The sequence below is a fragment of the Mycobacterium sp. Root265 genome (genome assembly GCF_001428895.1).
GTDB lineage: Bacteria > Actinomycetota > Actinomycetes > Mycobacteriales > Mycobacteriaceae > Mycobacterium.
Genome location: NZ_LMJA01000033.1, coordinates 56,653 through 112,589 on the forward strand (window position 1 = coordinate 56,653; position 55,937 = coordinate 112,589).

Annotated in this window: 56 protein-coding genes, 1 tRNA gene and 1 other RNA gene (2 of these 58 only partly in view); 27 read left to right on the forward strand and 31 right to left on the reverse strand. The window is 67.0% G+C overall.

Going from position 1 to position 55,937, the window contains the following annotated elements; all coding sequences use genetic code 11:
- The 3 genes in view from ASE48_RS30890 to ASE48_RS30900 are tightly spaced (at most 17 nt apart) and all read left to right on the forward strand, a layout consistent with a single transcriptional unit that may run on beyond the window.
- Positions 1–469 carry the 3' portion of an FMN-binding glutamate synthase family protein gene (locus ASE48_RS30890; RefSeq protein WP_057171033.1) on the forward strand. Its footprint begins 863 nt before the window's first position, so only the last 469 of its 1,332 coding nucleotides appear in the window; its start codon lies off the left edge, out of view; the stop codon is at positions 467–469.
- A complete protein-coding gene (locus ASE48_RS30895; RefSeq protein WP_057171034.1) occupies positions 466–1,662 on the forward strand; it encodes an NAD(P)/FAD-dependent oxidoreductase in 1,197 nt (398 codons plus the stop codon). Before ASE48_RS30890 ends, ASE48_RS30895 begins: the two co-directional genes overlap by 4 nt.
- A gap of 17 nt (positions 1,663–1,679) precedes the next feature.
- Entirely contained in the window at positions 1,680–2,327 is a 648-nt protein-coding gene (locus ASE48_RS30900; protein WP_057171035.1) for a helix-turn-helix domain-containing protein, read from the forward strand.
- A gap of 142 nt (positions 2,328–2,469) precedes the next feature.
- On the opposite strand, the gene ASE48_RS33615 is transcribed toward ASE48_RS30900, so the two are convergent.
- The 7 genes from ASE48_RS33615 to ASE48_RS30935 form a co-directional block, all read right to left on the reverse strand.
- Positions 2,470–3,327 (reverse strand): hypothetical protein, encoded by an 858-nt coding sequence (locus ASE48_RS33615; protein ID WP_235571765.1) that lies wholly within the window; start codon positions 3,325–3,327, stop codon positions 2,470–2,472.
- Between the two features lie 2 nt (positions 3,328–3,329).
- On the reverse strand, positions 3,330–3,590 hold the full coding sequence (locus ASE48_RS30910; protein WP_156409454.1) for a hypothetical protein: 261 nt from the start codon (positions 3,588–3,590) through the stop codon (positions 3,330–3,332).
- Between the two features lie 52 nt (positions 3,591–3,642).
- Positions 3,643–4,239 (reverse strand): Imm61 family immunity protein, encoded by a 597-nt coding sequence (locus tag ASE48_RS30915; protein ID WP_057171037.1) that lies wholly within the window; start codon positions 4,237–4,239, stop codon positions 3,643–3,645.
- A gap of 66 nt (positions 4,240–4,305) precedes the next feature.
- A complete protein-coding gene (locus ASE48_RS30920; protein ID WP_057171038.1) occupies positions 4,306–4,830 on the reverse strand; it encodes an Imm61 family immunity protein in 525 nt (174 codons plus the stop codon).
- Positions 4,827–7,625: a TNT domain-containing protein gene (locus ASE48_RS30925; RefSeq protein WP_057171039.1), complete on the reverse strand. Its 2,799-nt coding sequence runs from the start codon at positions 7,623–7,625 to the stop codon at positions 4,827–4,829. Before ASE48_RS30925 ends, ASE48_RS30920 begins: the two co-directional genes overlap by 4 nt.
- 4 nt (positions 7,626–7,629) lie before the next feature.
- Positions 7,630–7,920: a WXG100 family type VII secretion target gene (locus ASE48_RS30930; protein WP_082614554.1), complete on the reverse strand. Its 291-nt coding sequence runs from the start codon at positions 7,918–7,920 to the stop codon at positions 7,630–7,632.
- Positions 7,920–8,744: a WXG100 family type VII secretion target gene (locus ASE48_RS30935; RefSeq protein WP_057171040.1), complete on the reverse strand. Its 825-nt coding sequence runs from the start codon at positions 8,742–8,744 to the stop codon at positions 7,920–7,922. The genes ASE48_RS30930 and ASE48_RS30935 overlap by 1 nt, the downstream gene beginning before the upstream one ends.
- 231 nt (positions 8,745–8,975) lie before the next feature.
- On the opposite strand from ASE48_RS30935, the gene leuA reads away from it, so the two are divergent.
- Positions 8,976–10,781 (forward strand): 2-isopropylmalate synthase, encoded by a 1,806-nt coding sequence (gene leuA / locus ASE48_RS30940; protein ID WP_057171041.1) that lies wholly within the window; start codon positions 8,976–8,978, stop codon positions 10,779–10,781.
- On the opposite strand, the gene ASE48_RS30945 is transcribed toward leuA, so the two are convergent.
- Complete coding sequence (locus ASE48_RS30945; RefSeq protein WP_082614575.1) at positions 10,667–11,362, reverse strand: class I SAM-dependent methyltransferase; 696 nt, start codon at positions 11,360–11,362, stop codon at positions 10,667–10,669. The genes leuA and ASE48_RS30945 overlap by 115 nt on opposite strands.
- A gap of 73 nt (positions 11,363–11,435) precedes the next feature.
- Between ASE48_RS30945 and ASE48_RS30950 the strand changes: the two genes are divergently transcribed.
- Positions 11,436–12,296, forward strand: coding sequence for a helix-turn-helix transcriptional regulator (locus tag ASE48_RS30950; protein ID WP_057171042.1), 861 nt, complete (start codon positions 11,436–11,438; stop codon positions 12,294–12,296).
- On the opposite strand, the gene ASE48_RS30955 is transcribed toward ASE48_RS30950, so the two are convergent.
- A complete protein-coding gene (locus ASE48_RS30955; RefSeq protein WP_057171043.1) occupies positions 12,283–13,272 on the reverse strand; it encodes a DEDDh family exonuclease in 990 nt (329 codons plus the stop codon). The genes ASE48_RS30950 and ASE48_RS30955 overlap by 14 nt on opposite strands.
- 65 nt (positions 13,273–13,337) lie before the next feature.
- Positions 13,338–13,925, reverse strand: a complete 588-nt coding sequence (locus ASE48_RS30960) for a TetR/AcrR family transcriptional regulator (RefSeq protein WP_057171044.1) — start codon at positions 13,923–13,925, stop codon at positions 13,338–13,340.
- A gap of 89 nt (positions 13,926–14,014) precedes the next feature.
- Between ASE48_RS30960 and ASE48_RS30965 the strand changes: the two genes are divergently transcribed.
- The 3 genes from ASE48_RS30965 (at position 14,015) to ASE48_RS30975 (ending at position 17,055) form a co-directional block, all read left to right on the forward strand.
- Complete coding sequence (locus ASE48_RS30965) at positions 14,015–15,052, forward strand: aldo/keto reductase (protein WP_057171045.1); 1,038 nt, start codon at positions 14,015–14,017, stop codon at positions 15,050–15,052.
- Positions 15,053–15,130: 78 nt separating this feature from the next.
- A complete protein-coding gene (locus tag ASE48_RS30970; protein ID WP_057171046.1) occupies positions 15,131–16,351 on the forward strand; it encodes a Mur ligase family protein in 1,221 nt (406 codons plus the stop codon).
- Positions 16,348–17,055, forward strand: a complete 708-nt coding sequence (locus tag ASE48_RS30975) for a type 1 glutamine amidotransferase (RefSeq protein ID WP_057171047.1) — start codon at positions 16,348–16,350, stop codon at positions 17,053–17,055. Before ASE48_RS30970 ends, ASE48_RS30975 begins: the two co-directional genes overlap by 4 nt.
- Here ASE48_RS30975 and ASE48_RS30980 read toward each other — a convergent pair.
- From ASE48_RS30980 to ASE48_RS30990, 3 genes are all read right to left on the reverse strand, one after another.
- Positions 17,052–18,173, reverse strand: a complete 1,122-nt coding sequence (locus ASE48_RS30980) for a polysaccharide pyruvyl transferase family protein (RefSeq protein WP_156409456.1) — start codon at positions 18,171–18,173, stop codon at positions 17,052–17,054. The genes ASE48_RS30975 and ASE48_RS30980 overlap by 4 nt on opposite strands.
- A 94-nt stretch (positions 18,174–18,267) precedes the next feature.
- Positions 18,268–18,879 (reverse strand): recombination mediator RecR, encoded by a 612-nt coding sequence (gene recR / locus ASE48_RS30985; RefSeq protein ID WP_057171049.1) that lies wholly within the window; start codon positions 18,877–18,879, stop codon positions 18,268–18,270.
- A gap of 1 nt (position 18,880) precedes the next feature.
- Positions 18,881–19,216, reverse strand: coding sequence for a YbaB/EbfC family nucleoid-associated protein (locus ASE48_RS30990; protein WP_057171050.1), 336 nt, complete (start codon positions 19,214–19,216; stop codon positions 18,881–18,883).
- Between the two features lie 152 nt (positions 19,217–19,368).
- Here ASE48_RS30990 and ASE48_RS30995 point away from each other — a divergent pair, with 152 nt between their 5' ends.
- Entirely contained in the window at positions 19,369–20,076 is a 708-nt protein-coding gene (locus ASE48_RS30995; protein ID WP_057171215.1) for an Rv3717 family N-acetylmuramoyl-L-alanine amidase, read from the forward strand.
- Here ASE48_RS30995 and ASE48_RS31000 read toward each other — a convergent pair.
- Complete coding sequence (locus ASE48_RS31000; RefSeq protein ID WP_057171051.1) at positions 20,073–20,516, reverse strand: SRPBCC family protein; 444 nt, start codon at positions 20,514–20,516, stop codon at positions 20,073–20,075. The genes ASE48_RS30995 and ASE48_RS31000 overlap by 4 nt on opposite strands.
- A 70-nt stretch (positions 20,517–20,586) precedes the next feature.
- On the opposite strand from ASE48_RS31000, the gene ASE48_RS31005 reads away from it, so the two are divergent.
- Both ASE48_RS31005 and ASE48_RS31010 read left to right on the forward strand, forming a co-directional pair.
- The gene (locus ASE48_RS31005) at positions 20,587–21,969 is read left to right on the forward strand and encodes an FAD-binding oxidoreductase (RefSeq protein WP_057171052.1); all 1,383 of its coding nucleotides are present in this window, start codon (positions 20,587–20,589) and stop codon (positions 21,967–21,969) included.
- Positions 21,966–23,270, forward strand: a complete 1,305-nt coding sequence (locus tag ASE48_RS31010) for a class I SAM-dependent methyltransferase (RefSeq protein WP_057171053.1) — start codon at positions 21,966–21,968, stop codon at positions 23,268–23,270. The genes ASE48_RS31005 and ASE48_RS31010 overlap by 4 nt, the downstream gene beginning before the upstream one ends.
- Here ASE48_RS31010 and ASE48_RS31015 read toward each other — a convergent pair.
- The 4 genes from ASE48_RS31015 to ffs all read right to left on the reverse strand — a co-directional run bounded on the left by ASE48_RS31015 (position 23,209) and on the right by ffs (position 27,865).
- Positions 23,209–24,315: a GGDEF domain-containing protein gene (locus ASE48_RS31015; protein WP_057171054.1), complete on the reverse strand. Its 1,107-nt coding sequence runs from the start codon at positions 24,313–24,315 to the stop codon at positions 23,209–23,211. The genes ASE48_RS31010 and ASE48_RS31015 overlap by 62 nt on opposite strands.
- 121 nt (positions 24,316–24,436) lie before the next feature.
- The gene (locus ASE48_RS31020) at positions 24,437–26,395 is read right to left on the reverse strand and encodes a DNA polymerase III subunits gamma/tau (protein WP_057171055.1); all 1,959 of its coding nucleotides are present in this window, start codon (positions 26,393–26,395) and stop codon (positions 24,437–24,439) included.
- 27 nt (positions 26,396–26,422) lie between these two features.
- Positions 26,423–27,703: an aminotransferase class I/II-fold pyridoxal phosphate-dependent enzyme gene (locus ASE48_RS31025; RefSeq protein WP_057171056.1), complete on the reverse strand. Its 1,281-nt coding sequence runs from the start codon at positions 27,701–27,703 to the stop codon at positions 26,423–26,425.
- Between the two features lie 67 nt (positions 27,704–27,770).
- An RNA gene (gene ffs / locus ASE48_RS32460) (signal recognition particle sRNA small type) lies at positions 27,771–27,865 on the reverse strand.
- Between the two features lie 73 nt (positions 27,866–27,938).
- Here ffs and ASE48_RS31030 point away from each other — a divergent pair.
- The 4 genes from ASE48_RS31030 to ASE48_RS31045 all read left to right on the forward strand — a co-directional run bounded on the left by ASE48_RS31030 (position 27,939) and on the right by ASE48_RS31045 (position 31,008).
- A tRNA-Ser gene (locus tag ASE48_RS31030) sits at positions 27,939–28,024 on the forward strand.
- Between the two features lie 72 nt (positions 28,025–28,096).
- Positions 28,097–28,819: a hypothetical protein gene (locus ASE48_RS31035; RefSeq protein WP_057171057.1), complete on the forward strand. Its 723-nt coding sequence runs from the start codon at positions 28,097–28,099 to the stop codon at positions 28,817–28,819.
- Positions 28,820–28,924: 105 nt separating this feature from the next.
- The gene (locus tag ASE48_RS31040; RefSeq protein ID WP_057171058.1) at positions 28,925–29,947 is read left to right on the forward strand and encodes a S1C family serine protease; all 1,023 of its coding nucleotides are present in this window, start codon (positions 28,925–28,927) and stop codon (positions 29,945–29,947) included.
- A gap of 797 nt (positions 29,948–30,744) precedes the next feature.
- Positions 30,745–31,008 carry a hypothetical protein gene (locus ASE48_RS31045; RefSeq protein ID WP_156409457.1) on the forward strand — a complete coding sequence of 88 codons (264 nt, stop codon included), beginning with the start codon at positions 30,745–30,747 and terminating at the stop codon, positions 31,006–31,008.
- Between the two features lie 6 nt (positions 31,009–31,014).
- On the opposite strand, the gene ligD is transcribed toward ASE48_RS31045, so the two are convergent.
- The 5 genes from ligD to ASE48_RS31070 all read right to left on the reverse strand — a co-directional run bounded on the left by ligD (position 31,015) and on the right by ASE48_RS31070 (position 35,466).
- On the reverse strand, positions 31,015–32,064 hold the full coding sequence (ligD, locus tag ASE48_RS31050; RefSeq protein WP_057171060.1) for a non-homologous end-joining DNA ligase: 1,050 nt from the start codon (positions 32,062–32,064) through the stop codon (positions 31,015–31,017).
- 1 nt (position 32,065) lies between these two features.
- Entirely contained in the window at positions 32,066–32,968 is a 903-nt protein-coding gene (locus ASE48_RS31055) for an arginase family protein (RefSeq protein ID WP_057171061.1), read from the reverse strand.
- Positions 32,965–34,017 (reverse strand): ATP-dependent DNA ligase, encoded by a 1,053-nt coding sequence (locus tag ASE48_RS31060; RefSeq protein WP_057171062.1) that lies wholly within the window; start codon positions 34,015–34,017, stop codon positions 32,965–32,967. Before ASE48_RS31060 ends, ASE48_RS31055 begins: the two co-directional genes overlap by 4 nt.
- Positions 34,018–34,082: 65 nt before the next feature.
- Positions 34,083–34,523 (reverse strand): TIGR03618 family F420-dependent PPOX class oxidoreductase, encoded by a 441-nt coding sequence (locus tag ASE48_RS31065; protein WP_057171063.1) that lies wholly within the window; start codon positions 34,521–34,523, stop codon positions 34,083–34,085.
- 52 nt (positions 34,524–34,575) lie between these two features.
- Positions 34,576–35,466, reverse strand: coding sequence for a LysR family transcriptional regulator (locus ASE48_RS31070; protein ID WP_057171064.1), 891 nt, complete (start codon positions 35,464–35,466; stop codon positions 34,576–34,578).
- A 113-nt stretch (positions 35,467–35,579) separates the two neighbouring features.
- Between ASE48_RS31070 and ASE48_RS31075 the strand changes: the two genes are divergently transcribed.
- Genes ASE48_RS31075 through ASE48_RS31090 form a run of 4 tightly spaced genes read left to right on the forward strand, consistent with a single transcriptional unit; the run spans position 35,580 to position 39,220 of the window.
- Positions 35,580–36,320 (forward strand): SDR family oxidoreductase, encoded by a 741-nt coding sequence (locus tag ASE48_RS31075; protein ID WP_057171065.1) that lies wholly within the window; start codon positions 35,580–35,582, stop codon positions 36,318–36,320.
- Positions 36,317–37,054 (forward strand): SDR family oxidoreductase, encoded by a 738-nt coding sequence (locus ASE48_RS31080; protein ID WP_057171066.1) that lies wholly within the window; start codon positions 36,317–36,319, stop codon positions 37,052–37,054. Before ASE48_RS31075 ends, ASE48_RS31080 begins: the two co-directional genes overlap by 4 nt.
- A 34-nt stretch (positions 37,055–37,088) precedes the next feature.
- The gene (locus ASE48_RS31085) at positions 37,089–38,156 is read left to right on the forward strand and encodes a threonine aldolase family protein (RefSeq protein WP_057171067.1); all 1,068 of its coding nucleotides are present in this window, start codon (positions 37,089–37,091) and stop codon (positions 38,154–38,156) included.
- A complete protein-coding gene (locus tag ASE48_RS31090; protein ID WP_057171068.1) occupies positions 38,153–39,220 on the forward strand; it encodes an ATP-dependent DNA ligase in 1,068 nt (355 codons plus the stop codon). The genes ASE48_RS31085 and ASE48_RS31090 overlap by 4 nt, the downstream gene beginning before the upstream one ends.
- Before the next feature lie 141 nt (positions 39,221–39,361).
- Here ASE48_RS31090 and ASE48_RS31095 read toward each other — a convergent pair whose 3' ends face one another.
- A complete protein-coding gene (locus ASE48_RS31095) occupies positions 39,362–40,648 on the reverse strand; it encodes an HNH endonuclease signature motif containing protein (protein ID WP_057171069.1) in 1,287 nt (428 codons plus the stop codon).
- A gap of 362 nt (positions 40,649–41,010) precedes the next feature.
- Between ASE48_RS31095 and ASE48_RS31100 the strand changes: the two genes are divergently transcribed.
- From ASE48_RS31100 to ASE48_RS31120, 4 genes are read left to right on the forward strand one after another with little or no spacing between them, the layout of a single operon-like run.
- Positions 41,011–41,652 (forward strand): MBL fold metallo-hydrolase, encoded by a 642-nt coding sequence (locus tag ASE48_RS31100; protein WP_057171216.1) that lies wholly within the window; start codon positions 41,011–41,013, stop codon positions 41,650–41,652.
- A gap of 6 nt (positions 41,653–41,658) precedes the next feature.
- Entirely contained in the window at positions 41,659–42,513 is an 855-nt protein-coding gene (gene gluQRS, locus ASE48_RS31105; RefSeq protein ID WP_057171070.1) for a tRNA glutamyl-Q(34) synthetase GluQRS, read from the forward strand.
- Between the two features lie 44 nt (positions 42,514–42,557).
- Positions 42,558–44,768, forward strand: a complete 2,211-nt coding sequence (locus ASE48_RS32465; RefSeq protein WP_442928790.1) for an ABC transporter permease subunit — start codon at positions 42,558–42,560, stop codon at positions 44,766–44,768.
- Entirely contained in the window at positions 44,765–45,520 is a 756-nt protein-coding gene (locus ASE48_RS31120; RefSeq protein ID WP_057171071.1) for an amino acid ABC transporter ATP-binding protein, read from the forward strand. Before ASE48_RS32465 ends, ASE48_RS31120 begins: the two co-directional genes overlap by 4 nt.
- Here the strand turns inward: ASE48_RS31120 and ASE48_RS31125 are convergent.
- The 3 genes from ASE48_RS31125 to ASE48_RS31135 are packed head-to-tail and all read right to left on the reverse strand — an operon-like array spanning position 45,507 to position 48,779.
- Positions 45,507–46,064 carry a TetR/AcrR family transcriptional regulator gene (locus ASE48_RS31125; protein ID WP_057171072.1) on the reverse strand — a complete coding sequence of 186 codons (558 nt, stop codon included), beginning with the start codon at positions 46,062–46,064 and terminating at the stop codon, positions 45,507–45,509. The two genes, ASE48_RS31120 and ASE48_RS31125, sit on opposite strands and share 14 nt — an antisense overlap.
- Positions 46,061–47,410 (reverse strand): hydroxysqualene dehydroxylase HpnE, encoded by a 1,350-nt coding sequence (hpnE, locus tag ASE48_RS31130; RefSeq protein ID WP_057171073.1) that lies wholly within the window; start codon positions 47,408–47,410, stop codon positions 46,061–46,063. The genes ASE48_RS31125 and hpnE overlap by 4 nt, the downstream gene beginning before the upstream one ends.
- Before the next feature lie 28 nt (positions 47,411–47,438).
- Positions 47,439–48,779: an acetyl-CoA hydrolase/transferase family protein gene (locus tag ASE48_RS31135; RefSeq protein WP_057171074.1), complete on the reverse strand. Its 1,341-nt coding sequence runs from the start codon at positions 48,777–48,779 to the stop codon at positions 47,439–47,441.
- Between the two features lie 137 nt (positions 48,780–48,916).
- Here ASE48_RS31135 and ASE48_RS31140 point away from each other — a divergent pair, with 137 nt between their 5' ends.
- Positions 48,917–50,035: an MFS transporter gene (locus ASE48_RS31140; RefSeq protein WP_057171075.1), complete on the forward strand. Its 1,119-nt coding sequence runs from the start codon at positions 48,917–48,919 to the stop codon at positions 50,033–50,035.
- Here ASE48_RS31140 and ASE48_RS31145 read toward each other — a convergent pair.
- The 3 genes from ASE48_RS31145 to tgt form a co-directional block, all read right to left on the reverse strand.
- The gene (locus ASE48_RS31145) at positions 50,022–51,227 is read right to left on the reverse strand and encodes a saccharopine dehydrogenase family protein (protein ID WP_057171076.1); all 1,206 of its coding nucleotides are present in this window, start codon (positions 51,225–51,227) and stop codon (positions 50,022–50,024) included. The two genes, ASE48_RS31140 and ASE48_RS31145, sit on opposite strands and share 14 nt — an antisense overlap.
- Before the next feature lie 66 nt (positions 51,228–51,293).
- A complete protein-coding gene (locus ASE48_RS31150) occupies positions 51,294–52,547 on the reverse strand; it encodes a cytochrome P450 (protein WP_057171077.1) in 1,254 nt (417 codons plus the stop codon).
- Positions 52,548–52,566: 19 nt separating this feature from the next.
- Entirely contained in the window at positions 52,567–53,784 is a 1,218-nt protein-coding gene (gene tgt / locus ASE48_RS31155) for a tRNA guanosine(34) transglycosylase Tgt (protein WP_156409459.1), read from the reverse strand.
- A gap of 72 nt (positions 53,785–53,856) precedes the next feature.
- On the opposite strand from tgt, the gene ASE48_RS31160 reads away from it, so the two are divergent.
- Positions 53,857–54,297, forward strand: coding sequence for a lipoprotein LpqH (locus tag ASE48_RS31160; RefSeq protein ID WP_057171079.1), 441 nt, complete (start codon positions 53,857–53,859; stop codon positions 54,295–54,297).
- A gap of 117 nt (positions 54,298–54,414) precedes the next feature.
- Positions 54,415–54,927, forward strand: a complete 513-nt coding sequence (locus tag ASE48_RS31165) for a lipoprotein LpqH (protein ID WP_057171080.1) — start codon at positions 54,415–54,417, stop codon at positions 54,925–54,927.
- A 57-nt stretch (positions 54,928–54,984) separates the two neighbouring features.
- Here ASE48_RS31165 and ASE48_RS31170 read toward each other — a convergent pair whose 3' ends face one another.
- Positions 54,985–55,338 carry a DUF732 domain-containing protein gene (locus ASE48_RS31170; RefSeq protein ID WP_082614557.1) on the reverse strand — a complete coding sequence of 118 codons (354 nt, stop codon included), beginning with the start codon at positions 55,336–55,338 and terminating at the stop codon, positions 54,985–54,987.
- 96 nt (positions 55,339–55,434) lie between these two features.
- Here ASE48_RS31170 and ASE48_RS31175 point away from each other — a divergent pair, with 96 nt between their 5' ends.
- On the forward strand, positions 55,435–55,937 hold the 5' portion of the coding sequence (locus tag ASE48_RS31175) for a PE-PPE domain-containing protein (protein ID WP_057171081.1). It continues 808 nt past the right edge of the window; only the first 503 of its 1,311 coding nucleotides appear in the window; the start codon lies at positions 55,435–55,437; its stop codon lies beyond the right edge, outside the window.

Below are 55,937 nucleotides of genomic sequence, written 5' to 3' on the forward strand. Positions count from 1 at the left end.
GCTGCAGGAACTGGATGTGCACCGCAAAGTTCAGTTGATCGTCAGCGGCGGTATCCGCAACGGTGCCGATGTGGCCAAGGCACTGGCGCTCGGCGCCGACGCCGTCGCGATCGGTACCGCGGCGCTGATCGCCCTCGGCGACAATCACCCCCGCTACGCCGCCGAGTACGAAAAGTTGGGCAGCGCAGCCGGTTTCTACGACGACTTCCAGGACGGCCGCGACCCGGCCGGGATCAGCACCCAGGACCCGGAACTTGCGGCCCGCTTCGACCCGATCGAGGGTGGCCGACGGCTGGCCAACTACCTACGCGTGCTCACCATGGAAGCCCAGACCATCGCCCGAGCCTGCGGCAAGGCCCACGTCACCCACCTGGAGCCCGAGGACCTGGTCGCGGTCACCATCGAAGCGGCCGCCATGGCCCGGGTGCCGCTGGCCGGTACGAACTGGATCCCCGGGGCCGGGTTGTGAACGAGACCGCGGACGTCGTCATCGTCGGTGGCGGTCTGGAAGGCGCCGCGGCGGCCTGGGCACTGAGCCAGCGTGGCGTCACCGATGTCTTTGTCGCCGAACGCAATACCGTCGGTTCCGGCATGACCGGCAAGTCCAGCGGCATCGTGCGCTGCCACTACGGGGTCAGCTCGCTGGCCGCGATGGCGGCGTCCAGCCTGGAGGTGTTCGAGAAACCCCAGCAGTTCATGGGCGATCACGCCACCGACATCGGATTCCGCCAGACCGGCTACGTCGTCGGCGTCGGCGCACCCAATGTCGAGGCCATGCGCAAGAGCCTTGCCGCACAACGCGCCGTCGGGGTACAGACCGAGGAGATCGGTGTCGACGAAGTCGCCAAGCTGTGGCCGACCGCCGATCTGAGCCCGTTCGCGGCGTTCGGGTGGGAGGCACGTGGCGGATACGGGGATGCCTACCAGACCGCGCAGGCCTTCGCGGTGTCGGCGCGGGCCGCCGGCGTGCGAATCCGGCAGGGCGCCAACGTCACCGACCTGCTCATCGACGGCGACCGCGTGACGGGGATCCGGCTGGACGACGGCACGGAGGTCTCGGCAGACACCGTTGTGGTCGCCACCGGGGCCTGGACGCAACCATTTCTGGCCCGCTACGGCGTCGACGTACCGATTCGGGTGGTGCGCGAGCAGATCGTCACCATCTCCCCCGGCCTGGATCTCGGTCCGGTGCCGGTGTTCTCCGATCTGGTCTCGCTGCAGTACGTGCGGCCGGAGCTGGGCGGGGAGATCCTGTTCGGCAACAGCGACCTCGCGCACTGCGAGGAGGCCGACCCGGACGATTACCTGAACCGCGCCACCGACGGCTTCGTGGAGATGACGGTCGACAAGGTCGGCACGCGCTTCCCCGGCCTAGCCGACGCGAGGATCACCGGCAGCTACGCCGGCTGCTACGACGTCACCCCGGACTGGAACCCGGTGATCTCCGCGGGCGGGCTGGACGGGTTGATCGTGGCGGCCGGGTTCAGCGGGCACGGCTTCAAGATCGCCCCCGCGGTCGGGCGGCTGGTCGCCGACCTGGTGACCGACGGTCGCAGCGCCGACCCGCGCATTCCGGAGACCGACTTTGCGCTCTCGCGGTTCGCCGATGGCACACTGCTCAAGAGCCCGTATCCATACGTGGGTGCCGGGGAGATGCGTTAGACGACAGGGGGCCGGCCGTGAGTGACGTTCCGCTGCTGCGCAACCAGTCCGGAACGGCTCGCGAGCGGGATCCGCACGAGCCGGTCGAGGAACTGGAGTTCGAGGCGGCGATCGGCCGCAATGTGCGCCAACTGCGCCAGCAGCACGGGCTGACGGTCGCGGAAATGGCGGCCCGGGTCGGCATCTCGAAGGCGATGATGTCCAAGATCGAGAACGCGCAGACCTCGTGCAGCCTGTCCACCCTGGCGCTGCTGGCCCGCGGCCTGGACGTGCCCGTGACCAGCCTGTTCCGGGGTGCGGACGTGGAACGCCCGGCCGCCTTCGTCAAGGCCGGCACCGGCGCGGAGATCGTGCGCAACGGCACCAAGCAGGGCCACGAGTACCAACTGCTGAGCTCATTGCGCGGGGAGCACAAGCGCCTCGAGTGCCTGCACGTCACGCTCACCGAGAAGAGCCAGACCTACCCGCTGTTCCAGCATCCCGGCACCGAGTTCATCTACATGCTCGAAGGGGTGATGGACTACAGCCACAGCCGGTCGGTGTACACCCTGCATGCCGGCGACTCGTTACAGATCGACGGGGAGGGCGCGCACGGGCCGGTAGATCTGGTCGAGCTGCCCATCCGGTTCTTGTCGGTGATCGCGTTCCCGGATTCGCAGGTGTAAGTCAGTCACCCGGGTGTGCCGCGGTTTCATCCGGGCTGCTGGATCAGTCGGTGACCGCGTTCGCGGCGTCGGCAGGAAGTCGGGTGGATAGGCCGTTAGTTCGTTTCGGATCAACAGCACGAGTGTCAAGAGACGTCTCGGTTCATTCGCGTCGCACCTCCTCAACGACAATGTCTTCGAAGTCCTCTGGAGCGAACAATCCGGTCCAGCACATGTGTTGATCACCTTTCAGACCGAGTTGTTTGGCCACGTTAGGGGCGCCCACGAAATCGACACTGACCTGCCCATCGGAACGTTGCGACTGGATTGAAACAGAGTGTCCAGCGACTACTCCGGTCACCCGCATATGGACTATTTCGTCGACGGACGTTCTCGGGACTTTGGCCCATGTCTTGTACGTCCGAGTTTCTCGTCGACCGGAGGCCCCTCGCTGAAGAACGTCAGGTATCTCGACTTCGGGATCGGCTTGTAGCGCCACCCAGTCATCGCTGCTGAATGCGATTGGATACCGCTTCGCTCGGTAGACCGCGACCGCCCCGGTTGACGGCACCTCAATGAAGTCGTCCACTTTGGCCGGTTCCGGACCGTACACGGCGAGGACTCCCATGCAAGCTTCGTCGTAGTAGGCGTCGATACAAGATCTGACCCGGCCTAACGGCTTTGCATAGCTCTCCGGCCCGGTCGGAACGAAGGAGACTGGGCCGTCGCACGGCAAGGCCGGACGCGGCGTAGCGAATCTGGTCAGCGCACTCCACTTCTTCGAATCGCCGAGCAGTCCGAATTCATTCGGCGCCTCAGCCGGACCGATCATGCAGCCGATTTCGCCCGCGGCCTCCCACATATAGATCTGGAGCTTGCAGTTCAATCCCCGGAAATAGCAGATTGCGAGATTACGGCCCCCTTCATCAACTCCGTCGAAGACACCATCAAACACGAGGTTGAACTTGGCCAACGTCGCGCCAATTTTACGGTGCACTTCGCCCTCGAATCCTGAAGTCACTGTTACCGTCCCGAGTCGACGGACAATGTCCCAGACAAGAGTTGGCTGTAAGTCAACCGACCAAGTAGATGGAAGCACGCGTCGGATTCAGTCTCCAGGCAGGCAAGGTTGTTTTTCGAACCTCGCTCGTACCAGTAGGTCTCCCACCTGCCATCATCGGCTTGCTCTATACACCAGGAAAATTCCGCGCGCCCGCCTAGCGCCAGCACATCGCCGGCAATCGCAATGGCGTCCAGTGCTTTGGCCAGTTCATTCAGGTCCACGAACATCTCTTTTCAGCCATTGGACTGCATGGTTTGGTGGAGGCCCGCATGCTCACTCCAGGCGAGCGGGCACAAGCCCAGGCCCTAATTTCTCTCTGACCGTGAACAACGGTTGCCCAGTCGGGTTCAGATACGAGGACTTGACTGCCTCAACGCTCGATGCGAGATAGTAAGAGAGACAAACCAACTCCGCTGTACCGGCTATCCGGCCAGATGTGGTCAGTGCAATAGCCGAGCCCTTGGCATCGACTAGCGCCAGGTTTTCTCGTTCATCAAACGTCGCGGTCCTTAGGCTGTATCCGCCGACCGCGTCATCGGCCGAACGCGGATATTTCAAAACCGGCAATTTGAGCGAACTTCGCAGGGACAAGCCGAACTTTCCGTAGAAGTACAGTTCGATCAAGTGCATGGACTCAGCGGCAAACTCAAGTGTCTCGTCGGACATCCGCTCGGAAGATGTCACGCAGAACCACCCGCTTGCATGGCCGCCGACGAAGTAACGGATCTCGCCGTGGTTAGCCCAGATTACGGTTCTTCCATCGTCGTCCACATCGTCACGCAGAGGGGGCTGCGATCCCTGATTGACCTCGCAGCCAGCCCGAGTTGCCCAGTCCGCCAAGTCATCAGACACCTCTACAACGACAGTCATCGGCGTATCCCTATACTTTCGCTCAGTTCGCTATAACCCGGCACCGACAAGCGAACTCGGACTATCTCAATGAGTCCTGTACTGCCCTTCACTCAACAACGGCGATCCTTCTTCATTGAGGAAGGCCTGCTCCAGTTCAACGATTGTGAGCTGTAGGTAATGCGACAATGGAACAAGAACCAGCATGCTCAATGTCTTGTCTCGCGCCATCGCTACAGGACCTTCGCCGTCTCGGCTCAGCGTCCGAAAACCATCGGACATCTCGTCGAGGTGATAGCCAGTAGCCAAGTCCGACGATTTGTAGGGCAACCGCAGGAAGGGCAGCGCCGCTTCATCGCGAATTGTCACACCGAACACCTCCACCAAGTGATGCTCCAGAACTTCTCTTGAAGAGGCGCGGAGCATGAAGCGCTCATCCTCGCCGCGGCTCGCAAAGCTGAGTTCCCACCAGCCGTCCTGCCGCTCTCGGACGTAATAGCGATTCTCGCCACCTTCTGAGTACAGAACCAGCGCGTCGGCATCGTCGGTGGAGTGGTACCCCGCACGCTGTGCCCATGCGGTGATGTCGGATGACAATCGAGGAGGTGTCATTGCAGAATCCCTAGTCCCTTCAGACGCGGTATCAGTACCGCGTTGCCGTCAGCGTCGAGAATACGAACCTGCGTGCCTCCGCCGTCGCGACCAAACGCCGGCGCCACTTCTGACACTTCAACCGTCCATCCATCGGGCAGGTCGCCAGACATCTCGAACTGGTGATAAGGCTGCGTCAAGCTGTAGATGGGTAGAGACCTTTGCTCAAATGTTGCAGGAATCCCGTCTGACATGACGGCTAGATAGTCGCCTTCAAACTTTCCGATCCGGTCGACCTCCAGGTTGCCGTCCAGTGTGCCGAAGTCACGGATAAACGCATCCAATCTGTCGTACACCAGCCTGGTCTCTGGAACCGCGCCTGCATTCGGCGGCCAGTTCTGCCAATGATCGCCGTTAGGTCCACTCTTGTTATAGACGGACTCGTATTGATCCTGTGAAAGCGGGCTTCCGTCATCATCTCGGCCCCACGGCGCATCGGGATCAGAAATCAGACCCCGGACCTCCGGCGCGATGACGTCCGGGTAGTCGCCATAGGTCCAATGCTCATCCAACGGGTGGCGCCCATAGTCAACGTCGATCTCGTCGTTGTCTAGACGATGCCACCCGTCGCCACGTTGCGCATCGGAATGGAGCGGGTTCGAATGGCCGCCGACGTCTCCATCCGATGCCGCCGCCTCTGGTGCCGCGCCACTTACACCGGAAGAGTCAGAGGTCCCAGAGTTACCTCCGTCATCCTTCGATTGTCCGCCGCCATCATTCGGCGGATGTCCAGTAGGCGCTTCGTTCTCGGGATCGCTCTGCTTCAGATCAGGTTCGGACAGCGATCCGTCACCGCTGGTGTGGTGCGGTGAACTGTCAGTGTTGGACGATCCACCTGTCGGACTCGATGCCCGATCGTCGGGTGACGGTCCGCCCGACCCACCACCGCTCGCGGAAGACCCGCCACCCGGACCATCCCCGCCGCCCGCAGGACCAGCCCCCGAAGGCGACTGGCTCGGCCCACTCGAGCCGGGAGAATCACCAGGCGAGCTCATCGACGGGGACAACGGCGCGCCGCCCGACGGCTTGCTGGGGCCGTCACCACCGCTCGAACTGGGCGAACCACCCGTCGGGACAGGACCGTTGGACGACGGACCCCCGCTGCTGCCGCTCGGACTCGGCGAGCCTCCCGTCGGCGCGGCACCGTTCGACGACGAACTACCCGGCCCAGCACCGCCTCCGGACTGGCTCGGTCCCGAACCGTTGGTTGACGGCCCGGTCGGCGCAGGGCCGCCACCGGAGCCGGACCCCGGCGAGGTCGGCGATGTCGGGGTGGGGCTCGACGGACCACCGCCTGGGCTGTTCGGTCCCAGCACCGAGCCTGGAATTCCGGGCGGCGGGGTGAACTCCGGGATGTTGGGCGCGGCAGGCGCATCGGGAAGTTCGGGTGCATCCGGCACCCGGTTGCCACCCAGTCCCGGCAGACGGCCGAGCCCCTCCAGTCCCCCACCGTCGAGCAGACGACGGGTTGCGGCCAGTCCCTTCGCGACCGAACCGCCCTTGGCCAGCGCACCCCCGGGAATGAACAGCGATCCGATGTTGCCGAGAGCCTCACCGACGCCGCGTGCCGGATTGTCGCCGGTGATCTCATCCCAGGCGATGAACTCGCTGCCGGACTGAAGAAGGACGTCGTCGATCATCGTCGGATCCTTGGCGATCATGATCGCGGTGTCCGCCAGGCCCTTCCAGGTGTCGGGATCGGCGAGGGCCACGGTGCCCGAAACGAGGCCGATCACCGCGATCCCGAGGCCGGCCTGCAGGTCGGTGGAGATCTTGACGGCGTCGGCCAGCGCGTTGCCGACATCGTCGCCGAAAGCCCCCACCAGGACGGGTCTTATCCACTTCTGGAAAGAATCGGCTGCCTCGCCCAGCAAGGTCTGTAGCTCGGAGAGCAACCCGAGGACACCCTGAACCTGATTCTGGAAGTTCTCCAGCACATTGCCGACGTCTTCGGCGATCTCGCGCAGGACCTTGTCACCGTCGCCGCTGAGTAACCCGGTCACGGTGTCCCAGAGGCCGTCGAGCGACAGCCGGTCCAGCAGGTCGCGGATGGAGTCCTGGGTCTCCTGTACGCCCTTGGCGAAATCGCTTATGGTGGTGGCCATCTGGTCGCCGAAGCTGGCCAGGTTGGTCGCGCCGTCACCCAGATCCTTGAGGGCCTTGTTGATCTGCTCGACCTCGGGGATGTTCTGAGCCCCTGCAGCAGCGGCGGCCCCGGCCAGTGCGGGCTCGAACACTTTCAGACCCCGACCGATGTTGGCCCATTGCGCCGCAGTCAGATTCATCATCGAGGCGTTGCCGGTGGGCCATGTCATTGCGGCCCCGAACAGTGGAATCATGTTCAGGAACGGCTGGATCATCCACCATTTCGACGGCGGAGGAACGATGCTTCCGTTGGGTGCGTAGGGCGCATCGCCCGCCGTGGTCTCCGCCTGCTCACCGCTGACACTGCCCGACGGTCCCGGCCCGCCGGCGGTCGATGCGGCGTCGGCATTCTTGTAATTGAAGCCCGTCGCCTCCAGCAGCATGCCGACGCTCTTGAAGGCGTTGGCCAGCTGCGCCAGTTGCTTCCCGAATTCGTCGGCCTGGCGGCCGTAGGAGATCCCGAAGTTCAACCCTGCCGGATCCGTGCCGGACGCGATGCCGTCAGACAGTGTCTGCCCCATGGCGTCCGACAGCGCACCGAGTTGGGCGCCAAGAGAGCCGACCTGTTTCCCCGCATCGATGAGCGCCTGCGGTTCTACTTCAATCCGCACGCGATCAGCCCGCCCACATCTTCTCGTTCTTGTCCACCGCGTCGGTGTAGTTCTTGTGCGCGTTTTCGGCGACCTTGCGCAGCGCCTCCAACGACGTCCTCATCTGCTCGGCGCCGTCCTCCCACTGCTGCTGGGACTGCTGCTGAGTTTCGGACGCCTGCCCCTCCCAGTTGGCCCGCAGAGCGGCCATCGCCTGGTCGATCTCCTGCAGTACCTCGTCGACCTCACGACCGAACTGCGCCATGTGATCGATGGCCCCCTGCAGCTGCGGGAAATCCACCACCAGCTTCGTCATCAGAGGCTCCTGCCTGGTGTTGCCTCCGGCCCGGACGTCCCGGCACCCTCACGGGGTGCCTCGACCGGTGCCGGACCCACCGGCGCCTCGCCGCCTTCCGCACCTGCGGGTGCGTCAGCGGGCTTCTCCGCGGACTCGGTCTCCTGGGCTTCCTGTGTCTGCTCGGCCTCCGCGGCGGCCGCCTGCGCCTGTTGCGCCACCTGGGTGGCCAGCTGCACCGCTTGTTGCGCGGCACCGGCGGCCATGGTCCCGGCCTGCATCAACCCGCCCGCCACCTGACCCGCAAACTGGGCGGGGATACCGGCGGCCTGCGACATCGGGGCCATCGCCGGGCCGAGATTCATCTGATCCGCCAGACCGGACGGTGAGTCCGTCGGACCGCCGGTCTCACCGCCGCCGCCGCCGACGTTCTGCTCAGCACCGGAATCCCCCGAGGCAGGAGCGGTTACTCCGGCCGGGGCGCCGCCAGCCGACGGGCTCGCACTTCCCCCACCGGTCCCCGCCCCGGAGCCGCCACCGCCCTGCATGGTCGACCCGAGCGCGCCGCCGGCCTGCTCATCGGCTGTCTCGTAGCTCTGGGCAGCCGCTTGCAGGGCATCCGACATGGTCTGCAGCGCGCGCACCACCTGGCCCGCGCCGTTGTGCCACTGTTCCCAGTACTTGTCGAAGGCCGTCGCCGCCTCGCCCTTCCAGCCGGACGCGAGCAGGTTGCTGGTCTCCAGATCGACCGACGAAAGCCCATCCTGCAGACGTTGTCCCGCGCCCCGCAAACGGTCCGCTGCCAGGTGCAGCTCCGAGGTGACAACCTCGACCGACTCGCCCATCCGACCCCCGAATTCGTAGCTTCTCTAGCACCCTAAGCCGGGTTCGGGGCCCCGACTTGCACCAATTCCGGGCGGCCGTTTTGGCCCTGAACCCACCCGGAGTACAGTTGCCTGCGTGCAGCGGGTGCTCCTTCTCGGACGCCGCGACGGGGTCTGATCCAGACTGGCCTCCCGTCGCGGGTATTCGCGATGCGCCGGTCTGAATCCCCCAATAGACCCGGAGCCAACATCATGACCACCCCAGATATCTCATCTGACGCCTTCTCCTCCGTCCGCGCGATCAGCACCCCGGCCGGACCCCGCAACCCCGGCCAGCCCTCGTGGAACACCCAGCGCGCATCCTCGATGCCGGTGAATCGGTACCGCACCTTCGCCGAAGAGGTCGAGAACGTCACCCTGACCGATCGCACCTGGCCCGACAAGGTCATCGACACCGCCCCGCAGTGGTGCGCGGTGGACCTGCGCGACGGCAACCAGGCCCTGATCGACCCGATGAGCCCCGCGCGCAAGCGCCGCATGTTCGACCTGCTGGTCCGGATGGGCTATAAGGAAATCGAGGTCGGCTTCCCGTCGGCCAGCCAGACCGATTTCGACTTTGTCCGCGAGATCATCGAGCAGGGCGCCATCCCCGACGACGTGACCATCCAGGTGCTGACCCAGTGCCGACCCGAGCTGATCGCGAAGACCTTCGAGGCGTGCGCGGGCGCACCCCAGGCGATCGTGCACTTCTACAACTCGACCTCCATCCTGCAGCGCCGGGTGGTCTTCCGCGCCGATCGCGAAGCGGTGAAGAAGATCGCGACCGATGGCGCCACCATGTGCGTCGAGGAAGCCAAGAAGTACCCGGACACCAAGTGGCGCTACGAGTACAGCCCGGAGTCCTACACGGGTACCGAGCTGGAATACGCGGTGGACGTCTGCAATGCCGTTGCCGAGATCGTGCAGCCGACTCCCGACGTACCGCTGATCGTCAACCTGCCGGCCACCGTCGAGATGGCCACCCCGAACGTGTACGCCGATTCCATCGAATGGATGAACCGGCATCTGGCACCGCGGGACAGCATCATCTTGAGCCTGCACCCGCACAATGACCGTGGAACTGCCGTCGCTGCAGCCGAATTGGGCTATCAGGCCGGGGCGGACCGCATCGAGGGCTGCCTATTCGGCAACGGTGAGCGCACCGGCAATGTCTGTCTGGTGACGCTGGGCCTGAACCTGTTCAGCCGTGGCGTCGACCCGCAGATCGACTTCTCCAACATCGACGAGATCCGCCGAACCGTCGAGTACTGCAACCAGCTGCCCGTGCACGAACGCCACCCCTACGGTGGCGATCTGGTGTACACCGCGTTCTCCGGCAGCCACCAGGACGCCATCAACAAGGGCCTGGATGCGATGAAAGTCGCTGCCGACGAAGCGGATTCCGACGTTGACGACATCCTGTGGCAGGTGCCCTACCTGCCGATCGACCCCAAGGATGTCGGGCGCACCTATGAGGCCGTCATCCGGGTGAACTCGCAGTCCGGCAAGGGCGGGGTCGCCTACATCATCAAGGCCGATCACGGTCTGGCGCTGCCGCGGCGGCTGCAGATCGAGTTCAGCCAGGCCATCCAGCAGATCACCGACGGCGAGGGCGGCGAAGTGTCGCCCAAGGAGATCTGGGACGTCTTCTCCGAGGAGTACCTGAAGCCGATCGTTCCGCTGGAGCGGATTCGGCAGAAGGTCGATGCGGCCGAGGAAGACGGCGGCACCGACACCATCACCGCAGTGGTGAAGGTCAACGGTGAGGAACGCGAGATCGTCGGTGCCGGTAACGGTCCGCTGGCCGCGTTCGTGGACGCGATCGGCGCGGTCGGCTTCCAGGTGAACGTGCTGGACTACTCCGAGCACGCACTGTCGGCCGGCGAGGAGGCGCAGGCCGCGGCTTACGTCGAGGCCTCCATCGGCGGCAAGACGGTGTGGGGTGTCGGTATCGCCACGTCCATCACCACCGCCTCGCTGCGCGCTGTGGTCTCCGCAGTGAACCGCGCGGCGCGGTAGAAGCCCGCCTTCCCCGCGAACCGAAGCTGCCGGGTGCCGAGTTCGGCCACCTCGAAACCGATGCTGCACAACAGTTCCGGTAGACCGTCATCGTGCACGTCAACGATGTGCATGCTGCCGCCCGGACGGAGCACCCGGTAAGCCTCGCGCAGTGCCTCGGCCTTCACGTCGCGGTCGAGGTGATGCAGCATCATCGAGCTCAGGACCCGATCGAACGATTCGTCGGCGTAGGGCAGCCGTTGCGCGTAGACCTGCTCGAAACGAACGTCGGCGGTTCGAGCGATCTTTCGCCGGCCCCGCGCCAGCGCCCGGGGGTCCGGGTCGGTGGCGGTCACGTGCGCGGTGGGCTGCAGCCGCATGATCCTCGTGGTGAGGTTGCCGGTACCACAGCCGATTTCGAGGACCTTCACCTCACCGAACAGTTCGGCCTGCCCGGCCAGCGTGTCATAGCCCGGCGACATACCGAACACCCGGGTCATCAGGTCGTAGAGGGGCAGCAGCAGGTCGTTGCCGGTGGCGGGAAGGTAATCGTGCGTGTTGCCCATCCGCGCGGTGATGAAATGTGGATGATCTTTCGTCATGCCTACCATCGTCTAACCAGCGACGGCAGATGTGTTGACCGATCTTCGGCGCAACTAGGACTATCTTTGGTAGATGGCAGCACCGGCCCGACTCGCCCGCCACCGCGACGGCGTACCGGTCTACGCCTACGCCGTCGGACTCGACACGCCACCGGTATCGCTGATCCGTCTGCGGGCCGGAGAACTGCCCGAGTCCCGGCCGCATATCCACGACTTCCCAGCACTGACCTACTTCCCGGCTTGCGGCACCGTGTTCGTCGCGGCCGCCGGCGAAGCGGTCGACCCCACCCGGGTGGGCTCCCGGTCCGACGCGACCGGGGTCTTCTTCGACCCCGCCGCACTCGGTGCCGGCGCCCGCTCACCCTGGCCGACCTGGCGAGCCCACCCGCTGTTGTTCCCGTTCCAGCATGAGCACCGCGGCGGCATGCTCGAACTGCAGGTGCCTGTCGACCGAAGACCGTTCTGGGACAATGCCATCGAGTCGATCAGCACCGAACTCGGCACCCGCCGGGACGGCTACCGCCAGGCGGCACTGGCACATCTGACCCTGCTGCTGATTGACCTGGCCCGCCTCGCCGACGACGTCGTCGACGATCTGGCTGTGCGCGGCACGTCGGTGGTCGCTGAGGTCCTTGCTGTGATCGAGCGTCGTCTCGCCGAACCACTGTCGCTGCGCGAGGTGGCCGATGAACTCGGCCTCACTCCCGGCCACCTGACCACCGTGGTGCGCCGACGCACCGGGCGCACGGTCGGGGACTGGATCCTCGACCGCAGGATGTCCGAGGCGCGGGTGCTGCTCGCCGAGACGGACCTGCCGATCTCAGAGGTCGCGCGCCGCGTCGGGGTCCCCGACCCCGGGTACTTCGCGCGACTGTTCGGCAGGGAACACGGTGTGACGCCGCGCCGTTGGCGGGCCGGCGTCAGAACAGTGTGAACTGGTCGCCGTCCCCGGTGGTGTCGGTGAACTCCTCGACATCGGTGCCACCGACGGCCTGCCCGATGAGCGCCATGAACTCGGCATCGCCCATCAGCGGGATGCCCTGCTCGACCGCCTGATAGCCCTTGCCCTGTTCTGGTGCGGGGTCATTGCACACCACCAGGGAGGTCTGCTGATCGACGTTCTCCGCATAGGCCAGGCCGGCATCGATGATCCGCTCGATGACCTCTTCGTGGGTGTGCGTCATCTCCGCCGAGAGCGCGATGCGCATGCCCTGTACCAGGGGGCGTCCGGCGACGTAGAGCCCCGGGTTCAGGTGGTCGCAGGGCATCCGTGCCGCCAGCACCTTCAGCGGACGCAGCTCGTCGTGGGTGATCTGACCGTTGGGCCAGATCCGGCGGCTCACCGAGCGGATCGGCAGCCACGATTTGCGCTCCCGCGCCTGCACCAGCGCGGGCTTGAGGATCTGTGCGAGCACCAGGGCATCGTCGAGCGCATCGTGTGGGCGCAGCTGGGTGGCCCCCCAGTGCCGGGCCAACGTCTCCAGACGCAGGTTCTCGGTACCCAGATTGAGCCTGCGGGCCAGTTCGACCGTGCACATGACGGTGTCGACCGGCAGTTGGGCGCCGACGAGTTCGGCCTCGGCGGCCAGGAACGCGTAGTCGAACGCGACATTGTGCGCGACCAGCGTCCGGCCGTGCAGCACCTCCATGAGCTGCGCTGCGATATCGCCGAACGTGGGCTGGCCCTCCAGCATCTCGGCGGTCAGGCCGTGCACATGGGTGGGGCCGGGGTCGACGCCGGGGTTCAGCAGGGAGGAGACGCTGTGCTCGACGCTGCCGTCGTCACCGACAGCCAGTGCGGCAACGCTGACGACACGAGCCTGGCCCGGCCGGAACCCGGTCGTCTCCACATCCACGACGGCCCACCCGGCGCCCGCGTCGGCCGCCGGTCGGCCCCAGCACTGGCTCATAACCCGAGGATGGCACGGTGGTCTGACAACACCGGATCGCAGCGGCGCGTGTCGGCCGCCGAATTTCACCGGGTGAAGACGCCGGCCGCCACCGCAGCCAGCGTGGCAGCGGCTGCGCGATCGGCATCGGCCCGGCGCAGTGGTGCCGTATCGGTCAGTAGGCGGTAGTACAAGGGCGCGGACAACTGCCGGATCACCTCGGCAGGGTCGGTTCCCGCCGGCGCCTGGCCGCGAGTGACGGCATCCGTGACGATCGGTGCCATCTCCTCGACGCGGATCCGATAGAACCCCGCCAGCGCCTCCGCAGTGCGGACATCGCAGGTCCCGGCCGCAAGGATCGCCTTGAACAGGCTGCCCTGTCGACGGTCGGCCAGGGTCCGTTGGATGAGCCTGGCCACGCTCAGCAGATCCTCTTGGAGACTTCCCGTGTCGGGGCGGCGCTGCGAGGTTTCGGCCATGTCCACGAGCAGATCGTCGACGATGGCGCTCACTGTCCCCCAGCGCCGGTACACGGTGGACTTACCCACGCCCGCCCGCTCGGCCACCGCGGTCAACTCCAGTGCCACCAGGCCCGACTCGATGAGTAGATCTGCGGCAGCGGTCAGCACGGCCGCGCGTACCGCTGCTGTCCGCCCGCCGGGCCGCGTCGTCACTCCTCGATCTTAACGGGACGGGAGTGTCTTTAAAGCCCATCTGATGCTAGCGTTCCTTAACAGGAACATCGTCCCCTTAAGGAGTGGATATGGAATACCGGAACGTCGGTGCATCAGGTCTGGTCGTATCCGAGTTGGCTTTCGGCGCTGCCACCTTCGGCGCGAGCGGCGAGTTCTTCGGCGCCTGGGCCGGTACCGACCTGCAGGAGGCCCGCACCATGGTGGACATGTGCCTGGACGCCGGGGTGACCCTGTTCGACACGGCCGACGTCTATTCCGACGGTGCCTCCGAGTCGGTACTCGGCGCCGCCTTGGAGGGGCGCCGCGATTCCGTACTCATCTCAACGAAAGCGGCGCTCCCCACCGGGGCGGGCCCGGACGACGCGGGCACCTCGCGGCGGCGTCTCATCACCGCCGTCGAGAAGGCGCTGCGCCGATTGCGCACCGATCGCATCGACCTGTTCCAGCTGCACGCCTACGACCGCGCGACGCCGATCGAGGAAGTAGCGCAGACACTCGATACCCTTGTGACACAGGGCAAGATCCGCTACACCGGAGTATCCAACTTCGCGGGGTGGCAGCTGATGAAATCCCTGTCGGCCGCCGACGCCTTCGGGCGCGTGCGGTTCGTGGCACATCAGGTGTACTACTCGCTGATCGGCCGGGACTACGAGTGGGACCTCATGCCGCTCGGCCTCGACCAGGGCGTCGGCGCGATCGTGTGGAGCCCGCTGGGTTGGGGGCGGCTGACGGGGCGGATCAGGCGCGGCACCGAACTGCCGGCCGTGAGCCGACTGCATGCGACCGCCGCCGCCGGACCGCCGGTCGACGACGATGTGCTCTTCGCCGTCGTCGACGAGCTCGCAGTCATCGCCGAGGAGACCGGCCGATCGATTCCGCAGATCGCCCTCAACTGGTTGCTGCGCAGGCAGACCGTCGCGTCGGTGATTGTCGGCGCCCGCAACCCCGCTCAGCTGAGCGACAACCTGGGCGCCGTGGGCTGGTCTTTGAGCGAGGAGCAGATGGCCAGGCTCGATGCCGTCAGCGCCCCGGTGCCGCCCTATCCGCACTTCCCCTACGTACGCCAGGCCGGGTTCGCGCAGCTGAACCCGCCGCTGTACGCCTGAGCAAGCTCGACGCGGTGGCGGACCCGGCAAGCAGCACCGGATCGCGGCACCGCGTGTCGGGCCCCTAAAATTCGCAGGATGGTCACTCCTCGAGGCCGGCTGGCGCTGGGCGCCGGGGCCGCCGCACGCTGGGCCTCCCGGGTGACCGGCCGTGGCGCCGGGGCGATGATCGGCGGTCTGGTGGCGATGTCGATCGACAAATCGATCCTGGGCCAGCTCGGCAAGAACCGACGCGCGGTGGTCGTGACCGGCACGAACGGTAAATCGACGACCACCAGGATGACGGCGGCTGCGCTGGCCACGCTGGGCCCGGTGGCCACCAATGCCGAGGGCGCCAATATGGACGCCGGGCTGGTGGCCGCGCTGGCAGGTGCCCGCCAGGCCGAGCTGGCCGCCCTGGAAGTCGACGAGATGCACGTCCCGCACGTCAGCGACGCCGTGTCTCCGGAGGTGGTCGTGCTGCTGAATCTGTCCCGCGATCAGCTCGATCGCGTCGGTGAAATCAATCACATCGAGCGCACGCTGCGCGCTGGGCTGGCCCGCCATCCCGACGCGGTGGTGATCGCCAACTGCGATGACGTCCTGATGACCTCGGCGGCCTACGACTGCCCGAACGTGGTGTGGGTGGCGGCCGGCGGCAGCTGGGCCGGGGACTCGGTGAGCTGTCCGCGCTCCGGAGAGATCATCGTCCGCGACGGTAACCACTGGTACTCCACCGGCACAGATTTCAAGCGACCCACGCCGCAGTGGACCTACGACGACACCGATATCCATGGCCCCGAGGGCTTCACGCTGCCGATGACGCTCGCACTGCCGGGCGCGGTCAACCGCGGGAACGCCACCCAGGCCGTCGCCGCGGCGGTGGCCCTGGGCGCCGACCCGGCCGAGGCGGTGGCCGCCGTGTCGACCGTCGATGAGGTCGCGGGCCGGTACCGGACCGTCAAGGTCGGTGACCACACCGCGCGTCTGCTGCTGGCCAAGAATCCCGCCGGCTGGCAGGAGGCTTTGTCGATGATCGACAAAGACGCTGCGGGAGTGGTCATCTCGGTGAACGGCCAGGTCCCCGACGGGGAGGATCTGTCCTGGCTGTGGGATGTCGGGTTCGAGCATTTCGAGCGCACCCAGGTGGTGGCGGCAGGTGAGCGCGGTACCGACCTGGCGGTGCGCCTCGGTTATGCCGGTGTGGAGCACACTCTGGTGCATGACACCCTCGCCGCGATCGCGTCCTGCCCGCCCGGACATGTCGAGGTGATCGCCAACTACACGGCCTTCCTGCAACTGAACCGGAAGGTCTCATGACCGTCCGGATAGGGCTGGTGCTGCCCGACGTGATGGGCACCTACGGTGACAGCGGCAACGCGGTCGTGCTGCGACAACGCCTGCTGCTACGCGGGATCGACGCCGAGATCGTGGAGATCACGCTGGCCGACCCGGTCCCCGACTCGCTGGACATCTACACGCTGGGCGGCGCTGAGGACTACGCCCAGCGGCTGGCGACCAAGCACCTGATCCGCTACCCGGGCCTGCAGCGCGCCGCCGTGCGCGGAGCCCCGGTGCTCGCGATCTGCGCAGCCATCCAGGTGCTCGGGCACTGGTATGAGACCTCGGCCGGTGAACGCGTCGACGGTGTCGGTCTGCTCGATGTCACCACCGCACCGCAGGAGAGCCGCACCATCGGGGAGGTGTCGGCGAAGCCGCTGCTGAGCGGTCTCACCCAGCCCCTGACGGGCTTCGAAAATCACCGGGGCGGAACCGTTCTCGGACATGACGCCGCGCCACTGAGCGCGGTCACCAAGGGCGCGGGCAACCGCGCGGGTGACGGTTATGACGGCGCGGTACAGGGCAGTGTGCTGGCGACCTATCTGCACGGGCCGTGCCTGGCGCGCAATCCGGAACTGGCCGACCATCTGCTCACCCAGGTCGTCGGTGAGCTTCCGGCGCTGCAGCTGACCGAGGTGGATCTGCTGCGCTCCGAGCGATTGGCGGCGCCGCGCCGGGTCTAGCCTGCGACCAGCGCCCGCAACCGGTCACGCACACCGTCGAGCTCGGCGCGGGCACCCCTGATGCGGCGGCTGACGGCCTCCGGATCGGCGAACATCTCCGCGAGGTAGCTCTTGATGGCACCCGGATCCTGCGAAGGCAGGTCGAACCCTCCGGGTTTGAGCATCCGGACGGCCTTCTCGGTGGTCCAGTTCGACAGGGCCAGCGGTATCGCACCCTCGGTCGCGGCGATGATCAGGGCGTGCAACCGGTCGCTGACCACGATCGCGGAATCCCGGTACATGGTGCGCATCAAGGTTTCCCACTCACCGTGGGTCTCGTCGCGCATCAGGATGGCCGGCGTTCCGGGATGCAGGATCTCGGCCAGCTTCTCCATGGTCTCGCGGTCGCGGCGCACCTGGCTGTACACCTGGATCCGCAGCCCGTGCATATGGGCGATCTCCCGGATCAGCGCGATCTTGTCCTCGGTCAGGACATCGCGGTCCGAGCGCATCGTCACCGCCAGCATCTTGCGCTCCGACGGGGCCGGGCCCAGACCGCCGGCCGGATCGGGCCCCTCTCCGAAGGCCCAGTCCGGAGCGACATCACCGACCTGGAATGAGTTGCGGGTGTTGGCATCTCGCCACGCCACCACCGGCATGTTGCGCCGCGCGATCCGCTCCAGGGGCGGCACGTCGACCTCTTCGCGGACCACGCGGGACCCGCCTTCTGATTTCTTGCCGACCGACGCCATCCGGACCCCGGCACCGACCTGGACCATGGCTCCGCCGCGACTCTTGGCTCCGAGCGCCCCGATGAGGGTCCACCAACCCCAGTAGCGCCGGAAGCGCTCGGGCATGAGGATCTCACCGGTCGGCATGACCAGGATCGTGCGGGCCGCGGCGGAACTGCCCAGCGCCCGGACCAGCCAGCCGGCCGCCGTGTCGTATTGCTTCTCGCTGCCGTCGAGCCCGATCGCGGTCACATAGTCATCGGAGTTGGGATCGAAATCCTTGCGGCCCACATGTACGTGCAGTTGCGCGCCGTCGATGTTCTGGAAGGTGCGGAGTTGGCCGCGCCGCAGGATCGAATCGCCGATGTTGTCACTCTGCCCCCAAGTCGATAGGAAGACGCGAGTCACCTTCACCGCCCTTCAGAAAACTTTGCGCCGTCAAGCAAAAACAGCAAACCTCCCGTCGTCCGGGAGGCAGTGTACAAATTGACGACTATGTCATCTAGACCATAGCGCGGCGGCCCGCGAGCGCACGTCCTAGCGTCAATTCGTCGGCAAACTCCAGGTCACCGCCCATGGGCAGACCCGACGCGATGCGGCTGACGGTCAATCCAGGGATATCTCGCAGCATGCGCATGAGGTATGTGGCGGTCGCTTCACCCTCGGTGTTGGGGTCGGTAGCAATGATGACCTCGGCAACGTCGACACCGTCGACCCGTTCGCCGATCCGGTTCAGGAGTTCACGGATGCGCAGTTGGTCCGGGCCCACCCCGGACAGCGGATCCAGGGCCCCACCCAGCACGTGGTACCGGCCGCGGAACTCGCGGGTGCGTTCCACCGCCTGGATGTCCTTGGGTTCCTCGACGACGCACACCAGGGAGGCGTCGCGGCGGGCGTCCTTGCAGATCCGGCAGCGTTCCTCGTCGGAGACGTTGCCGCACACCGCACAGAACGTGACACCGTCGCGGATCCGGCCGAGCACCGCGGTCAGCCGGTCGATATCGGGTGGCTCCACCGACAGCAGATGGAACGCGATGCGCTGGGCGCTCTTGGGCCCGATACCCGGCAGCTTGCCGAGCTCGTCGATCAGATCCTGTACCGGTCCCTCGAACAATTCAGGTACCCGGCAGTCCGAAACCACCCAGGCCGCCGGCCAACGGCCCGAGGCGGGTCTGGGCGAGGATGGTGACCTGCTTGGCGGCATCGGCGAGCGCACCGACGATGAGGTCCTGCAGCGTCTCGGGATCGGACGGGTCGATCACCTTCGGGTCGATGGCCACCGCGATAACCTCACCGCTGCCCTTCATGGTGACCTGCACCAGGCCGCCACCGCCCTGACCGTGCACCTCGGAGTTCGCCAGCGCCTCTTGCGCCTCCATCAGCTGCTGCTGCACCTGCTGCGCCTGCGCGAGCAGCGCGGACATATCGGGCTGACCACCACCGGGTTGCATGACTGTCCCCTCTTGATTGCGACCTGGTCTCGACTTCATTTCACTCACGAGTCCGAGACGATTTGCTCTTCAACAGTAGCCGTCACCGCGACTACCGTGGCGGCGTGCACGTCCCCTCCAGCTTGCGTGTCGGCGCCATCACAGCGGCGACGATGCTCGTCGCCGCCAGTCTGTCCGCCTCGGCCGCCCCGCTCGCCGGCGCCGCGCCCAACACCATCACCGGAAAGATCGTGTTCCTCGATCCGGGCCACAACGGTGCCAACGATGCGTCCATCAGTCGCCAGGTTCCCACCGGCCGGGGCGGCACCAAGGACTGTCAGGCCAGCGGCACCACCACAGAGTCCGGCTATCCCGAGCACACCTTCAACTGGGATGTCACGCTGCGGGTCCGGGCGATCCTGGACGCCAACGGTGTCCGCACCGCGCTGTCACGCGGAAACGATGACGCACTCGGGCCGTGCGTCGACGAACGCGCCGCCATGGCCAACGCCCTGCGCCCCAACGCCATCGTCAGCATCCATGCCGACGGCGGCCCGGCCACCGGCCGCGGATTCCACGTCCTGTACTCGGACCCGCCGCTGAACACCGTGCAGGCCGGCCCCTCGGTGCAGTTCGCGCAGATCATGCGTGACCAGCTCAAGGGGTCCGGGGTCGTACCGTCCACCTACATCGGCTCGAACGGGCTCAACCCGCGCTCGGACATCGCCGGGCTCAACCATGCGCAGTTCCCGTCGGTGCTGGTCGAACTGGGCAATATGAAGAACCCGGCCGACTCGGCACTGATGGAGTCCGAGGCCGGACGCCAGAAGCTGGCCGAGGCCGTGGCCCGGGGCGTCGCGACCTGGCTGGCCAACAGCTAGGGAGCCGTTTCGAGTTCCTTCTTCAGGTTGCCCAGCACCTCGTCCTGGATCTTGCGCAGGCCCACCGGGGCGAACGTCTTCTCGAAGAAGCCCTTGATACCGCCCGCGCCCGTCCACGACGTCTTGACGGTGACGGTCGAACCGGTGCCGGCGGGCGCCACCGTCCAGTTGGTCACCAGAGTGGAGTTGGCGTCCTTCTCGATGACGGTCTTGCCTGCCACGTCGACGCTGGCCTTCACGTCGCGCGAGCGGGACTCGGTGGCCTGCAACTTCCAGGCGACCACGGTGCCCGCACCCTGCCCGCCCTCGAGCACGGAGTAGTTGCTGTAATGCGACGAGAGGATCTTGGGCCGCACCGTCTGGTAGTCGGAGACCGCGGCGAGCACAGCTTCCGGTGCGGCATCTATCAACACAGTGCTGGAAGCGCTGACCTGTCCCATGAGTGAAAAACTCCTGTCATCACGTGTCGGTGCGGTCGCGGCTTCGGCGACCGAGGACTAGCGTATATGTGTGTCTGTTGTGGCAACTGACGCACAAGCTGTACACGGGGCGGGCGTGCAGCGACTACTCGACAGTTATCGAGCCATCCCCCCGACAGCGACTGTGCGACTGCGCAAACCCACGTCGAACCTGTTTCGGGCGCGGGAGAAGATCGCTGCCGAAGGTCTGGACACCTCGGGCCTCACCGGCGTCATTGCGGTGGACCCCGCGGCCCGCACCGCAGATGTCTCGGGCATGTGTACCTACGAGGATCTGGTGGCCGCCACGCTGCCGTACGGCCTGTCCCCGCTGGTGGTCCCACAGCTCAAGACCATCACCCTCGGCGGCGCGGTCACCGGACTGGGCATCGAATCGGCCTCGTTCCGCAACGGCCTGCCGCACGAATCGGTACTCGAACTCGATATCCTCACCGGTGCAGGCGAACTCGTCACCGCAAGCCGAGACCTTCATCCCGATCTTTTTCATGCCTTCCCGAACTCCTATGGCACCCTCGGCTATTCGGTGCGCCTGCGGATCGAGTTGGAGCCCGTTCAGCCGTTCGTCGCGCTACGCCACCTGCGTTTCCACTCGCTCGAAGAGATGGCGGCCGCGATGGACCGCATCATCGAAACCCGCGGCTACCAGGGTGTGCCCGTGCACTATCTCGACGGCGTGGTGTTCAGCGCCCAGGAGAGTTACCTGTGCCTCGGCTTTCAGACCGACACCGCGGGACCGGTCAGCGACTACACCGGCCACGACATTTACTACCGGTCCATTCAGCACGCCGACGGTGAGCGTCACGACCGCCTCACCACCGCCGACTACCTGTGGCGCTGGGATACCGATTGGTTCTGGTGTTCACGGGCTTTCGGCGCCCAGCATCCGGTGTTGCGCAGGCTGTGGCCGCGACGCTACCGGCGCAGCAGCTTCTACTGGAAGCTCATCGGCTACGACCAGCGGTTCGGTATCGCCGACCGGATCGAGAAGCGCAACGGCCGGCCGCCCAGGGAACGGGTGGTTCAGGACGTCGAGGTGCCGCTGGAGAACTGCACCGCATTCCTGCGCTGGTTCCTGGACAACGTCCCCGTCGAACCGATCTGGTTGTGCCCGTTGCGGTTGCGCGACGACGGCGCGCAATGGCCGCTGTACCCGCTGCGGTCGGGTCACACCTACGTCAACATCGGCTTCTGGTCCTCGGTGCCGGCCGGCCCCGCGCCCGGACACACCAACCGGCTCATCGAACGCAAGGTCTCCGAACTCGACGGCCACAAGTCGCTGTACTCGGAATCCTTCTACAGCGCCGAGGAGTTCGGCGCTCTCTACGGCGGCGAGACCTACCGGTCCGTGAAGAAGGCCTACGACCCCGACTCCCGATTGCTCGATCTGTATGCGAAGGCGGTGCAGAACCGATGACCACTTTCAAGGACCGTGCCGAGCAAAGCAAGCTCAGCCTCGCCGAGGTGCTCGAAGCGTTCACCTCCGGCAGACTCCCGCTGAAGTTCACCGCGTACGACGGCAGCACATCCGGACCGGCTGATGCTGCGGTAGGGCTGGCGCTGACGTCCCCCCGGGGCACCACCTACCTGGCCACCGCGCCGGGTCAGGTGGGCCTGGCCCGTGCCTACGTCGCGGGCGATATCGAGCCACTGGGTGTGCACCCCGGCGATCCCTACGACCTGCTGCGCGCGCTCGCGGACAAGACGGCGATCAAGCGACCGCCCGCGCGGGTACTGGCCAATGTCATCGCATCGATCGGCCTGGAGCACCTCGTCCCGATCGCGCCACCCCCGCAGGAGGCGCTGCCTCGCTGGCGACGGATCCTGGAAGGGCTGCGGCACAGCAAATCCCGGGACGCCGGCGCCATCCACCATCACTACGACGTGTCGAACGCCTTCTACGAAATGGTGCTCGGCCCATCGATGACCTACACCTGTGCCTGCTATCCGGACGAGCAGGCCACGCTGGAAGACGCCCAGGACAACAAGTACCGGCTGGTGTTCGAAAAGTTGCGACTGCAACCCGGCGACCGTCTGCTCGATGTGGGATGCGGCTGGGGCGGCATGGTGCGCTACGCCGCCCGTCGCGGTGTCCAGGTGCTGGGTGTGACCTTGTCGGCCGAGCAGGCCGCGTGGGCGCAACGCGCGATCGTCGATGAAGGTCTGTCCGGCCTGGCCGAGGTGCGCCACGGCGACTACCGCGACATCACCGAATCCGGCTTCGACGCGGTGTCCTCGATCGGGCTGACCGAACACATCGGGGTGGCCAACTATCCGTCCTATTTCGCCTTCCTGCAGGCGAAGATGCGGGTGGGCGCACTGCTGCTCAACCACAGCATCACCCGGCCGAACAACCGGGCCGATGCTTCCGCCGGCTTCTTCATCGACCGCTACGTCTTTCCCGACGGGGAGCTGACCGGATCGGGGCGCATCATCGCCGAGGCCCAGGACGTCGGTCTCGAGGTGCTGCACGAGGAGAACCTGCGCATGCACTACGCGCTGACCCTGCGCGACTGGTGCCGCAATCTGGTCGACCATTGGGACGAGGCGGTCGCCGAGGTCGGCCTGCCCACCGCCAAGGTGTGGGGGCTCTACATGGCCGGGTCCCGGCTCGGTTTCGAGTCCAACGTGGTTCAGCTGCACCAGGTTCTGGCGGTCAAGCTGGACGATCGCGGCCATGACGGCGGGCTGCCGATGCGGCCGTGGTGGACTCCGTAGCGTAGACCGCACAGGCCGCGCCGCCCGACCGCTTGGCGTCGTACATTGCCGCGTCGGCGTGCCTGAGTACGTCGTCGACGGCGAAATGGGCGTCCGCCGAAGGCATCGTGGCGATCCCGAAGCTGACACTGAACTCCACTGCCCCGCCCCGCACCCTGGTCAGGACGGACACCCGGTCCACCAGCTCCGAGATGGAGCCGCGGTCACCGAGGAACGAGACGAGCGCCAGCTCGTCCCCGCCGATACGCGCGGTGATCTCGTCGTCGCGTGCGACGTCGCGCAACAGATCTGCCAGTGCCACGAGCGCGGCGTCACCGGCTGCATGGCCGCCATCGTCGTTGAGTTGCTTGAACCGGTCGATATCGCAGACCGCCACCGCGACTGTGGTCGACCCGCCCTGCCGCAGGGCGGACGCCACGGCCGAGTACATACCGCGCCGGTTACGCAGTCGGGTCAACGAGTCGTAGTGCGCCGAGCGCGCCGTGGTGAGGATGGCGCGCCTGCCCAGTTCGATCAGGACCGAGCTGATCAACGGAACACCCACCGCCCAGGTGAACGCCGGCATGAAATAGATGAAGAGCTCGACCACCGAATGGTCTTCGAGGACGGCCCAGACCACGATCCCGCCGATCAGAAGAGCGCTGAACGCGCAGTGCAGCCTCAATATCTGGGTGCCCAGGATGAACCCGGCGAAAATGCCGATCAGACCGACGTACGACGTCATCGAGAGCCTGGCCGCCGGGGTCGCCATGGTGACGGCCACCATCGCACAGGCGAGGTCGGCCCAGACGACGAATGCCACGGATTGGCCGAAGGACGGCCACGGAGCACGCCACCAATACACCCCGATCACGACGGCGGAGATCAACACGGTGCCCTGGACAGACCGCGCCGTCACCCCGGCAGGGCCCTCGGGGTGAAGCTGCATCACGCCGCCCAGGACGGCCAATCCGATGCACCCCAGCCCGGCGACCAGCATGAACACCCGCATGAAGTGGCCCGCGCGCAGCGAGTTGGTGGCGAAAACATACTCACGTCTACCCACGCGCGCCCCTGATTCATAGCAATGACAAGAACATCACTCTAGCGGGTGTTCGAGGCTGAGCCGCTAATCACGAAGGCGGATTACAGACCGTCATGGTGTCATCACAGCAAACAGCTGGACTTCATCCCCGGTCGATCCGCTTGGCGCCCAGCTCGGTCTGCAGCAGTTCGATCGCCACTTCCTCCGGGTCGCGGCGCACCACTTCTGAGGTGTCGCTGTTGGCCTCGGCCAGCATGCGTTCCTCTTCGGCGCGCTGATCCTGGCGGGGGGCGGGACCGGCGTCGGACGGGACCGGCTCGCCGGAGTCCGGCACGCAGCGAACCTGCCAGTTCACCCCGAGCGCGTCCTTGAGCGCCTCGCGGATCACCTCGACATTGCGCGGCTCACTGAGCCGCTTGGCCAGCGGAGGTGCCCGGTGGCTGAGCACGAGCGTGTCACCGTCGACCGCCCGCACGATCGCATCGGCCAGCATGGCGTTGACCGGCTTACTCCGGCCGTTCACCTTCTCCCGCACGGTGTCCCACATGGCGCGGACCGCGGCGGCATCCGGTTGACCGACAGCGGCAGGCGCGGCGGGTGCGGCGCGCGGCGGCGTGGGGACGGGCGCGGGAGCGGGAGCGGGTGACGGTTCCGGTTCGGGCACCGGAACCGGACGCGGCGGCGGCACGGGTTCCGGAGCGGGCGTGGGCACCGGCGGCGTCACCGGCTCGGGAGTCGGCACGGGTTGCGGGACGGGCTCGGGCTCCGGCGCCGGAGCGGGCTCCGGTGTCGGCAGCGGCCTGGGCTGGGGCACCGGGGCGGGTGTGGGTTCGGGTGTGGGTTCGGGTGTGGCCTCGGCCGCCGCCTGGGCCCGGCTGGCCCGGACGAACTGTTTTGCCGGCGCCGACGCGGCCGGCGCCGGGGCGGACCCATCGGACGGGATGGCCATGTCCAGCCGGGTCTCGATCCGCTCGATGCGTTGCAGCAGAGCCGATTCGGTGTCGTGGGCCGACGGCAGCAGCAACCGGGCGCAGACCACTTCCAGCAGCAGTCGCGGTGCGGTGGCGCCGCGCATCTCACCGAGCCCGGCATGCACCACCTCGGCGTAGCGCGCCAGCGTGGCCGAGCCCACCTTGGCGGCCTGTTCACGCATCCGATCCAGCACGCCGTCCGGGGCATCGACCACACCGCGGTCGGCGGCGTCCGGAACTGCTTGCAACACAATGAGATCGCGGAACCGTTCCAGCAGATCGGTGGCGAACCGGCGCGGGTCGTGTCCGGCGTCGATCACCGATTCCACCGCACCGAACAGCGCCGCGGCGTCGCCGGCGGCCAACGCATCGACCGCCTCGTCGATCAGCGCGACGTCGGTGGCCCCCAGCAGCGACAGCGCGCGCTGGTAGACGACGTGGTTGTTGTCGGCCCCGGCGACCAGCTGATCGAGCACCGAGAGACTGTCGCGCGGTGACCCGCCGCCGGCCCGGATCACCAGCGGGTAGACCGCGTCCTCCACGGTGACGCCCTCGTCACGACAGATCCGTTCCAGCAGGGTGCGCATCGTCTTGGGCGCCAGCAGCCGGAACGGGTAGTGGTGGGTGCGGGACCGGATGGTGGGCAGCACCTTTTCCGGTTCGGTGGTGGCGAACACGAAGATCAGGTGGTCCGGCGGCTCCTCGACGATCTTGAGCAGCGCGTTGAAGCCCGCGTTGGTGACCATGTGCGCTTCGTCGATGATGAAGATGCGGTAGCGCGACTGGGCCGGCGCGTAGAACGCACGGTCGCGCAGTTCACGGGTGTCGTCGACGCCACCGTGGCTGGCGGCGTCCAGTTCGGACACGTCCACATTGCCCGGGCCGTTGGGCGCCAGCGCCACACAGGAGTTGCACACCCCGCACGGAGTGGGGGTGGGACCCTGCTCGCAATTGAGCGAGCGGGCCAGGATGCGCGCCGAGGAGGTCTTGCCGCAGCCACGCGGCCCGGAGAACAGATACGCGTGGTTGATGCGCCCCGCGGACAGCGCCGTCGACAGCGGTGCGGTGACATGCTCCTGGCCGACGACCTCGGCGAAGCTTGCGGGTCGGTACTTCCGGTAGAGCGCCACGCTCAGCAGGGTACCGAGCGGGGGCGACTAATCACGAGCCAGCAGCGACTCGGTGGCCGCCAGCAGTGCACACGTCGACAGGCCGTCGATGGCCGCGCGCAGGTCTGACTCCGGCGGGAAGCTCGGTGCGATCCGGATGTTCTTGTCGTCCGGGTCTTTTCCGTACGGGAAGGCCGCTCCCGCCGCGGTGACGGCGATGCCGGCGTCCTTGGCCAGCGCGATGGTGCGCCGCGCCGTGCCGGGCCAGACATCCAGGCTGACGAAGTAGCCACCCTTGGGGTCGGTCCATGACGCGATCTTGGAGGCGTCCAGCCGGTCCTGCAGAATTTCGGCGACGAGCGCGAACTTCGGCGCCAGCAGGTCGCGGTGGCGCTGCATGTGCCGCCGGACACCGTCGGCGTCACCGAAGAAACGCAGGTGCCGCAGCTGGTTCACCTTGTCGGGGCCGATCGACTTCTTCCCGGCGTGCTTGAGGTACCAGGCGATGTTGTCCGCCGAGGCCCCGAAGAAGCTCACCCCGGCACCGGCGAAGGTCATCTTCGAGGTGGAGGCGAACACCAGTGGCCGGTTGGGGTTTCCCGCGGCCGCGGCGAGTCCGAGCACATCGATCGGCTCGACGAACTCGGGGGTGATGGTGTGCACCGCATACGCGTTGTCCCAGAACAGCCGGAAGTCCGACGCCGCGGTGCGCATCTGCAGCAGCCGGGTGACCGTCTCCGGTGAGTAGGTGGTGCCGGTCGGGTTGGAGTACACCGGCACGCACCACATGCCCCGGACGGCCGGGTCGGCGGCGACGAGTTCCTCGATGAGGTCGACGTCGGGGCCGTCCTCACGCAGCGGCACGGGCATCATCTCGATGCCGAAGCTCTCGGTGATGGCGAAGTGTCGGTCATAGCCCGGCGAGGGGCACAGGAATTTCACGCCCGGCTCCTGCGACCAGGGCCGCGGGGAGTCCACGCCGCCGTGCAGCAGGGAGAAGACCACCGCGTCGTGCATGAACTCCAGGCTGGCGTTGTTACCGGCGATCAGATTCTGCACCGGGATGTCCAGCAGCTCACCGAAGATGGCGCGCAGCTCGGGCAGGCCGTGCAGGCCGCCGTAGTTGCGGGTGTCGGTGCCCTCACCGTCGCGGTAGTCGTCGCCGCCGGGAAGGTCGAGCAGGCCGTTGGACAGGTCCAGCTGCGTGGCCGACGGCTTACCGCGGGTCAGGTCGAGGCTGAGCCCCTTGGCCTGCAGCTCGGTGTAGTTGCGCTGTTGCTGTTCATGCTGAGCCGTCAGTTCGTCGCGGCTCAGTGACTCAAACGACACGGCGGACCTTTCACGCGAAGCCGCGAACACACAGGTTGTTCAGGAAAGCTGGTTGCTCCCCCGAAACATAAGGGGACCCCGCGCACCCGCCAGAGCCCATTGACCCTTGCTGCCTTCCGGCCCTGGGGGAGTTCACAGGATGGACGCCGCGCGGGGTCCGAGTGCCGAGTGTAGTACCCCGCCTCACTACGGAGGGTGGTCGGGCTTCTCTCGTCGGTCGGCTACCATTGCCGACGGAGGATTCGCCTAGTGGCCTATGGCGCTCGCCTGGAACGCGGGTTGGGTTAATAGCCCTCAGGGGTTCAAATCCCCTATCCTCCGCAGTTGGTCCGGGGCGTGACCGCAGATCCATCCGGTCACGCCCCGGGACCACGAACTCGTTCTAGGAGGAGTATGCGGCGCGGTATCGCATCGCTGTGGCACGCGTCATCGCTGGTACTCGCCGGGGTTCTGTTTTTCCTCTTCGTGCTTCCGCGTTGGTTCGAGCTGACCGGACAGTGGCCGGGCACCCTGGGCACCGCGCTGCGCATCGTGTGCGGCGTGCTGGTCGGCCTGACGGCGCTGCCGGTGGTCGTGACCCTGACTCGTACCCGCAAGCCCGAGCTCGGGACGCCGGCCCTGGCGCTGTCGCTGCGCGTCTGGTCGATCGTCGGGCATATCGCGGCCGGGGTGCTGATCACCGGTGCCGCCATCAGTGAGATCTGGCTGGATCTGGATACCGCCGGCCAGTGGCTGTTCGGCATCTACGGGGCTGCTGCGGCAATCGCCCTGCTGGCCGCCTTCGCTTTCTATCTGGCCTTCGTGGCCGAGTTGCCCCCGCCGCCGCCGAAGCCGCTCAAGGTGAAGGCCGAGCGGCAGAGCCGCGGCGACCGCGATGCGGACGCCGCAGCGACCGACGATGCGCCTGCCGAGGACACGGCCGAGGCCACCGACGGTCCGGATTCCGACGAATCAGCAGAAATCGAGTCTGCCGACACCGAGGACGAGCCCGCGTCGACCGAGGACGCCGAACCCGTCGAGGAAACCACCTCTGACGACGGCAAACTGCGCAATCACCGGCCGTCGGGGAAGGCCCGCCGGGGCCGTACCCGCGGTGGCGTCGCCACCGAGAACTGACGCGTCCAGCGTCAATTACGTCGACAGTTCGCCTCCTCACAGTCACTATTGAGGGAACTCCCAGTCTGTATCGAGGGGGAACCTCTGGCGCTCGGAAGGCGGCGAATGCGCAAGGTCCACTCTCGGCGGTGGCTCACCGCCCTGGTCACCGCCGTCGCTGCCGTCCTGCTGGTCCCTCCGGTGACCGCGGTCGCCGACCCGGGTGATCTGTCCTGGGCTGCCGATCAGGTCGAGCCGGCGGCCGTGCGCCTGGACACCGTCGTCGATTACCAGCATGTGCTGGGCACCGGTACCGGTTTCGTGATCGATGGCGGGGGTCAGGTGCTGACCAACTACCACGTGGTCCAGGGCGCCGATGTGATCACCGCGGTGGTGGGCGGTCGCTCGTTCGGCGCCGATATCGTCGGCTTCGACCGCGGCCGCGACATCTCGGTGCTGCAGTTGCGCGGCGCCGGCGGGCTGCCGACGGCCGCGTTGGGCGACTCCGGCCGGATCGTGATCGGCGAGCCCATCATCGCGCTCGGCAATGCCCGGGGCAGCAACAGCCCGCTGACCCGCGAAGCCGGCACCGTCACCGCACTGGGCCGCACGATCAGTGCCGAGGACGAGCTGACCGGTTCCAAGACCGAGATGACCGGACTGTTCGAGATCGCCGCGCCCGTGCGGGCGGGTGACTCCGGAGGTCCGGTGGTCAACGGCGCCGGGCAGGTCATCGGCGTGACGACCGCGGCGACCGTGAACTTCCAGACCGACCCCGGCGGTGAAGGATTCGCCATCCCGATCAACGACGCGATGGCGATCGCCAATCAGATCCGCTCGCGGACACCGTCGGACACCGTGCACATCGGCCCGCCGACCTTGCTGGGAGTCGGGATCAGCAGCGCCGAACAACACGAGGCCTTCCCCGGCGTCATCGTGCGCGAGGTACTGCAGGGTGGCCCTGCCGAGTTGGCCGGGCTGGCCAACGGTGACGTGATCCTGACCATCGACGAGACCCCGATCGAGTCGGCGGCCGATCTGACCCGCGTACTCGACCGGCACTACCCGGGCGATGTCATCGGCTTGACGTGGATCGACAGGGCCGGCCAGCAGCGCACCGGCAAGGCGGCGCTGACGCCCGGCGACTGAGCATTTGCTGAGCGATCGCTCAACAATGCGCAGCGGTGTCTGAAGGCCGCCTGCCGCCGCGACGGAGCCCGCAAGGGACCGTCCGCGCGCGCCGATGCGGAAATTCACCAACTTCCCGCTCAGACGTCAATTGGATTCACAGGGCGTTGCTCGTTGTCACGTCGGCGACTCGTGTGACCCGCCTTACATCCAACCGGTAGCTGAGGCGGCAGACACTTTGCCGTCATCGGGCGACCGTCGGCCCGGCCAGTGGTTTCGGTACCGAGATCAGCCGGGTCTCCACGGATGACTCGATTCGCGGCGGGTCGGACACCCGCGGCGCGGACGCGCCGCCCCCGGGGGCGCCCCGTCCCAGCCGTGCACCTGTGCGAATGCCCGCATATTCGTCGTAATGCTCAGTGCGGCAACGGTTATGGCCTCGTCAACGCCGAGGGGCACACGGCAGGCGCAACGGACCCACCGGCGCACCGCACGGGACCGGCCCCAAATACCTACGGACCGGTTCTCGGCACCGGACCGCACCGGCCCCACACCACCTCGCGATCACTGGAGCAGGGTGCGCGACGCCCTCCAATACGTGGCCCACAGGGAGTTAGCCGGGGCTAACTTCCGGGCTCTTCTGGCAACCGACTGTGAGGTTGCTGGCGGACTCAAAAGGTCTTTGACCTGGCAAATGTCGGCAAACCCGGGGCCGCGTGGGGGCTTCCGCCAAGATCAGGCGGAGGTTACATTTAGCTGAACATCGCGCCCAGGCATGTGCATCACACGCCCCGCTGCCGATGAAGTGGGGAGACACCGTGGTCCAGACAACTGTCATCGCGTACCTGATCGGCTGGGTGGTCAGCACCGCCGTCGTCTACGTGACGAGCCGGCGCCTCAACGATCCCCGCAACCCCGCTCCGCACATCCTGATCCTCAGCGCCGTGGCCGGCGCACTGTGGCCGATGCTGCTGCTCGGGGCGGTCGAATTCAGCTCGCTGGTGGCCTGCTCCAATGCCGCCTCGCACCTGAAGGCCGACGGAGCCGAACTCGTCGGCGCCGGTGTCGTGCCCCTGCGCTGAAACGCTTCAGTCAGCGATCCGCTTACCGTCGGCATCCCAGTGCTCGGCGACCTTCTTGCTCGGCTGTACCCGCGGTGGTTCGCCCGGCATCTTCGGATAGCTGGGCGGGTACGGCAGATCACCCAGGCCGCGCTCCTCGTCGGCCTTCACCATGTCCAGTAGCAACTCGATCGACTGCGCATCCTCGTCGATACCCGCCCATGGGTCGGGCCGGCCGGCAATGAAGTCGGGCACCGTGGAGATCGTGTAGTCATCGGGATCGGCGTCGCGCAGCTCGTCCCACGTCAACGGCGTCGACACCGTGGCGATCGGGGTTTTGCGAGCCGAGTAGGCCGACGCGAACGTGCGGTCCCGGGCGTTCTGGTTGTAGTCGATGAACAACCGCTCTCCCCGCTCCTCCTTCCACCACGATGTCGTGACGGCTTCGGGGGCGCGCCGCTCGATCTCGCGGGCCAGCGCGATGCCGGCGCGGCGCACCTCGATGAAGTCCCAGTCGGTCGCGATCCGCAGGAAGACGTGGACACCGCGGCCACCCGAGGTCTTCGGATAACCCACCAGGCCGAGTTCGTCGAGCAGCGGTTTGAGCACGTCCACGGCGACCTCACGGGCCTGCGCGAACCCGGTACCCGGCTGTGGGTCCAGATCGATACGCAGTTCGTCGGGATGCTCGGTGTCCGGGCAGCGCACCTGCCACGGGTGCAGCGTCACCGAGCCCATCTGGGCGGCCCAGGCGATGGCGGCCGGATGGGTGATCTTCAGCGCGTCGGCGGTGCGCCCCGAGGGGAAGGTGACGGTGCAGGTCTGCAGATAGTCGGGGTGCTTCTGCGGAACCCGCTTCTGGTAGATCTCTTCACCGTCGATGCCATCGGGGAACCGCTGCAGGTGAACGGGCCTGTCCCGCAACAGCTTCACCATGCGGTCGGCGACGGAGAGGTAATAGTCGAACAGCATGCCCTTGGTGCCCTTGGCGCCGAGTTCCGGAAAGTAGGGCTTGTCGCGGTTGGTCAACCGCACGGCCACACCGTCGACGTCGATCTCTTCGGCCTTGCTTGCCATATCAGGACTCCCGTGTGTCGAGGTGGGCTCGGAGGAACGCGACGTATTCGGCGATGCGTGCGGCCGCGTGGCCACCGTCGAGTTCAGGGTTGTAGATGACGACGCTGGCACCCAGGCAGCCCGGCACCCGCAGGCAGGCCGCGGTGATCAGTTCCAGTTGTTCCCAGGACAATCCGCCCGGCTGCGGGTAGTCGACCGCGGCCAGTTCCGATGTCGCCAGCACATCGAGATCGACGTGACACCACCAGCCCGCCGGTGCCGTGGCGGCGCCTGTCGCCACGAGGTCGGTGACGTCGTTGTAGGGGTGCGGGTGCGTTTCACCCTCCAGCTGCGCTCCGCTGAGGTAACGGGTCACCTCGTTGCGGATGCTGGGCTGGTGCGCGTCGGCGATCTCGTCCTGGTCGCGCGGGCCGAGCACCACGAGATGTTCGGGGCGCAGGCATGGCAACCCGATCAGGGCCCGCGGGCCGGGAAAAAGCCCCAGCGCGAGGCCGATCTCGGAATCCGCGGCCTCCCCGGTGGGGCCGACCCGGGGATCCCAGGCATCTTCGTGACCATCGATGAAGACCAGGCCGGCTCCGCCGCGGGTTTTTGCCGCGATGAGCGGGGCCAGCAGCGCCGGGCAGTCCCCGGCGATCACCACCGGCACCTCGCCCAGGGTCCAGGCGTCATCGAGCGCCGTGGCGGTATCGGCCACCATCGATGCCAAGGCGTCCTCGGCGAGCAGTCCCGATGGTCCGCGGGTCGGTTGCATCGTGTCGGTGTTGACCCAACTGGTGACGACCGGCCCCGCCAACCGGCTCTCCACACCTGCGGCCTGCAGCGCCGCCGGCATCCCCGCCACGCCATTGGCCACCCCCGCGGCGTTGAACGGCACATAGATGACGCGGGTGGTCGCGGTCATGACTCAAGCACGTCCGAGAGGTCATAGTTCAGCGGCACATCCAGTTGGCCGAACGTGCAACTGTCCGGATCGCGGTCGGGCCGCCAGCGCAGGAACTTCACCGCGTGCCGGAACCGCCTGCCATGCTCGCTGTTGCCCTCCATCTGGTCATAGGCCACCTCGCAGACCCGCTCCGGGCGCACCGGAATCCAGCGTTTGTCGGCAGCGGAGTTCCACCTGCTCGGTTCGCCGTCGTTGACCTGATCGCCTTCGCGCAGCGGTTCGAGATCGGCCAGCAGCGACAGCCGGGCTTTCGCGGTGAAAGATGCTGCGCCGCCGACCATCTGGAGCTCGCCGTCGTCGCGGTACAGGCCGAGCAGGATCGACCCGATACCCTCACCACTTTTGTGGATGCGGTACCCGATGGCCACGCAGTCCGCATCGCGGTGGTGTTTGACCTTCACCATCTCCCGCTTGCCCGGCAGATACGGCCCGTCGAGGCGCTTGGCGATCACGCCGTCGAGTCCGGCGCCCTCGAACTCCTCCAGCCACCGCTCACCGAGGGCGGGATCCTCGGTGGTACGCGTGACGTGGCACCACTGCTTCGGGTTGACCGCCGCGAGCAGGCTTTCCCGGCGGACGCGGAAGGGTTCCTTGAGCAGTGAGCGATCGCCGGTGGCGAGCGCGTCGAAACCGATGAAATGGGCCGGGGTCTCCGTGGAGAGTTTGGTGATGCGGCTTTCCGCCGGGTGGATGCGCTGGCTCAGCGATTCCCAGTCCAGCCGGGTCCGGCCGGCGATCTCCCGCGGCACCACGATCTCGCCGTCCAGTACACACCGCGGGGCGAGCTCATCGCGGACGGACTCGACGACTTCGGGGAAGTACCGGCCCAGGTCCTTGCCGCTGCGGGACAACAGCACCACGTCGTCGCCGTCGCGGAAGACCAGCGCCCGGAACCCGTCCCACTTGGGCTCGAAGGACCAGACTCCGTCGTCCGTCGGCACCTTCGTCTGCGCCTTGGCCAGCATCGGTTCCAGCGGTGGCACAACGGGGAGTCCCATGCGTTCCATACTCACGTAGACCGGGGTACCCCCACAATGTCATCGCGACCGGCATTCCGCTCCCGGACTGCGGCTCAGTTGGAGTACACGCGGGTCGGGGCGATCAGCACCGCGGCACGTCGCTGCTCGACCATGGTGCGGTCAAAGGTCGCCCAGTCGTCATGCGTTCCACCGGCACTGGTGAAGACTTCCCGAAGCAGCATGCGTAGCGTCTCGCTGTCGGCGAGCCACGGTTGCGGATCGTCGGGTCCGGCCAGTTCGGCACGGCCCTCCACGGTGGCCCACTGGCCACCGTTGCGAAAGGTGACAGCGATCTGCGGGCGCGCCCGCAGATTGGTCAGCTTGACCTTTCCGTAGGTGACGAACCCGAGCACCTGCTGCCCGGTCGCCGGATGCAGCAGTGTCGCGGCGTTGATCAGTGAGGCCTGGATCGTCGCGTCTGCGCGCACCGTCGACACGATCGCGAGCCCCTTCTCGGCAGCCGCCAAGCTGACTGCGTCATTCAGAGTGACCATCTCGTCCTCTCCTCGTGCCTTTCGAAGGCTACCGAAGCGCGCTCGTTCACCGTCACCCGAGCAGATGGGTGCGCGCGGCACTGACGAAGTCGGCCACCAACGGGTTCGCCTCGCCCGCCCGAGTGGCGACAACGACGGCGCTGGGCGGGAAGCCGTCCAGCGCCACGGTGGCGAGGTCGGCCCGCAGGGAGCTGCGGCGGTCACCGACCGGTAGGACCGCGACGGCCTGTCCGCCGGCCACCAGTTCGATCCGGTCCTCGAAGCTCTCGATGACGGGTCCGGCAGACACCGGACCGGGATCGTTCACCTGGTACGAGTCGGCCGGGAAGATGGCGCGGGTGCCGCCGTGTGAGCAGATGATCGACTCCCCGGGCGCGAAATCGTCCAGCGACACCGAGGCCCGGCCGGCCAGTGGGTGTTCCGCCGGCATCACCAGCATCCGCGGTTCTTCGTAAAGGACGGTGATCCGGGCGTCGTCGGTCGCGATGAACAGCGGTGCCCGCGCGACCAGCACATCCACCTGTCCCTGGGTGAAGACATCCTCTTCGTGGCACCCGAGGTGCCGGGTCCCGATCTCGGCCTGCGGGTGGCGGCGGCGCAATTCACGAACCGCGGGGGTGATCACCAGGTCCTCGACGTAGCCGATGTTCAGCTTGCCCGCCGGCGTATAGGCCCGGGCGGTGAGCGCCGCTCGCCGGGCTGCACCCAAGAGTGCCTGCGCCTCCGGCAGAAACGCCTTGCCGGCCTCGGTGAGCAGGGCTCCCTGCGGCGTGCGATCCAGCAGGCGTACACCCAGACGATGCTCGAGGCGCTGGATCTGGCGGGACAGCGAGGGCTGAGCCAGACGCAACTCCGCGGCTGCGCGGCTGAAGTTCAGCTGCTCGGCGACGGCGGTGAAGTACCGAACCAGCCGCAACTCCAGGTCCATTCCGAGATCGTTCACCTTGGTGGCAACCGGCCCGGTGCGCGACCCTATTCCGGGTCATGCCGATTCTGCATGGCGAGGTGCCGACCAGGTCTTGGACAGCCGCTCCGGGCGACCGAAGACTCGAAGCCATGAGCAGATACGACGGCAAGAACGTGGTGATCACCGGCGGCAGCAGCGGACTCGGGTTGGCGGCGGCGCAATACCTGGTGGACAACGGAGCGCGGGTCCTGATCACCGGACGACATCGCGACACCCTCGAGATCGCGGGTGAGCAACTCGGCGAGAACGCCATCACCGTGGAGAGTGACACCAGTTCACCCGCGGCGATCGACGCATTGGCGCGGCGAATCGAGGCGGAGTTCGGCACGGTGCACGCCCTGGTGCTGAATGCGGGCATCGGGAGCTTCGACGCCTTCGAGGCGGTGACCGAGCAGACCTTCGACGAGGTGTTCGCGATCAACACCAAGGGGCCGTTCTTCACCCTGCAGCGGTTGGTTCCGCTGCTGACCGAGGGTAGCGGCGTGGTGCTGACGACGTCGATCGCGAACCAGACCGGTTGGGACGCCCTCAGCGTCTACTCGGCGAGCAAGGCGGCGCTGCGCTCGATGGCGCGCACACTGAGCCGGGAGTTGCTGCCCAAGGGAATCCGGGTCAATGCGATCAGCCCCGGGTCGATCGACACGGGAAAGTTGGACAAGGAGGCACCGGACAAAGCCGCGCGACTCAAGGCCGAATTCACCGAGAGCAGCCCGATGAAGCGGTGGGGTCACGCGTCCGAATTCGCCCCGGCCGTGGCCTTTCTGGCGTTCGACGCGACGTATGTCGCCGGGATCGAACTCGTCGTCGACGGTGGGGAGTCGCAGCTGTGAGCAGCTACCAGGACAAGCGGGTCGTGATCACCGGCGGGACGAGCGGTATCGGGCTGGCCACCGCGCGGGCACTGGTCGCGGGCGGCGCTCGGGTACTGGTGACCGGAAGGACTCCGTCCTCGCTGGAAAAGGCAAGGACCGCATTGGGTCCGGGAGCGATCGTGGAGGCCAGTGACGCCGTCGCCGATATCGACACCCTGGTGGGTCGTGCCGAGCAGGAACTGGGCGCCGTCGATCTGCTGGTGCTCAATGCCGGTGGGACCGCCGCCTCGACAGTCGATGACACCACGGAAGCTCTGTACGACAACCTCTTCGAACTCAACACCAAGGCACCGTTCTTCACCTTGCAGAAGTTTCTGCCGTTGATCCCGGCCGGTGGTTCGGTGGTTCTCACGACCTCGGTCAGCAACACCAAGGGGATCGCGACGACGGGTGTCTACTCCGCGACGAAGGCGGCGCTGCGGTCCATGACCCGCACCTTCGCCCGGGAACTGGTCGATCGGGGAATCCGCGTCAACGCCGTCTCGCCGGGACCCATCGACACCGGGATCCTGGAGCGCACCATGCCCGTGGAGGCGGCCCGCGAGTTCCTCGAGCAGATCAAGGCCACCAATCCGATGCGGCGGTTCGGTGAACCCGAGGAGGTGGCCAAGGCGATCCTCTTCCTCGGGTTCGATGCGACCTATACGACCGGCACGGAACTGGTGGTGGACGGCGGCGCGTCGGATCTCTGACCCGCCACACAGCCGGCGCTGGAAGGATCGACCCGTGCCCGTTCCCACACTCCACGATCCCGACCGTCGCGGTTTCGCGAGTGACAACTACGCCGGCGTGCACCCGGAGGCGCTCGCCGCGATCGCGGCCGCCAACGGGGGTCACGAGATCGCCTATGGCGAGGACGCGTACACCGCTCGGCTGCGCGAGGTCATCCGCACCCAGTTCGGCGCGGCCGCGCAGACGTACCCGGTCTTCAACGGCACCGGCGCCAACGTCGTCGGGCTGACCAGCATGCTGCCGCGCTGGGGTGCGGTCATCGCGGCGTCGACCGCGCACATCAACACCGATGAGGCCGGCGCCCCGGAACGGATGACGGGCCTCAAACTGCTCACCGTGCCCGCCCCGGACGGCAAGCTGACGCCCGAGTTGGTGGCACGCGAGGCGTACGGCTGGGGTGATGAGCACCGCGCCCAGCCGCTGGTCGTCAGCATCACCCAGACCACCGAACTCGGCACGCTGTACACACCCGACGAGATCCGGGCGGTGACCGAGTTCGCGCACTCCCACGGCATGGCCGCGCACCTGGACGGCGCGCGGCTGTGGAACGCGGCCGCGGCGCTGGACCTGCCGTTCCGGGCATTCACCACCGACGCCGGGGTCGACGTGCTCAGCCTCGGCGGCACCAAGAACGGTCTGCTCGGCGCGGAGGCCGTGGTGGTGCTGGAGCCTTCCCGCGCCGATGGGCTGGTCTATTTGCGCAAGCTGACGATGCAGTTGGCCAGCAAGATGCGCTTCGCGTCGGCGCAGCTGCTCAGCCTGTTCGACGACGACCTGGGATTGTGCAGCGCGCGGCACGCCAACGCGATGACCCAGCGGCTTCGCAGCGCGCTGGAGGCCGAATCTCTGCCCGGCCTGGCCTTCAGCCAGCCCAGCCCCGCCAACGCGATCTTCGCGACGCTGCCCAATGACGTCGCGGACCGAATCCGCGAGCGGGTGCGGTTCTACGACTGGGACCGGGCGCGCGGCGAGGTGCGCTGGATGACGGCGTGGGACACCACACCCGCGGACGTCGACCATTTCGTCGCCGTGATCCGCGAGGAACTGGGCCGCACCCCGTGAAGCTTCCCGTTCTGCCGCCGGTACTGCCGATGCTGTCGAAGTCGGTGCCAGAGATCCCGCCCGGGGCGTCCTATGAACCCAAGTGGGACGGATTCCGGTCGATCCTGTTCCGCGATGGCGACGAGGTCGAGCTGGGCAGCCGCAACGTCCGTCCGCTGACCCGCTATTTCCCCGAACTCGTGGAGGCGGCCCGCGCCGAACTGCCCACCCGCTGCGTCGTCGACGGTGAGATAGTGATCGCGACCGGAGATGGCCTGGATTTCGAGGCGCTGCAGCTGCGTCTGCATCCGGCGGCATCGCGGGTGATCAAACTTGCGGCCGAGACACCAGCCGCCTTCATCGCCTTCGACCTGCTCGCGCTCGACGACATCGACTACACCTCGCGGCCATTCCTGGAGCGCCGGCCGGCACTGGTCGCGGCACTGGACGGATGTGGCCCCACCTTCCACGTCACCCCGGCCACAACGGATCCCGGCACCGCGCAGCGCTGGTTCTCCGAGTTCGAGGGTGCCGGACTGGACGGCGTGATCGCCAAACCGCTCGACGGCACGTACCAGCCCGACAAGCGGGCGATGTTCAAAATCAAGCATGCCCGCACCGCCGACTGCGTGGTAGCCGGCTACCGGCTGCACAAGTCCGGCGACGACGCGGTCGGATCGCTGATGCTCGGGCTCTACGACGAGCAAGGTTCGCTGGCCTCGGTCGGCGTCATCGGTGCGTTCACCATGGCGCGACGACGCGAGCTTTTCACCGAATTGCAGTCATTGGTGACCGCTTTCGACGACCACCCGTGGAACTGGGCGGCGCACATACCGGTCGAGCCGTCGGTGCGGCGCACTGCGAACTCACGATGGAACCCCGACAAGAGCCTGTCCTTCGTACCGCTGCGACCCGAGCGGGTGGTCGAGGTCCGCTACGACCACATGGAGGGCAGGCGCTTCAGGCACACCGCCCAGTTCAACCGGTGGCGCCCCGATCGCGAACCACGCTCGTGCACTTACGAACAACTCGATCAGCCGGTGACCTTCCGGCTCCGCGACATCATCCCCGGGCTGACAGGGTAAGGCGAGTGAACTTGCCCCGTACGCTCGACGTGTCGATGGCAAACACGTTGCGGCGGAGGCGGGTCCGGCGGCGCGATCACCCGCCGGACCCACTGCGTGGGCCGTTTCTCTGTGTAGTTTTCAAGGTGCCTGAAAAGTCGGTTATGCGGCTGTGGGTACGTGGGAGCGTAGGTGCGCGGGCTCGGGATCGTCTGATTTGTGGGGTGGGATGAACCAGGGGTGCCGGTCGGGACCCAAATAGACCTGCCAGCCGCCGTGATGGATTGCGGTGTGATGGTGTCGGCAGAGCAGTACACCGTTGTCGATGCTGGTGGTGCCCCCGCTGCTCCACGGTCTGATGCGGTGGGCGTCGCACCAGGACACCGGCCGCCCGCAGCCGGGGTGGGCGCAGCCACCGTCGCGTACCGCCAACCCTTTCCGGATCGCCGGTGTGAACAGTCGCTCGCTGCGTCCGACGTCCAACGGCGCCCCCGCACCGTCGACAATCACCGAGGTGGTGGTGCTGTCACACGCGATCAATTCGGCGGTGATGGCGCTGACCGGCCCGGTGAATCCGAGGGTGTCGACGAACCCTGGCGTCTGGGGTCGAATGAGGGTGACGTGCGGCAGCACCCCTCCCGAGGCCGGGCGCCGCGAATTCGACAGGTAGGTCCGCACCAGCTGTCCGAGGGCGTCTGAGCGACGTTTACCGACCAGTCGGGGGTCCGGCGAACCGTCCGGCAGTGGGATGGGCCGGCACAGCGGGTCCAGCGCGGTGAGCAGTTCCTCACCGGTGAGCGCGTCCACATCGAAAGTCGCCGCGACCCGCCCTTCCTCGGTGACGACCACAGTCATCTCGTTGAGGTCAGCATTCTCCGCGACCGGCACCGACTGGTCGTCTTCGGGTTGAGCGCCGGCTTTGTCGATGGCGATCTCGCGGGCTTTCTTGGCCACACCCGAGGGCGTGGTCTGAATCATCAGCTTGGTGACGACGCCCGCCTTGTCCTGCTCGGACAACGGCACCCGACTGTTGATGTGGGCGACTCCCCTGCCGACGGCGTCCGCGAACTCGATACCGACCCCACCGAGACGCTGGGCCCGGGTCAACGCCGGCAGCGTGTGCGCCGCCCGACCGACCCGCGCCGCTCTGTGTGCCGCACCCGGTGCCACACCCAGGGCGGTAAGCAGATCGGCTCCCGAGCGCAGATGCTTGCGGTCCGGAATACCAAGACGTTCCGCGGCCGCGACCGCCTGGGCAATCACAAGATCCACCAGATTGCGCGCCACCACCGCAGCCACCAACACCGCCAGCAGGGGCTGCTCATCGAGCACCCGCCGCGGACAATCCAGCAGATGAAACAGTCTGCGCTCGCCATCTTCACCCGGAGGCGCAACAGCAAGGTCATCGATCAACGCATCGACAAACGTGTCGAGATGGGTGGCGTCCATACTGGATACCGACTTTCACAGAAGGCGCCCAACGGGCACGATCATTCAATACGGTCCGACCAGTCCCGCGGGACCATCGAACCAATCGGCGACCGGAGTCGCGGTCTGCAGCTCACCGAGTCGCGTTGGGAGCTACGTCGCATTCGAACTTGTGTTCGACTTTACGCGGTCCAAAGACGTCGCGCAAGGTGTTTATCCCGAGCGCGGCAACTCGCGGAAGTCGTTCTACGCGTGAGGTAAACGGGTCAGATCCGACGGACCCGCGCCGCCCCCAGACTTCGCGGCAGCCTCGGCCTATAAATCGCTTGACCTCAACCATGGTTGATATTGAAGGCTGGGTGCACAACGACGAGGAGGCACCCATGCGGCAGATCCGCTCCGACCTCTGGGAGACCCGGCAGGACAGCCCGTTCCCCGGCCTGACCACCCACGCCTACCTGTGGACCGGCGGCCCGGACGGCAACGTGCTGTTCTACAGCACCCAGACCGACGCCGACTTCGCCGAGCTGCAACAGCTCGGCGGGGTCGCCCACCAGTACCTGTCCCACCGCGACGAGGCCGGCCCGATGCTGGCGCGCATCGCCGGACAGTTCGATGCCCGCCTGCACGCCCCGGTGGCCGAGCTGGTCGATATCGGCAGGCACGCCCACATCGACGTCCCGCTCGGCAGCAGGCACCTCGACGGCAACGGCATCGAGGTGATCCCCACCCCGGGCCACTCCCCCGGCAGCACCAGTTATCTGGTGCCCGGCGCCAACGGCCAGAGCTACCTGTTCACCGGGGACACCATCTTCCTGGGCGAGGACGGCGACTGGGCGGCAGGCCATCTGCCCGGGATCAGCGATGCCGCAGAGTTGCAGGACAGCCTGCAGGTGCTGGGCCGATTGCATCCCGATCTGGTGATCTCCAGCGCCTTCCCGTCGGAGTCGGCTGTGCAGGTGCCGGGTCCACGGTGGGCGCGGTGCGCCGCAGAGGCACGCGATCGGCTGGCGGCGGTAGCCTGACGAGCTATGCCAGCAGGCCGGTTCGCGCCCAGTCCGTCGGCCGATCTGCACATCGGCAATCTGCGCACCGCGGTCCTGGCCTGGTTGTTCGCCAGATCGTCGGCACGCCGGTTCCTGATCCGGGTCGAGGATCTCGATGACCGCACGTTCAGCGATGTCGCCGCCCGCCAACTCGCCGACCTGACCGCCATCGGGGTCGTCTCCGACGATCCGCCCGAATACCAGACCGCGCACGCAGCCCGCTACGACAGGGTGATCGCCGAGCTCTCCGATCGCGGCCTGGTGTACGAATGCTATTGCAGCAGAAAGGACATCCTCGGCGCGCCGCGGGCTCCGCATGCCCCGGAGGGCGCCTATCCGGGGACCTGCCGCGACCGCGACCCCCCGGCCGACCCGGACCGCCCGCCGGCATTGCGGTTGCGCAGCGACACCTTCTCCTACACCGTCGCCGATCTATTGCACGGCGAATTCAGCGGTGTGGTGGACGATTTCGTGCTGCGCCGTGGTGACGGGGTGACCGCCTACAACCTGGCGGTGGTGGTCGACGATGCCGCCCAGGGCATCGACCAGGTGGTACGCGGGGATGATCTGCTGTCGTCATCGCCACGGCAGGCGTATCTCGCGGCGCTGCTGGGCTACCCACCGGTGACCTACGCGCACGTGCCGCTGGTGCTCAACACCGAGGGCAAGCGGCTGGCCAAACGCGACGGCGCGGTCACGCTCGCCGAGATCGGGGTGCAGCCCGCATTGCGCCTCATCGCGGAGTCCCTCGGCTATGCCGGCGCCACGCTCGACGGCATGCTCGCCGAGTTCGATCCGGCGACTCTTCCGCACGAACCCTGGGTATACCGGCCCGTGTGAGCGAAACCCTGTGCCCGGCGGACAACCATTGCTACGGTCCGCCCGTGCTCGGAAACCTCCGGCGGGTCACGCTCGCCATACTCCTCGTCGCCGCGGTGATCCTCGGTGCCGTCGGCTGCGGCTCGTCCGACGACAAGGGCGCCGACCCGATCAAGTCGGCCGGTGTGCTGCGGGTCGGCACCGAAGGCGTCTACTCCCCGTTCAGCTATCACGATCCCAAGACCGGAGACCTGGTCGGCTACGACGTCGACGTCGCCAAGGCGGTCGGCGAGAAACTGGGCGTTCGCGTCGAGTTCGTGGAGACGCCGTGGGATTCCATCTTCGCCGCGCTGGAGGCCGACCGGTTCGACATCGTCGCCAACCAGGTGACCATCAACGCCGAACGCCAGGGCAAGTACGACCTGTCCCAGCCCTACACCGTCGGCGAGGGCGTCATCGTCACCCGCGCCGACGACAACTCGATCACCTCGCTGGCCGACGTCAAGGGCAAGACCGCGGCGGAGAATGCCACCAGCAACTGGTCGCAGGTGGCCCGCGACGCCGGGGCCCGGGTCGAATCCGTGGAGGGCTTCACCCAGGCCATCACGCTGCTCAACCAGGGCCGCGTCGACGTCGTCATCAACGACAGCATCGCGGTCTACGCCTACCTGGCCGAAACCGGCGACAAGAGCGTGAAGATCGCCGGCACTGTCGGGGAGAAGAGCGAGCAGGGTTTCGCGGCCCGCAAGGACAGCGGCTACCTGCCGGAGCTCGACCAGGCGCTGAGCGAACTGCGCGCGGACGGCACACTCTCGGAGATCTCCCAGCGCTACCTCAAGGCCGACGCAACCGGAGCGCCGGCGGACACCCCCATCCGCGCCGCCGGCGTGCTGCGGGTGGGCACCGAGGGCACCTATTCTCCGTTCAGCTACCACGATCCGGCCACCGGTGAACTCGTCGGTTATGACATCGACGTCGCCAAGGCGGTCGGTGAACAGCTGGGTGTTCCGGTCGAGTTCGTGGAAACGCCATGGGATTCCATCTTCGCCGCGCTGGAGGCCAACCGGTTCGACGTCGTGGCCAACCAGGTCACCATCAACCCCGAGCGCCAGGCCAAATACGACCTGTCCCAGCCCTATACGGTCGGCGAGGGGGTGATCGTCACCAGGGCCGACGACGACTCGATCACCTCGGTCGACGATCTGAAAGGCAAGACCACGGCCCAGTCGATCACCAGTAACTGGGCTCAGGTCGCCCGCGACGCCGGCGCCAATGTCGAAGGTGTCGAGGGCTTCGCGCAGGCGATCACCCTGCTCAACCAGGGCCGCATCGACGCCACCGTGAACGACAGCGTCGCGGTGTACGCCTACCTCGCCGAGACCGGAGACACCTCGGTCAAGATCGCCGCGCAGACCGGCGAGACGAGCGATCAGGGCTTCGCCGCCCGCAAGAACAGCGGCCTGCTGCCCGAACTCAACGGCGCACTCGACGAACTGCGCGCGGACGGCAAGCTCACCGCCATCTCGGAGAAGTACCTCAAGGCCGACGCGACGGGTGCAGCACCGGAGGGCGCACCGAGCGCACCGGGATCCCAGCAGGAGGCCCCGCAGGTCCGATCGGCGTTCCAACTGGTGCTCGACAACCTGTGGCCGCTGGCCAAGGCCGCGCTCACCATGACGATCCCGTTGACGATCATCAGCTTCATCGTCGGCCTGGTGATCGCGCTGGCGGTGGCGCTGGCCCGGTTGTCGTCGAACGTGGTGGTCAGCAATGTGGCGCGGTTCTACATCTCGATCATCCGCGGCACACCGCTGCTGGTGCAGCTGTTCATCGTGTTCTACGCGCTACCGGAATTCGGGGTGAAGATCGACCCGTTCCCTGCGGCGGTCATCGCGTTCAGCCTCAACGTCGGTGGCTATGCGGCCGAGATCATCCGCTCGGCGATCCAGAGTGTGCCCAAGGGTCAGTGGGAGGCCGCCGAGACCATCGGCTACAACTACACTGGCGCGTTGCGGCGCATCATCCTGCCGCAGGCCACCCGGGTCGCGGTCCCGCCGCTGTCCAACACGTTGATCTCGCTGGTCAAGGACACGTCGCTGGCGTCGACGATCCTGGTGACCGAGCTGCTGCGGCAGGCTCAGATCGTCGCGGCGCCGACGTTCGAGTTCTTCGCCCTGTACGGCACGGCGGCGATCTACTACTGGGTGATCTGCCTGGTGTTGTCCTTCGGGCAGGCCAGAGTGGAGCACCGACTGGAAAGGTACGTGGCGAGATGACCGAATATCGGGTCGAGGCCCAGGGTGTGGAGAAGGCGTTCGGCGACAACAAGGTGCTGCGCGGGGTGTCCTTCAAGGTGGCCACCGGCACCGCGACGGCGATCATCGGGCCGTCGGGCTCGGGCAAGACGACCCTGCTGCGCACCCTCAACGCGCTGGACCGGGCCGACGCCGGGGTGATCCGGGTCGACGATGTCGAGATCGACTTCGCCACGCCGACACCGAAACCCGAGGTGCGCCGGTTCCAGTCCCGTAGCGGTTTCGTGTTCCAGGGCCACAACCTGTTCCCGCACAAAACGGTGCTGGAGAACATCATCGAGGGCCCGGTGATCGTGCAGAAGCGTCCCAAGGAGGAGGCCGTCGCCGACGCCGTCGCGTTGCTCGAGCAGGTGGGGCTGGCCGAGAAGCAGGATCAGTACCCGTTCCAGCTGTCCGGCGGGCAGCAGCAGCGGGTGGGTATCGCGCGGGCGCTCGCGTTGAAGCCCAAGCTGGTGCTCTTCGACGAGCCGACCTCGGCCCTGGACCCGGAGCTCGTGGGCGAGGTGCTCTCGGTCATCAAGGACCTGGCCGTCGAAGGGTGGACACTGGTGGTCGTCACCCACGAAATCCAGTTCGCCCGACAGGTTTCCAATCAGGTGCTGTTCACCGACAAGGGCGTCATCCTGGAGCAGGGCACGCCCGACGAGGTCATCGGGAATCCCAAGGAGGAGCGCACCCGGCAGTTCCTGGACCGGATTCTCAATCCGCTGTGACGCCCGCGGCCCAGTCCACCAACGATCCGAGGTAGGTCAGCATCTCCGCCTCGGGGTGCGCAGCCGGATCCTCCAGATGTAGCCGGGCCAGTTCCTCGATGGCGGCCAACAGGATTCGTGCCGCCGTGCTGTCCGGGTCGATCCGCAAGTGCCGGGCGGCCACCGTCCTGGCGTAGGTGCGGCCCAGTTCGATGCGTACCCGCACTTCCGCAGGTGCACCGTCGGGCGGCCGCAGGATGATGCGCCAACTGGTGGGGGCAGCATGGAGATAGGCCAGGATGCCGCGGCCCAGTTCGTCGATATCGCGCACGTCCTGCACGCTGCCGATCCCGGCGAAGGCCACCGCGGATTCGCGGTCCAGCAGCGCGGTCATCAGTCCGGCCAGATCGGTGAAGTGTTGATAGACCACCGCTCTGGTGACCCCGGACTCGCCGGCGACCCGGTCGATGGTGAGCGCCGGGTAACCGTCGGCGGCGACGATATCGCGGGCCACGTCGAGCAGCTGGGCCCGGCGGTCGGCACCGCTGAGACGGCGGCGCGTCATGCCAGTAACAGGTCGACGGCTTTGGCCGCGCTCTGCACGGCGCTTTCCATGGTGGCCGACCAGTCGGTGGCGGTCCAGTCCCCGGCCAGCACCAGCGAGGGCACCGAGGTGCGTTGCGGTGGCCGCAGCGAATCGGTGCCGACGACCTGGGAGAAGGTGGCCCGCGGCATCTTGACCACCTGCGCCTCAAGCACTTTCGCCTGCGCGGCGGCCGGGTAGTAGCGGCGCAGCAAGGACAGCTGCTCCTCGACGATCTCGTCGTTGCTCTTGTGGATCTGCGCGTAGGCGCCGCTGGTGGTCAGGCAGTACAGCCATGACCGTTCGGTGCTGCGGCCGTGCATGATCTGCCGGTCGAAGACCTCGTCGATGACGCCGGTGCCGCCGATCAGGCCCTCGAAGGCGGACTCGGTGCCCAACGGCCGGTCCAGGTACAGGTTCGTACTGACGATGGGTGTGTAGCCCAGTTTGTCTGCCGCGGCGTAGATTTCCGGGTGTTCGGGCAGATCGTCGAGCAGGCCGGCGATACTGCCGTTCGGTACCGCGCACACCACGGCGTCCGCGGGGATCTCGGTGCCGTCGGCCAGCAGCACACCGGTCACCCGGCCATCGCTGATGACGATGCGCCGCGCCACCGCCCGGTAGCGCACGTCGACGCCGTGCTCCTCGAACACCTTCAGGGCCCCGTCGATGTAGAGGGTGTCCAGGTCGACGGTGGGGTAACCGATGGTGACCGGGGTGCGGTGTTTGATGCCGAGCCGGATACCGGTGCCGAGCACGTTCGCGAAGACCTTCGCCGACTCCTGCGCGACCGGTTCGGCGGCGATTCCCAGAGCCAGCCAGTCCCACAACGCTTCCCGCGCCGGCGCGGGCATCCCGACCCGGTCGAACCACTGCTCGGTGGAGATGTCGGCGAGGTCGGCCGGTGGCCGCAGCGCCTGCCACCCCAGCAGCATGGTGGCCCGCGCGGCGCGCAGCCGGTCTGGCCAGCTCGCATCCGGGTGCACGCCGAACAGGGTGCGGATCGCGCCGATTCCGGTGGTGTGCATGGTGACCTTGCGCCCGTCGGGCCAGCGCAGCGTGGAGGATTTCGGGAACGCGATGTGTTCGCGGGTGCCGACGCTGGTCAGATACCGGTAGAGGTGCTGATATCCGCTGGCGATGACGTGCTGGCCGTTGTCGGGAATATCGTCGACGGCCTCGGCGCGCATCGCATGGGTACGGCCGCCCAGGCTGCCGCGCCGTTCCAGCAGTGTCACGGTGCGGCCGGCTTCGGCCAGCCAGACCGCCGAGGCCAGCCCGGCCAGCCCGCCGCCGATGACCACGAAGCGCCGCGCGTCGTCTCCCATCCGACGACCATAACTTACATTTTGTTAGTTACAAGAGGATGGTGCGGTCTGCGACCGGAGACCGGCCCTTGGCTGCCCGGTGGGCGGCCTCCAGCAGGCCGTCGCGGAACTGCGGATCCGCGATGGCGGCGAGCGCCTCGCCCCGCTCGCGGACCGTCAGGCCCTCCAGTTCGGCGGTGCCGTGTTCGGTGACGATCACGTCCACATGATGGCGCGGTGTGGTGATCACCGCTCCGGGTCCGAACCACGGCACGATGCGCGAGCGCAGTTCACCGTCCTTCATGTACGTCGATGGCAGGCAGATGAGTGAGCGGTCGGACAGCTCGAGGCCGGCGCCGGCCACGAAATCTTCGGCCCCGCCGATGCCACTGAACTGACCGCCATTGATGGTGTCGGCGACCACCTGCCCGTGGATGTCGATGCCCAGCGCACCGTTGATGGTGACCATCCGGTCGTTCTCGGCGATCACCTCGGGGGCGTTCACCACCTCCACGGGCAGGAAGGCCACCTCCCGATTACCGTCCAGCCATTCGTAGAGTTCGGCCGACCCGAACGCGAAAGTCGTCACGCTGACGCCGTCGAACTGGCCCTTGTGGGCGTTGGCGATCTTGCCCGCCCGGTGCAGGCGCATGCAGCCGTCGGTGAACATCTCGCTGTGCAATCCGAATTCGCCGCCGTCCCCCTCGGCGAGCAGGGTGGCGATCTGGTTGGGAATGGAGCCGATGCCGGTCTGCAGGGTCACCCCCGACGGCATGTAAGCGACCGCGTTCTCGGCGATGGCCCGGTCGACATCGCTGGGCGGCGTGTCACCACCCGGCAGCGCGAGCGGCGCCTCCGAGGACCGCACCAGGATGTCGATCTCGTCGACGTGCAGGGCGTGGCGGTGCTGATCGCCCATTCCGTAGGTGCGCGGGAACGCGTCGGAGGCCTCGACGATGAGCACCCGGTCGGGATCCGCTCCGGCGCGGCGCAATTCGTCGATGGTGCCGCCGGCGTGCAGCGACAGCGAGCACCAGCCGTCGGCGTCCGGCGGTGCCGTCACCGTGGTCATCACCCGCGGTGACTGCCGCCGCAGCAGCGGTCCGAAGCGCCGGAAGTCGGCGGGCGTGAACTCGACGTCGGCGCCGCTGTCGCGCAGACCCCGGTCCAACGGCCCGTAGAACCCGGACAGGTAGTGCACGCCCTTGCGGGTGAAGAGTTCGGTCATCACCGAGAGCAGCGCACCGTAGACCCGCAGATCGGTCCAGTCGTCGCGCTCGCCCAGCGCCGCCAGGAACGCCGGCGGCTGGCCGGGCCCCAGTGGAATTCCCAATGTGTCGGTCGCCTGCAGCCGCGCGGCGGCCTGCTCGGCGGTGAGCTCGATCGGCATGTGTCCGACGCTACCGCACTACCGTGTCGAAATGCCGCCAGCAATCAGATCATCGGCTGCCTAGCGTCGGACCTGTGCAAACACGAGTCCTGTCAACAGAATCCACCACCGTTCTGAGCGCGAAGACGATAACCTTCATGGCCGTTGCCGCCGCGGTGGGCACAGCGACCATCTATCCGCTGCAGCCGGCAATCGCCGATGTCGCCCGCGACGTCGATACGCCCGTCGCAACGGCCGGAGCCGCGCTGGCATGCGGGCCGGTCGGTTACCTCCTCGGCCTGGCCACCCTGGTGCCACTCGTGGATCGATACTCCCCGAAACACCTTCTGGCGGTGCAGTTCGCGGTGCTCAGCATTGCCCTCGGTATCAACGCGACGGCCACCACACCGTGGCTGCTCGGCTTGGCGGTCGGCGTGATCGGCGCAACGTCGACGGTCGGGGCCCAATTGAGTTCGATCGCCGGACGCTTCGCCACCATGCGTCGACGCGCCACCACGCTGGGCATCGTCACGGCGGGGATCTCGGCAGGCATCCTCGGCGGCCGAGTCATGGGCGGCTGGCTATCCGACCAGATCGGCTGGAGAGCAATGCTTCTGATTGTCGCCACAGTGTGCGCGGTAATGGCCGGACTGGCGCTGCTCGCCCTTCCGGGAGACCGCGGCCACATCCGTCCCGGTTACCTTGACGCGTTACGGGCACTGCCTGGCCTCTACCGACGGCATCCCGTGTTGCGGTGGGCCGCCGGTCGCGGCGCACTGTGGTTCTTCGCGTTCTGCACGGTGTGGTCCGGGGTGGCGGTCGCTTTGGCACAACCACCGTTCGGGTACTCCGCCGATACGATCGGACTCTTCGCGCTGGCCGGCCTGCTCGGTATTGCCACCACTTGGGTGGCCGGGGCGTTGACCGACCGCGTCGGGGCGCGCACTGTCATCCTGATCGGACTGGCCGTGGCCGCGGGCTCAGCCGCCGTGTTGGCGCCGACGCTGCACAGCACCGTCGTGACGCTGATCTGCCTCGCACTCTTCGATGCCGGCCTGTTCGCGGCCCAAGTTGCCAATCAGAGCACGGTGCTGGCCATCGAACCCGATGCGCCCGCCCGGTTCAACGGTGCCTACATGGTGGTGTACTTCGTTGGTGGCAGCCTGGGCACCGCGTTCGGCGCCGCGGCGGTCGGCTGGTTCGGCTGGCCGGCCACCGCCGTGTGCGCCGCAGTGGCGATCGGCGGGGCGGCGGCGACCACCTTCAGAGCTCCTTGATCCCCCACGGGGAGCCGTAGGCCGTCAGCAGTTCCAGAAACGGCACCGCGTCGAAGGCCTCCGGCCCGAGCACCCCGGCCCCGCTCCAGCTTCCGTTGGCCAGAAGTTCGAGCGCCACAACGGGATTGACCGCGGTCTGCCACACCACGCACTGGTGCCCGTACTCGGCCATCGACCATTCGTTGTCGACCACGTGGTACAGGTAGGTCGACCGCGGCTGCCCGTCCTTGCCGGTGCCGGTCACCCACAGACCGGCACAGGTCTTGCCCGTCATCCTCGGACCCAGGGTGGCCGGATTGGGCAGGCAGGCCGCCACCACATCGCGCGGGCTCACCTCGACGCCGCCGACCTTCACTTTCTCGGTGCGGTCCAGTCCCAGCTTGTGCAGTGTCTTGAGGACGTCGATGAACTCCTCACCCAGTCCGTACTTGAAGGTGGCCCGCTTGCAGTCCACCCAGCGCGGCATCAACAGCACCTCTTCGTGCTCGACGTTCACGCACTCCACCGGCCCGATACCGTCCGGGAAGTCGAAAACCTCGGGTTCGCTGAAGGGTTCGGTGACGAACCAGCCGCGGTCGGCCTCCCAGATCACCGGCGGGTTGAGGCATTCCTCGATGGTCGTCCAGATCGAGAACGACGGCGCGAACTCGTAGCCGTCGACGGTGAGGTTGGACCCGTCGCGGGTGCCGAGTTCGTCGATCTCGCCGAACAGGTGATCGGCGGCGTACCGGGCGAACACGTCCGACAGCCCGGGTTCCACGCCGATACCGACCAGCGCGAGCCGTCCGGCGGCCTCCCACTGTTTCTCCACGGCGAACTGCTCGTCGCCCAGTTTCACGCCGGTCAGCTCGTAGGGCTTGTCGGGGTGGCGCACCGACAGGCTCATCGCCATGTCGAGGTAGTCGGCACCGCCGGCGAGGGCGCCGTCGAAGATCGGCATCACGAACCGGGGGTCGACGGCGTTCATCACGTGGGTGATGCCGTGTTCGCGGACGAGGGCCGCGACGGCATCGGCCGAGGTGGCGTCCACCTGGGCGGCGGTGAAACGGGTGTCGCCGACGGCAGCGGCCGCCTGCTCGGCACGGGCGCCGTCGTAGTCGGCCACCACGATCCGCTCGAAGAACTCGCGTCGCGCCGCAATCGCGCAGAACGCCGAACCGACACCGCCGGCACCCACAAGAAGAATCCGCATGGGCCCACCCTAGTGCGGAATCACCGCTGATTCGCCGATGTTACGACGAAATACACCCCAAAATGCTCATAAGTCGACTGAAAGCGTAGCGAGACCGCGCAGGGTGACATTCGGCTTGTACGCCGGATCGCCGGCCGACCGCGCCCGCAGGAATCGCGCGGTGAGCTTGGAGAGCGCCACCCTGGCCTCCAGCCGGGCCAGCGGCGCACCCAGACAGAAGTGCGGGCCGAGCCCGAAGGACAGATGCCGCGTCGCGTCCCGTCCCGGCCGGAACACATCCGGTGCGTCGTACATGGCGGGATCGCGCTGGGCGGCCGCGAGCAGCAGCAACATGGTGTCGCCCGCGGCAATGTCGATATCGCCGATGCGCATGTCCGCCCCGGCGATCCGCATCACCAGCTGCACCGGCGGATCGAACCGCAACGTCTCCTCCACGATCGCGCCCGCCAGTTCGGGATCGGCCGCCAGGGCCGACCAGTGCGCCGGCGTGCGCAACATCTCCTGTGCCGCATTGGCAATCAGGTTGACCGTCGTCTCGTGACCGGCGATGAGCAGCAGGTTGCAGGTCGCCACGATCTCGTCCGCGGTCAGCTGGTCGCCGCCCTCTTCGGCGGCGATCAGCGCCGAGATCAGATCCTCCTGCGGGTCCGCGCGCCGCTGCTCGACCAGTTCACCCAGGTACTCGCGCAGCCACGCGCCGGCCTCGAGGCGGGCGTCGGCCTCGGGGTCGGGAGCACCGGTGATCGACATGATCGGGTCCAGCGCCTGCGCCACGAGTGCCGCGGCACTGCTGAACTGTGATTCGTCCTCGACCGGAACACCGAGCAGCCGGCAGATCACGGCCACCGGCAGCGGGTAGGCCAGATCGGAGATGAGGTCGGCCGAGCCGGCGTCGGCCATTGGGTCCAGCAGGCTGTCGACCATTGCGGCGATCTCGGGTTCCAGCGCCCGCACCACCCGCGGCGCGAATGCCTGCTGCGCCAGCTTGCGCAGCCTGGTGTGATCCGGCGGGTCCAGGAACAAAAAGCCGGGCGTGTTCCCCCGTGGGGGCATCGCGCCGGACGCCAGATGGCGTTGCACGACAGAGGATTTCATGCTGTCGCTGCACGAATCGGGATGCCGGAGCACCTCATCGCAGTCGGCGAAGGACGAGAACACCGTCATGTTGGATTCCGGCATGAGCAGCGGTCCGAGTTCGCGGATCTGCGCGAACAGCGGATAGGGGTTCGCCCGGTTGGCGGGGTCGAGCATCTGGAACAGCAGCATCTGCGGGTCCGCAGTGCCATCCCCCGTCGCTTCGCTCGCCCCGTCCTTTGTCATGCCGTTATTGTACAAATGTCTAAGAAGCCCGGGATCTGCCGTAATACCGGCCCAGGACGTCTGCCTGCAGCTCATCGAAGCGACCGTCGAGGATCGACTGCCGGATCCGGTCGACCAGGCGAACCGTGAAGCGCTCGTTGTGGATCGTGCACAACGTCGAGGACAGCATCTCCTTGGCCTTGAACAGGTGATGGATATAGGCCCTGGTGTAGTTCGCGCAGGTGTAGCAGTCACATTCGGCGTCGATGGGGGTGAAATCGCGCTTGAACCGCGCCCCGGTGATGTTGAACCGTCCGGTCGCCGAGTACACCGCCGCGTTCCGTGCCACCCGGGACGGGGACACACAGTCGAAGGTGTCCGCGCCGGCGGCGACCGCGGCGAACAGATCGTCGGGCTCACTGATGCCGAGCAAGTGGCGCGGCTTGTCGTCGGGCAGCTCATCGGTCACCCACCCGACGATGGTGGCCAGGTTCTGCTTCTCCAAGGCGCCACCGATACCGAAGCCGTCGAAACCGATATCGGCCAGTCCGCGGGCGGCCTGGCGGCGCAGGTCCTCGTACTGCGCACCCTGCACCACCCCGAACAGCGCCTGATACGGCTTGTCATGGCGCACCTCGGTGAGCCGGCGATGCTCGGCCACACAGCGCACCGCCCAGTCATGGGTACGCCGCACCGACTGTTCCTGGTAGCTGCGGGTATTGACCAGCGTGGTCAGCTCATCGAAGGCGAAGATGATGTCCGCGCCGAGCTGATGCTGGATGCCGATCGACACCTCGGGGGTGAACCGGTGCGAGGACCCGTCCCGGTGCGAGCGGAACGTCACCCCGTCCTCGTCGACGTGGGCGAGGCGTTCCTTGCCATCGGCGATCACATCGTCGGCCTGCACCCGGGTGGTGTCCATCGAAAGCACCTTCTTGAACCCCACGCCCAGGGACATCACCTGGAAGCCGCCGCTGTCGGTGAAGGTCGGGCCCGGCCAGTTCATGAAGGCGCCCAGGCCCCCGGCCTCATCCACCACATCGGGGCCCGGCTGCAGATAGAGATGGTAGGCGTTGGACAGAACCGCCTGCGCACCAAGCTCTTTCATGGTCTCCGGCAGCACCGCCTTGACGGTGGCCGCCGTGCCGACCGCGATGAACGCCGGGGTCTGGATATCGCCATGGGGTGTGTGGATGGTGCCGACCCGCCCCGACCGCCCGGGTAGACCGGCCTGTACCTCGAAGAACTGCGCACTCACCTGGACATTCAACCAAGTCGACATTCCACAAAGACACAGTGGCCCGCCCCACTCCGGCCGTACATTCGGTGCATGAGAATCGGAGCGTTGGCCCTGATCGTGGGTGCTATGGCGATCTGCGCGGCCTGCTCGTCGGAGCCCAAGGCCGCCCCACTGCCCGACGGAGTGCTCGCGGCGGGCACCGCCCAGATCACCGTCGACGGCCGCGACGGCGGCACCACCCACGAGGTGCAGTGTTCGTCGATGGGCTTCCAGACCGCCATCACCACCGGCAACGAGACGTCGGGGACGACGGCGCTGGTCTCGGGCGGCGACGACCTCACCGCCGAGTCCGTCGGCATCCGTGACCTGGCCGGATTCACCGGCAACTACAACGCGGGCCTGGGTGAGGCGGCGGCCGAGGTCACCATGGCGGGCCCGACCTTCGTGATCTCAGGAACGGCGACGGGCTTTCGCACCGACGCCGCCAGTTTCACCACCGACGGGAAGTTCACCCTGCGGGTGTCGTGCTGATCTGTCGCGGTCAGACAAGATTTTCGCGCAATCTGATGATTATGCGTCCGGCGGCGCACATACTGCTGAGGTTCATCCGGCGATCTTGATTGGTCGCACAACCTAAGGAGATCAGTGGTGAAGCGTGGCTTCGTAGTTGCCGTGAGTGGTGCGGCTCTCCTCATCGCCGGCTTGTCCGGCTGTTCCTCGGACGACAAGTCCTCTTCTGCAACCAGCGCCTCGGAGACGAGCGCTGCCGCATCCTCGGCCTCGGAGACGTCGGCCGCCGAATCGCCCACCGCCGCCACCGGGTCGGGCACCACCAGGGTCGTCATCGACGGCCAGGAGAAGACCGTCAACGGCAGCATCGTGTGCGCCGCCATGGGCGGCAACGTGAACATCGCCATCGGTGAGGCCACCACCGGCATCGCCGCCGTCGTCAGCGAGGGCGACGCCCCCACCGTCACCTCCATCGGCCTGGGCAACGTCAACGGTGTGACCCTCGGCTACGCCGCCGGCGCGGGTGGCGAGGCGAAGGCCGAAAAGGACGGCAACACCTACAAGATCACCGGCACCGCCACCGGTATCGACATGGCCAACCCGATGACACCGGTGAACAAGCCGTTCGAGATCGAGGTCACCTGCCCCTGATCGGGCAGCAGACGAGCGGCGGCGGCATCCTTGTCCGGGGGTGCCGCCGTTCTCGTGTCAGCCGGTGTACCCGGCAGCCGATTCGCGCAGCTGCCAGATCTGCGCCGGGCACAGCTCGTTGATCGCCTGATTGACCAGGTACCCGGCCTGGTAGTAGTCGGTGGTGTGGAAATCGACCTTGAGCTGGTCGACCAACTGCGGGTAGGGCATTTTGGCCGCGACCCGGTCGCAGATCGTCTGGCCGTAGGCGATCGCCACATCACCGTTGGGGAAGTTGTACCCGGGCCGCACGTGCACGTTGACCAGATATGCCACCACATCGGCTCCCGCCGCCGGGGCTGCCGTCGTGGCAATTCCGCCGAAGCCCGCCGCGACCGCGGCCGCCGCGACAATTCCCCGTAAGACCTTCATGCGGGCTGACTCTAATCGCCCGCGGATGCGAACGCGGCAAATCTCCTCTGCGAGCTGTAATACCGGGGTACGGTCCTGTTCGTCGAGGGGGCACACATGGCCGGATCACGGTTCAGAACACTCACGACGGCCTTGTTCGCCGTCGTGGTTTCGATCGCGCTGGTCTGCGGTCAGGCCATCGGGGTCAGCGGATTCCGCCCGCTGGTCGGGCTGGTCAGCACCGTCATCGGGATCGGCGGCAGCAGCGACCCGCTGTCGGAGCGACTGCCGGCCAAGCTCAGCAACACCGTCGTCCCGGTCGGCGACAGCTATATCGCCACCGAGTATCCGGCGTCGCTGAACCTCGACCGCAGTCTGCGCGTCGGCATGCCGGTCTTGCACCAGAACTTGCTCACCACCTCGGGCAAGGTGCTCGTCGCCGGATACTCGCTGGGCGCCCTGCTCGTCGAACAGCTCAAGCGGGACGTGGTGGCCTCGGCGAATCCGCCCGAGCAGGACATCAGCTTCCTGCAGATCGCCACCCCGTTCGTGCCGAACGGCGGCATCTTCGGGCGGTTCCCCGGGCTGTCCATCCCCAACGTGGTGTCCGCGATGGGGCC

What these genes read in the sequence shown, in the direction of transcription:
- ASE48_RS31140 (WP_057171075.1), top strand. Translation starts at nt 48,917, where the DNA reads ATGGCCGTTGCCGCCGCGGTGGGCACAGCGACCATCTATCCGCTGCAG.
- ASE48_RS31160 (WP_057171079.1), top strand. Translation starts at nt 53,857, where the DNA reads ATGAGAATCGGAGCGTTGGCCCTGATCGTGGGTGCTATGGCGATCTGC.
- leuA (WP_057171041.1), top strand. Translation starts at nt 8,976, where the DNA reads ATGACCACCCCAGATATCTCATCTGACGCCTTCTCCTCCGTCCGCGCG.
- ASE48_RS30955 (WP_057171043.1), bottom strand. Translation starts at nt 13,272, where the DNA reads ATGAGCCAGTGCTGGGGCCGACCGGCGGCCGACGCGGGCGCCGGGTGG.
- ASE48_RS31010 (WP_057171053.1), top strand. Translation starts at nt 21,966, where the DNA reads ATGACCACTTTCAAGGACCGTGCCGAGCAAAGCAAGCTCAGCCTCGCC.
- ASE48_RS30915 (WP_057171037.1), bottom strand. Translation starts at nt 4,239, where the DNA reads ATGACTGTCGTTGTAGAGGTGTCTGATGACTTGGCGGACTGGGCAACT.
- ASE48_RS31120 (WP_057171071.1), top strand. Translation starts at nt 44,765, where the DNA reads ATGACCGAATATCGGGTCGAGGCCCAGGGTGTGGAGAAGGCGTTCGGC.
- hpnE (WP_057171073.1), bottom strand. Translation starts at nt 47,410, where the DNA reads ATGGGAGACGACGCGCGGCGCTTCGTGGTCATCGGCGGCGGGCTGGCC.
- ASE48_RS30945 (WP_082614575.1), bottom strand. Translation starts at nt 11,362, where the DNA reads ATGACGAAAGATCATCCACATTTCATCACCGCGCGGATGGGCAACACG.
- ASE48_RS31150 (WP_057171077.1), bottom strand. Translation starts at nt 52,547, where the DNA reads ATGACAAAGGACGGGGCGAGCGAAGCGACGGGGGATGGCACTGCGGAC.
- ASE48_RS31065 (WP_057171063.1), bottom strand. Translation starts at nt 34,523, where the DNA reads ATGGTCACTCTGAATGACGCAGTCAGCTTGGCGGCTGCCGAGAAGGGG.
- ASE48_RS31035 (WP_057171057.1), top strand. Translation starts at nt 28,097, where the DNA reads ATGCGGCGCGGTATCGCATCGCTGTGGCACGCGTCATCGCTGGTACTC.
- ASE48_RS31170 (WP_082614557.1), bottom strand. Translation starts at nt 55,338, where the DNA reads ATGAAGGTCTTACGGGGAATTGTCGCGGCGGCCGCGGTCGCGGCGGGC.
- ASE48_RS30990 (WP_057171050.1), bottom strand. Translation starts at nt 19,216, where the DNA reads ATGCAACCCGGTGGTGGTCAGCCCGATATGTCCGCGCTGCTCGCGCAG.
- ASE48_RS30975 (WP_057171047.1), top strand. Translation starts at nt 16,348, where the DNA reads ATGACCGTCCGGATAGGGCTGGTGCTGCCCGACGTGATGGGCACCTAC.
- ASE48_RS31100 (WP_057171216.1), top strand. Translation starts at nt 41,011, where the DNA reads ATGCGGCAGATCCGCTCCGACCTCTGGGAGACCCGGCAGGACAGCCCG.
- ASE48_RS31075 (WP_057171065.1), top strand. Translation starts at nt 35,580, where the DNA reads ATGAGCAGATACGACGGCAAGAACGTGGTGATCACCGGCGGCAGCAGC.
- ASE48_RS30950 (WP_057171042.1), top strand. Translation starts at nt 11,436, where the DNA reads ATGGCAGCACCGGCCCGACTCGCCCGCCACCGCGACGGCGTACCGGTC.
- ASE48_RS31125 (WP_057171072.1), bottom strand. Translation starts at nt 46,064, where the DNA reads ATGACGCGCCGCCGTCTCAGCGGTGCCGACCGCCGGGCCCAGCTGCTC.
- ASE48_RS30930 (WP_082614554.1), bottom strand. Translation starts at nt 7,920, where the DNA reads ATGACGAAGCTGGTGGTGGATTTCCCGCAGCTGCAGGGGGCCATCGAT.
- ASE48_RS30995 (WP_057171215.1), top strand. Translation starts at nt 19,369, where the DNA reads ATGCTCGTCGCCGCCAGTCTGTCCGCCTCGGCCGCCCCGCTCGCCGGC.
- ASE48_RS30935 (WP_057171040.1), bottom strand. Translation starts at nt 8,744, where the DNA reads ATGGGCGAGTCGGTCGAGGTTGTCACCTCGGAGCTGCACCTGGCAGCG.
- ASE48_RS30970 (WP_057171046.1), top strand. Translation starts at nt 15,131, where the DNA reads ATGGTCACTCCTCGAGGCCGGCTGGCGCTGGGCGCCGGGGCCGCCGCA.
- ligD (WP_057171060.1), bottom strand. Translation starts at nt 32,064, where the DNA reads ATGGCAAGCAAGGCCGAAGAGATCGACGTCGACGGTGTGGCCGTGCGG.
- ASE48_RS31145 (WP_057171076.1), bottom strand. Translation starts at nt 51,227, where the DNA reads ATGCGGATTCTTCTTGTGGGTGCCGGCGGTGTCGGTTCGGCGTTCTGC.
- ASE48_RS31000 (WP_057171051.1), bottom strand. Translation starts at nt 20,516, where the DNA reads ATGGGACAGGTCAGCGCTTCCAGCACTGTGTTGATAGATGCCGCACCG.
- ASE48_RS31060 (WP_057171062.1), bottom strand. Translation starts at nt 34,017, where the DNA reads ATGGAACGCATGGGACTCCCCGTTGTGCCACCGCTGGAACCGATGCTG.
- ASE48_RS31135 (WP_057171074.1), bottom strand. Translation starts at nt 48,779, where the DNA reads ATGCCGATCGAGCTCACCGCCGAGCAGGCCGCCGCGCGGCTGCAGGCG.
- ASE48_RS31040 (WP_057171058.1), top strand. Translation starts at nt 28,925, where the DNA reads ATGCGCAAGGTCCACTCTCGGCGGTGGCTCACCGCCCTGGTCACCGCC.
- ASE48_RS30920 (WP_057171038.1), bottom strand. Translation starts at nt 4,830, where the DNA reads ATGACACCTCCTCGATTGTCATCCGACATCACCGCATGGGCACAGCGT.
- ASE48_RS31095 (WP_057171069.1), bottom strand. Translation starts at nt 40,648, where the DNA reads ATGGACGCCACCCATCTCGACACGTTTGTCGATGCGTTGATCGATGAC.
- ASE48_RS31055 (WP_057171061.1), bottom strand. Translation starts at nt 32,968, where the DNA reads ATGACCGCGACCACCCGCGTCATCTATGTGCCGTTCAACGCCGCGGGG.
- ASE48_RS30965 (WP_057171045.1), top strand. Translation starts at nt 14,015, where the DNA reads ATGGAATACCGGAACGTCGGTGCATCAGGTCTGGTCGTATCCGAGTTG.
- gluQRS (WP_057171070.1), top strand. Translation starts at nt 41,659, where the DNA reads ATGCCAGCAGGCCGGTTCGCGCCCAGTCCGTCGGCCGATCTGCACATC.